The organism is Blautia sp. An46, from assembly GCF_002161645.1.
Lineage (GTDB): Bacteria > Bacillota > Clostridia > Lachnospirales > Lachnospiraceae > Blautia > Blautia ornithocaccae.
In genome coordinates, this window is the sequence record NZ_NFIF01000006.1 from 1 (window position 1) to 57,671 (window position 57,671).

At 44.9% G+C, this 57,671-nt stretch carries 48 protein-coding genes and 2 riboswitches (1 of these 50 running past the window's edge); of the genes, 38 read left to right on the forward strand and 10 right to left on the reverse strand.

Annotation, left to right across the window (positions count from 1 at the left end):
- Nucleotides 1–99: 99 nt before the first annotated feature.
- On the reverse strand, nt 100–951 hold the full coding sequence (locus tag B5G00_RS06225; RefSeq protein WP_087270191.1) for a glycosyl hydrolase 2 galactose-binding domain-containing protein: 852 nt from the start codon (nt 949–951) through the stop codon (nt 100–102).
- Nucleotides 952–986: 35 nt separating this feature from the next.
- The gene (locus B5G00_RS06230) at nt 987–2,981 is read right to left on the reverse strand and encodes a GH36-type glycosyl hydrolase domain-containing protein (protein WP_087270194.1); all 1,995 of its coding nucleotides are present in this window, start codon (nt 2,979–2,981) and stop codon (nt 987–989) included.
- 427 nt (nt 2,982–3,408) lie between these two features.
- On the opposite strand from B5G00_RS06230, the gene B5G00_RS06235 reads away from it, so the two are divergent.
- The 5 genes from B5G00_RS06235 to B5G00_RS06255 all read left to right on the forward strand — a co-directional run bounded on the left by B5G00_RS06235 (nt 3,409) and on the right by B5G00_RS06255 (nt 8,229).
- Nucleotides 3,409–4,437 (forward strand): LacI family DNA-binding transcriptional regulator, encoded by a 1,029-nt coding sequence (locus B5G00_RS06235; RefSeq protein ID WP_087270197.1) that lies wholly within the window; start codon nt 3,409–3,411, stop codon nt 4,435–4,437.
- A 143-nt stretch (nt 4,438–4,580) separates the two neighbouring features.
- The gene (locus B5G00_RS06240; protein WP_087270201.1) at nt 4,581–5,939 is read left to right on the forward strand and encodes a GH1 family beta-glucosidase; all 1,359 of its coding nucleotides are present in this window, start codon (nt 4,581–4,583) and stop codon (nt 5,937–5,939) included.
- Nucleotides 5,929–6,168: a glycoside hydrolase family 113 gene (locus B5G00_RS19595; protein ID WP_140403117.1), complete on the forward strand. Its 240-nt coding sequence runs from the start codon at nt 5,929–5,931 to the stop codon at nt 6,166–6,168. The genes B5G00_RS06240 and B5G00_RS19595 overlap by 11 nt, the downstream gene beginning before the upstream one ends.
- 16 nt (nt 6,169–6,184) lie before the next feature.
- Nucleotides 6,185–7,030: an alpha-amylase family glycosyl hydrolase gene (locus tag B5G00_RS06250; RefSeq protein WP_242971298.1), complete on the forward strand. Its 846-nt coding sequence runs from the start codon at nt 6,185–6,187 to the stop codon at nt 7,028–7,030.
- Between the two features lie 74 nt (nt 7,031–7,104).
- On the forward strand, nt 7,105–8,229 hold the full coding sequence (locus B5G00_RS06255; protein WP_087270206.1) for a uroporphyrinogen decarboxylase family protein: 1,125 nt from the start codon (nt 7,105–7,107) through the stop codon (nt 8,227–8,229).
- Between the two features lie 147 nt (nt 8,230–8,376).
- Here the strand turns inward: B5G00_RS06255 and B5G00_RS06260 are convergent, their stop codons facing one another.
- The 3 genes from B5G00_RS06260 to B5G00_RS06270 all read right to left on the reverse strand — a co-directional run bounded on the left by B5G00_RS06260 (nt 8,377) and on the right by B5G00_RS06270 (nt 10,931).
- Nucleotides 8,377–8,991 carry a GTP pyrophosphokinase gene (locus B5G00_RS06260; RefSeq protein ID WP_087270570.1) on the reverse strand — a complete coding sequence of 205 codons (615 nt, stop codon included), beginning with the start codon at nt 8,989–8,991 and terminating at the stop codon, nt 8,377–8,379.
- A 159-nt stretch (nt 8,992–9,150) separates the two neighbouring features.
- Entirely contained in the window at nt 9,151–10,209 is a 1,059-nt protein-coding gene (locus B5G00_RS06265; protein ID WP_242971299.1) for a PTS transporter subunit IIC, read from the reverse strand.
- 14 nt (nt 10,210–10,223) lie between these two features.
- A complete protein-coding gene (locus B5G00_RS06270) occupies nt 10,224–10,931 on the reverse strand; it encodes a S1 RNA-binding domain-containing protein (protein WP_087270209.1) in 708 nt (235 codons plus the stop codon).
- Nucleotides 10,932–11,245: 314 nt separating this feature from the next.
- Here B5G00_RS06270 and B5G00_RS06275 point away from each other — a divergent pair, with 314 nt between their 5' ends.
- The 5 genes from B5G00_RS06275 (at nt 11,246) to metK (ending at nt 17,026) form a co-directional block, all read left to right on the forward strand.
- Nucleotides 11,246–12,904, forward strand: coding sequence for a putative manganese-dependent inorganic diphosphatase (locus B5G00_RS06275; RefSeq protein WP_087270212.1), 1,659 nt, complete (start codon nt 11,246–11,248; stop codon nt 12,902–12,904).
- 14 nt (nt 12,905–12,918) lie between these two features.
- Nucleotides 12,919–13,503, forward strand: coding sequence for a flavin reductase family protein (locus tag B5G00_RS06280; RefSeq protein ID WP_087270214.1), 585 nt, complete (start codon nt 12,919–12,921; stop codon nt 13,501–13,503).
- Entirely contained in the window at nt 13,500–13,997 is a 498-nt protein-coding gene (locus tag B5G00_RS06285; RefSeq protein WP_087270217.1) for a shikimate kinase, read from the forward strand. The genes B5G00_RS06280 and B5G00_RS06285 overlap by 4 nt, the downstream gene beginning before the upstream one ends.
- 266 nt (nt 13,998–14,263) lie before the next feature.
- Nucleotides 14,264–15,556: a UDP-N-acetylglucosamine 1-carboxyvinyltransferase gene (locus B5G00_RS06290; RefSeq protein ID WP_087270220.1), complete on the forward strand. Its 1,293-nt coding sequence runs from the start codon at nt 14,264–14,266 to the stop codon at nt 15,554–15,556.
- Nucleotides 15,557–15,627: 71 nt separating this feature from the next.
- A riboswitch (SAM riboswitch) is annotated at nt 15,628–15,727 on the forward strand.
- 105 nt (nt 15,728–15,832) lie between these two features.
- Nucleotides 15,833–17,026 carry a methionine adenosyltransferase gene (gene metK / locus B5G00_RS06295; RefSeq protein ID WP_087270223.1) on the forward strand — a complete coding sequence of 398 codons (1,194 nt, stop codon included), beginning with the start codon at nt 15,833–15,835 and terminating at the stop codon, nt 17,024–17,026.
- A gap of 167 nt (nt 17,027–17,193) precedes the next feature.
- On the opposite strand, the gene B5G00_RS06300 is transcribed toward metK, so the two are convergent.
- Both B5G00_RS06300 and B5G00_RS06305 read right to left on the reverse strand, forming a co-directional pair.
- Nucleotides 17,194–17,433 carry a helix-turn-helix domain-containing protein gene (locus B5G00_RS06300; RefSeq protein WP_087270226.1) on the reverse strand — a complete coding sequence of 80 codons (240 nt, stop codon included), beginning with the start codon at nt 17,431–17,433 and terminating at the stop codon, nt 17,194–17,196.
- Nucleotides 17,434–17,550: 117 nt separating this feature from the next.
- Nucleotides 17,551–18,909 carry an ATP-binding protein gene (locus tag B5G00_RS06305; protein ID WP_087270228.1) on the reverse strand — a complete coding sequence of 453 codons (1,359 nt, stop codon included), beginning with the start codon at nt 18,907–18,909 and terminating at the stop codon, nt 17,551–17,553.
- A 203-nt stretch (nt 18,910–19,112) separates the two neighbouring features.
- Between B5G00_RS06305 and B5G00_RS06310 the strand changes: the two genes are divergently transcribed.
- From B5G00_RS06310 to B5G00_RS06365, 12 genes are all read left to right on the forward strand, one after another.
- On the forward strand, nt 19,113–20,612 hold the full coding sequence (locus B5G00_RS06310) for a sensor histidine kinase (protein WP_087270232.1): 1,500 nt from the start codon (nt 19,113–19,115) through the stop codon (nt 20,610–20,612).
- The gene (locus B5G00_RS06315; protein ID WP_087270234.1) at nt 20,605–21,294 is read left to right on the forward strand and encodes a response regulator transcription factor; all 690 of its coding nucleotides are present in this window, start codon (nt 20,605–20,607) and stop codon (nt 21,292–21,294) included. The genes B5G00_RS06310 and B5G00_RS06315 overlap by 8 nt, the downstream gene beginning before the upstream one ends.
- A gap of 171 nt (nt 21,295–21,465) precedes the next feature.
- Complete coding sequence (locus B5G00_RS06320; protein ID WP_087270237.1) at nt 21,466–24,165, forward strand: DEAD/DEAH box helicase family protein; 2,700 nt, start codon at nt 21,466–21,468, stop codon at nt 24,163–24,165.
- Entirely contained in the window at nt 24,165–25,610 is a 1,446-nt protein-coding gene (locus B5G00_RS06325) for an aminotransferase class I/II-fold pyridoxal phosphate-dependent enzyme (protein WP_087270240.1), read from the forward strand. Before B5G00_RS06320 ends, B5G00_RS06325 begins: the two co-directional genes overlap by 1 nt.
- An 11-nt stretch (nt 25,611–25,621) precedes the next feature.
- Nucleotides 25,622–26,209, forward strand: coding sequence for a guanylate kinase (locus B5G00_RS06330; protein WP_087270244.1), 588 nt, complete (start codon nt 25,622–25,624; stop codon nt 26,207–26,209).
- Nucleotides 26,210–26,278: 69 nt separating this feature from the next.
- Complete coding sequence (holB, locus tag B5G00_RS06335; protein ID WP_087270247.1) at nt 26,279–27,268, forward strand: DNA polymerase III subunit delta'; 990 nt, start codon at nt 26,279–26,281, stop codon at nt 27,266–27,268.
- A gap of 1 nt (nt 27,269) precedes the next feature.
- Nucleotides 27,270–28,154, forward strand: coding sequence for a PSP1 domain-containing protein (locus B5G00_RS06340; protein WP_087270250.1), 885 nt, complete (start codon nt 27,270–27,272; stop codon nt 28,152–28,154).
- Nucleotides 28,155–28,173: 19 nt separating this feature from the next.
- The gene (locus B5G00_RS06345) at nt 28,174–28,926 is read left to right on the forward strand and encodes a tRNA1(Val) (adenine(37)-N6)-methyltransferase (protein ID WP_087270254.1); all 753 of its coding nucleotides are present in this window, start codon (nt 28,174–28,176) and stop codon (nt 28,924–28,926) included.
- Nucleotides 28,923–29,768: a 16S rRNA (cytidine(1402)-2'-O)-methyltransferase gene (rsmI, locus tag B5G00_RS06350; protein ID WP_087270257.1), complete on the forward strand. Its 846-nt coding sequence runs from the start codon at nt 28,923–28,925 to the stop codon at nt 29,766–29,768. The genes B5G00_RS06345 and rsmI overlap by 4 nt, the downstream gene beginning before the upstream one ends.
- A 31-nt stretch (nt 29,769–29,799) precedes the next feature.
- On the forward strand, nt 29,800–31,047 hold the full coding sequence (locus B5G00_RS06355; protein WP_242971300.1) for a CapA family protein: 1,248 nt from the start codon (nt 29,800–29,802) through the stop codon (nt 31,045–31,047).
- A 41-nt stretch (nt 31,048–31,088) separates the two neighbouring features.
- Nucleotides 31,089–31,781 (forward strand): HIRAN domain-containing protein, encoded by a 693-nt coding sequence (locus tag B5G00_RS06360; RefSeq protein WP_087270260.1) that lies wholly within the window; start codon nt 31,089–31,091, stop codon nt 31,779–31,781.
- Between the two features lie 65 nt (nt 31,782–31,846).
- On the forward strand, nt 31,847–32,464 hold the full coding sequence (locus B5G00_RS06365) for a nucleoside recognition domain-containing protein (protein ID WP_087270263.1): 618 nt from the start codon (nt 31,847–31,849) through the stop codon (nt 32,462–32,464).
- Between the two features lie 429 nt (nt 32,465–32,893).
- Here B5G00_RS06365 and B5G00_RS06370 read toward each other — a convergent pair whose 3' ends face one another.
- Nucleotides 32,894–33,931: a LacI family DNA-binding transcriptional regulator gene (locus tag B5G00_RS06370; RefSeq protein WP_087270266.1), complete on the reverse strand. Its 1,038-nt coding sequence runs from the start codon at nt 33,929–33,931 to the stop codon at nt 32,894–32,896.
- A 344-nt stretch (nt 33,932–34,275) separates the two neighbouring features.
- On the opposite strand from B5G00_RS06370, the gene B5G00_RS06375 reads away from it, so the two are divergent.
- The 4 genes from B5G00_RS06375 (at nt 34,276) to B5G00_RS06390 (ending at nt 38,826) form a co-directional block, all read left to right on the forward strand.
- Nucleotides 34,276–35,640 carry an ABC transporter substrate-binding protein gene (locus tag B5G00_RS06375; RefSeq protein WP_087270579.1) on the forward strand — a complete coding sequence of 455 codons (1,365 nt, stop codon included), beginning with the start codon at nt 34,276–34,278 and terminating at the stop codon, nt 35,638–35,640.
- Between the two features lie 16 nt (nt 35,641–35,656).
- Complete coding sequence (locus B5G00_RS06380) at nt 35,657–36,529, forward strand: carbohydrate ABC transporter permease (RefSeq protein ID WP_087270269.1); 873 nt, start codon at nt 35,657–35,659, stop codon at nt 36,527–36,529.
- Nucleotides 36,529–37,389 carry a carbohydrate ABC transporter permease gene (locus B5G00_RS06385; RefSeq protein WP_087270272.1) on the forward strand — a complete coding sequence of 287 codons (861 nt, stop codon included), beginning with the start codon at nt 36,529–36,531 and terminating at the stop codon, nt 37,387–37,389. The genes B5G00_RS06380 and B5G00_RS06385 overlap by 1 nt, the downstream gene beginning before the upstream one ends.
- 120 nt (nt 37,390–37,509) lie before the next feature.
- Nucleotides 37,510–38,826, forward strand: a complete 1,317-nt coding sequence (locus tag B5G00_RS06390) for a glycoside hydrolase family 32 protein (RefSeq protein ID WP_087270274.1) — start codon at nt 37,510–37,512, stop codon at nt 38,824–38,826.
- Between the two features lie 72 nt (nt 38,827–38,898).
- Here the strand turns inward: B5G00_RS06390 and B5G00_RS06395 are convergent, their stop codons facing one another.
- On the reverse strand, nt 38,899–40,806 hold the full coding sequence (locus B5G00_RS06395; RefSeq protein WP_087270277.1) for a beta-N-acetylhexosaminidase: 1,908 nt from the start codon (nt 40,804–40,806) through the stop codon (nt 38,899–38,901).
- A gap of 14 nt (nt 40,807–40,820) precedes the next feature.
- Nucleotides 40,821–42,179 (reverse strand): MATE family efflux transporter, encoded by a 1,359-nt coding sequence (locus B5G00_RS06400; protein ID WP_087270280.1) that lies wholly within the window; start codon nt 42,177–42,179, stop codon nt 40,821–40,823.
- A 177-nt stretch (nt 42,180–42,356) separates the two neighbouring features.
- On the opposite strand from B5G00_RS06400, the gene B5G00_RS06405 reads away from it, so the two are divergent.
- The 12 genes from B5G00_RS06405 to glgB all read left to right on the forward strand — a co-directional run.
- Nucleotides 42,357–43,160: a hypothetical protein gene (locus tag B5G00_RS06405; RefSeq protein ID WP_087270581.1), complete on the forward strand. Its 804-nt coding sequence runs from the start codon at nt 42,357–42,359 to the stop codon at nt 43,158–43,160.
- Complete coding sequence (locus tag B5G00_RS06410) at nt 43,157–43,840, forward strand: hypothetical protein (protein ID WP_087270283.1); 684 nt, start codon at nt 43,157–43,159, stop codon at nt 43,838–43,840. The genes B5G00_RS06405 and B5G00_RS06410 overlap by 4 nt, the downstream gene beginning before the upstream one ends.
- A 180-nt stretch (nt 43,841–44,020) precedes the next feature.
- A riboswitch (glycine riboswitch) is annotated at nt 44,021–44,117 on the forward strand.
- A 342-nt stretch (nt 44,118–44,459) separates the two neighbouring features.
- Entirely contained in the window at nt 44,460–45,815 is a 1,356-nt protein-coding gene (locus tag B5G00_RS06415) for an alanine/glycine:cation symporter family protein (protein ID WP_087270286.1), read from the forward strand.
- 127 nt (nt 45,816–45,942) lie between these two features.
- Nucleotides 45,943–46,170 carry an HPr family phosphocarrier protein gene (locus tag B5G00_RS06420; protein ID WP_087270289.1) on the forward strand — a complete coding sequence of 76 codons (228 nt, stop codon included), beginning with the start codon at nt 45,943–45,945 and terminating at the stop codon, nt 46,168–46,170.
- Nucleotides 46,171–46,765: 595 nt separating this feature from the next.
- Entirely contained in the window at nt 46,766–48,727 is a 1,962-nt protein-coding gene (metG, locus tag B5G00_RS06425) for a methionine--tRNA ligase (protein WP_087270292.1), read from the forward strand.
- Nucleotides 48,728–48,984: 257 nt separating this feature from the next.
- Nucleotides 48,985–51,591: a cation-translocating P-type ATPase gene (locus tag B5G00_RS06430; protein WP_087270295.1), complete on the forward strand. Its 2,607-nt coding sequence runs from the start codon at nt 48,985–48,987 to the stop codon at nt 51,589–51,591.
- Between the two features lie 95 nt (nt 51,592–51,686).
- A complete protein-coding gene (locus tag B5G00_RS06435) occupies nt 51,687–52,844 on the forward strand; it encodes an AI-2E family transporter (protein WP_087270298.1) in 1,158 nt (385 codons plus the stop codon).
- A complete protein-coding gene (locus B5G00_RS06440) occupies nt 52,834–53,598 on the forward strand; it encodes a TatD family hydrolase (RefSeq protein ID WP_087270301.1) in 765 nt (254 codons plus the stop codon). The genes B5G00_RS06435 and B5G00_RS06440 overlap by 11 nt, the downstream gene beginning before the upstream one ends.
- A gap of 112 nt (nt 53,599–53,710) precedes the next feature.
- A complete protein-coding gene (locus B5G00_RS06445) occupies nt 53,711–55,267 on the forward strand; it encodes an alpha-amylase family glycosyl hydrolase (protein WP_087270304.1) in 1,557 nt (518 codons plus the stop codon).
- Between the two features lie 163 nt (nt 55,268–55,430).
- Nucleotides 55,431–56,021: a TetR/AcrR family transcriptional regulator gene (locus tag B5G00_RS06450; RefSeq protein WP_242971301.1), complete on the forward strand. Its 591-nt coding sequence runs from the start codon at nt 55,431–55,433 to the stop codon at nt 56,019–56,021.
- A 15-nt stretch (nt 56,022–56,036) separates the two neighbouring features.
- A complete protein-coding gene (locus B5G00_RS06455) occupies nt 56,037–57,395 on the forward strand; it encodes an alpha-amylase family glycosyl hydrolase (RefSeq protein ID WP_087270307.1) in 1,359 nt (452 codons plus the stop codon).
- Between the two features lie 59 nt (nt 57,396–57,454).
- Nucleotides 57,455–57,671, forward strand: partial view of a 1,4-alpha-glucan branching protein GlgB gene (glgB, locus tag B5G00_RS06460; RefSeq protein ID WP_087270588.1) — the 5' portion only. Its footprint extends 1,688 nt past the window's final position; only the first 217 of its 1,905 coding nucleotides appear in the window; the start codon lies at nt 57,455–57,457; the stop codon falls past the right edge of the window.

The window sequence follows — 57,671 nt, forward strand, 5'->3', positions numbered from 1 at the left end:
TCTTCGATATAATCCATCCACTCCAACAATTCTTCCACAGCACAAATCTCCTTTTTATTTTCAGCATATCACATAAAAGGAGATTTGTTCACAATTTATTTACTCATGCGTTTGTCCTGGGTACAGGGGCTGGTCTCCCAGGCCGTTGGGCCACCAGAGTTCCGGCTCCGAAATCAGGGCAGACTCCGGGTTGTTTTCCAGAGTAAAGGAAGCTCCGTCAGGGGCAGTTACAGTTACCTGATAACCATAGAAGGCCCCTTCTTCTGTGCCGCACAGCTCTTGGAAGGCCTGCTCCTTTTTCCACTCTCTGGCGCTGTAAAAAGAAGGCACAAAATGAAGAGTCACTTTTCCGTCTTTGTGCTCCTGGGTTACGTATACAGAGTCAATCCGGGCTTTGGAAATCCCCAGCAGGGCGACGCTGCGGAAAATTCCTGCATCAGGGAGATGAGCGCCCCAATCCCAGCCATACATATAATGGGCTTTTCGGATATGGCTGAATCCTTCCCAGGCGTCTTCGCTGCCTCGGGTAGGACATTCTGCAAAGGCCTTTGCGGCGGCCTCAAGGGGGGAGTGGAGCACTGCTTCCAGGATATTCCCTTCAGATTTTAAGATGCCGACTACAGGGAATTCCCAGGTCCGGTGCATATTGAAAGCATGACCCAGCAAAATGCCGTTTAAGTAAATATCAGCCATGGTATCGATGCCCTCAAAGCGGAGGAGGGCCTGCTCCTGGTCCAGAAGTCCGGGAGCAGCATCGAAAGTACAGCTGTAAATAAAGTCATGATTGATCTCGTCTCGGACAAGATCTTCGTTTCCCTTCCAGTAAGGTTCCGGGATTTTATTATTTTCGGCCAGAACAGTATAGACACTGGTAGGAATGGATGTAGGGAAAGATTCTTGAGAGTCTGCTCTCCTGAGGCGCCAGCCTGTATCCAGAATTTGCTTGATCATGTTCTTTTACCTCCTGATATATAAAGCTTTATAGATTATCCCATGATTACTTTTACTTCTACCTGATCTTTTTCTTTAGAGAAGGGAATCAGATTACCCTTTACCGCAGTACCGTCTACGGTCATGGAAGCCACGCCTTTTTCCACATGGTCAGGATTTGATACCTGGATGTGATAGGTTACGCCTCTGTATTTTCTGGTTACGGTGAAATCCCCGAAATCACCTGGAATACAAGGATCTATTTTCAGTCCCTGAAGAGTGGGCTGAATTCCCAGGATATACTGGGAGATATTTACAAAGGTCCAGGCTGCCGTACCGGTAAGCCAGCTGTTCTTGGCTTCTCCGAAATTAGGAGCATCCTTGCCTGCCACCATCTGAGAGTATACGTAAGGCTCTGTACGATGAACTTCACTGATTTCTTCTAAGAAGGCCGGGCAGATCTTCTGGTAGACTTCAAAGGCTCTTTCTCCTCTGCCTACAATGGCTTCTGAAATGGAAACCCATGGATTGTTATGGCAGAAAATACCTCCGTTTTCCTTATATCCCGGCGGATAGGAGGAAATTTCTCCCAGGTTCAGACAGTCGTTCCAGTCGGCTCTTCCGATAAGAGGAAGGCCGTGAGGTCCTTTATGGGCAGCGATAAAATCAAAGGAACGTTTCAGGTGTTCCATAAGGGGAACTGCTGTGGACATATCGTTGTCAAAAGGCACCTGTTCTTCCAGAATCGAAAGATCTCCGGTTTCACGGATATAGGCGTTTACTGCAGCGATAAGCCACAGAGGATCGTCGTTGAATCCGCTTCCGATATCGGAATTTCCCTTTTTGGTCAGGGGCTGATACTGGTGGTAAGCGCTGCCGTCTGGAAACTGTGTGGAAGCAATGTCAATGATACGGTCTCTTGCCCGTTCTGGAATAAGATGGAGGAATCCCAGAAGGTCCTGACAGGAATCACGGAATCCCATGCCTCTGCCGATACCTGATTCATAATAAGAAGCAGACCGGGACATATTAAAGGTTACCATACATTGATACTGGTTCCAGATATTCACCATGCGGTTTACTTTATCATCAGAAGATGCTGCCTGGAAATTGGATAAGAGTTCTTTCCAATAACGGCACAGTTCTTCAAAGGCCTGATCTACAGTCTTTTCGTCTCCATATTTTTCCAGAAGCTTTCTGGCTTTGGCTTTATTTACAACATTTGTAGCTTCCCATTTTTCTTCCTGAGGATTTTCTGCGTAGCCTAGAACAAAAATGAAGGTTTTCCTTTCTCCCGGTTCCAGACAAAGGTCCAGCTGATGGGCGGCGATGGGATACCAGCCGCTGGCTACAGAATCTGTCAGTGCTCCTGCCAGAACGGCTTTGGGAGCTTCCGGTCCCTGGTAAACGCCCAGGAATGCATCTCTGCTGGTGTCGAAATGGCTTACAGGAGCATTGACACTGTAGAAAGCATAGTGATTCCGGCGTTCTCTGTATTCTGTTTTATGGTAGATGGCAGAACCTTCGATTTCTACTTCTCCGGTGCTTAAGTTTCGCTGGAAGTTTCTGGAGTCATCGTCTGCATTCCAGAGACACCATTCTACATAGGAGAAAAGCTGGAAATTTTTCTTTTCAGAAGAACGGTTGGTCAGGGTAACCTTCTGGATCTGGCAGGGATCCTCTGTGGGAACAAAGCACAGCACCTGGGCTTCAAGTCCGTTTTTCTCGCCAGTGAAGCGGCTGTAGCCAAGGCCGTGACGGCACTGGTAAAAGTCCAGGGGAGTCTTTACAGGCTGCCAGCTAGGATTCCAGACAGAATCTCCCTCTTTAATATAAAAATAATGGCCATTGTTATCATAGGGAACATTGTTGTACCGATAACGGGTGATACGCAGAAGTTTTGCATCCTTATAGAAGCAGTAGCCGCCGCCGGTATTGGAAATAAGACGGAAAAAGCCATTGGTTCCCAGATAGTTGATCCACGGCAGGGGAGTATCCGGGCGCTCAATCACATATTCCATAGAAGCGTCATCAAAAAATCCATATTTCATAGTGAAAATCCTCCTGATTATCTTATCAAATAAATTTCGAAAACGATTTAGAAATAATGGCAGAAAATAATCAGTCACTATGTATAAAAATTATCAGTCATTCAACTGCAAGACGATTATAACAAAAAGAACAGGGAAATACAAGGAAAAGAAAGAAAAATGAATAAAATTTATCCCAGTGAAACAATAGAATTGCGAAATATTTTCGTAAAAGAAGAGAAAAATAAGCAAGGTTTTTGAAAAAAATACCAGAAAACAGTAACATATACATGATAAAAATGTTATATTATTGTTTAACTGTATGAAAAAACTTGAATTTACGAAATGCCATTGCGAAAATTAAGGAGGATATCTAAAATCGGATGCAGGAAAACGATTTAGTAAAAGTGGAGAAGTTGTCAGTGAATAAGGAGGTGGAGACAGATATATGGGAGAGAGCGTATCACTGAAAGATATTGCAAAAGCTTGTAATGTTTCTGTTTCCACAGTCAGTAAGGCAATGAATGACAGGGCTGATGTAAGCAGCGCAAAGAAAGAAGAAATCCGCAGGGTTGCCAGAGAAATGAATTATGTCCCCAATTATATGGCTTCTGCCCTGAAAAATCAGTATACCAGAAATATTGGCGTGATCCTTGCAGAAGAAGCAGGACAGGGTTTGACCCATGAGCATTTCGCCAAGATACTGAACAGTTTTAAGGATACGGTGGAAGAAAGAGGATATGTGATCACTTTTTTAAATACCAGCAATTCACCCAGCCGGTTTTCCTATATGAAACAATGTCAATATATGAAGTATGACGGGGTGCTTGTGGTCTGCGCAGACTTTCATCAGAAGGAGCTGGATGAGCTTCTTTCATCCAATATACCTGTGGTGGTCATTGACCATACGTTAAAGAAACATGTGAATATTGCGTCTAATCAATATGGAGATATGCGCAGACTGATGCAGTTTGTCTTTGACAGAGGACATCGGAAAATCGCATATATTCATGGGAAAAACAGCGAAGTGACAAGAGGACGGTTATCTGCGTATCTGGATTTTATGAATGAGCATCATCTTCAGGTTCCGAAAGAATATGTGTATACCTGTCCTTACAGAGATGTGGAGAGGGCCAATGCTCTGACCAAGGCAGTGCTGGCCCTGCCAGATCGTCCCACCTGTATCCTTTATCCCGATGACCTGGCGGCCATCAGCGGGCTGGGCGTGATGCAGGAGATGGGAGTCAGGGTTCCTGAAGATATTTCTATTGCCGGTTATGACGGGATCAGTATTGCGGGAATTGTAAGACCAAGGCTTACCACTATCCGCCAGGATACGGTTTCTATAGGGATCCAGGCGGGAAATAAGCTGATCAACAGAATTGAATTTCCCGGCATAGGGATAGATGGAGAAACGGTTACCGTGGATAGTATGGTAGAGCCGGGAGAAAGCGTAGGCGTTGTGAAAAAAGCGTGAAGGGAACAGACAATGCAGATGCACAGAAGAAACTGGATGATTTGACAAAAGCTGTGGAAGGAATGGCAGAGTAGTTTTTGCCAAAGTGATATGTAGTAAGACAAAAATTATAGATAAATTTATCAAGTATAAGCAATTTGTATATGGGATTTTCTAAAGATTTTATATGGGGCGCTGCTACCAGCGCCTATCAGATTGAGGGCGGCGTCGATAGTACCGGAAAGGGGCTTCATATCTGGGATGTGTATACAAAAGAGCCGGGTAAGGTCTACTGCGGGCATACGGGAGATATTGCCTGTGACCATTATCACCGCTTTCAGGAAGATGTGGGAATCATGAAAGAGATGGGACTGAAAGCATACCGGTTTTCCATAGATTGGTCTCGGGTTCTGCCGGAAGGAACAGGGAGAGTAAATGAAGAAGGGGTACAGTTTTACAGCAATCTAATCGACACTCTTTTAGAAAACAGGATTGAGCCCTATATAACACTGTATCACTGGGAACTGCCATATGAACTGTATAAAAAAGGCGGCTGGATGAACCGGGATATTGCAGAGTGGTTTGGAGAATATGCACGTCTCATAGCAGAGTGTTTCAGTGACAGAGTGACCCATTTCTTTACGCTGAATGAGCCGCAGTGCTTCGTAGGGCTGGGATTTCTGTCAGGGGTACATGCACCGGGGCTTAAGTGCTCCATGCGGGATACCTTTGAGATGGCTCATAATGCTCTCCGTGCCCATGGAAGGGCTGTACAGATGCTGAGGCAGTATGCAAAGCAGCCGCTGATAATCGGTTATGCGCCTACCAGCGGAATTATTTATCCGGCTTCAGACCGCCCGGAGGATATTGAAGCGGCCAGGCAAAAGTATTTCTCCATGCCTGAGGAGGATTCGAACTGGACATGGAATGTGGCATGGTGGTCAGATCCTGTTCTTCTGGGTCATTATCCGGAAGAGGGCCTGATCAGATATGAGAAATATCTGCCCAAGATTACAGAGGAGGATATGAGGCTTATCTCCGAGCCTATTGATATGTATGGGCAGAACATCTACAATGGAAGAGCGTTTCGTATGGGAGCAGATGGAAAACCGGAGGAAGTGGACCGCATACCCGGATATGCTAAGACAGCAGCCAACTGGCCGGTGACCCCTGAGTGCCTGTACTGGGGTCCGAAATTTCTGTATGAGAGATATCAAAAGCCTATTTATATCACCGAGAACGGCATGGCGTGCCATGACACAATATCCCTGGATGGAAAGGTCCATGACCCAAACAGGATTGACTTTTTGGCACGATATCTGGGACAGCTGAAAAGAGCGGCGAAAGAGATTGATCTGAAAGGGTATTTTCAGTGGTCACTTATGGATAATTTTGAGTGGGAGAAAGGATATGCAGAACGGTTCGGTCTCGTCTACGTGGACTTTGACACCCAGGAACGTATACTGAAGGATTCAGCATACTGGTATAGAGACGTAATTCGGACGAATGGCAGTGAATTATGAATTACATCATGGGAATCACATTATAGATAAGCATCAGGAACATAATGTAAAGCGGTGGGACTGTGTGGATGTAATTTGCTCCAGCGGCTATTATCCGGCAGATGACTGGGAGGTAGAAGGAGAGACTGCTCTTGAAGAGCAGAGGAAATGGTATGAAAAAGCTTTCTGCACCATAGAAAAGAGACCATGGGTCAGTCAGAGAAGAGGCTCTGAAATATGCAGGGAATGATGGGCATGAGTTAAATATGGTCTTTCAGTTTGAACATGATAATCTGGATACTCTGGATGGCGAGCGCTGGGCATATCGGAAGGTTCCTCTGCCAGAACTGAAAGCAGTTTTAAGTAAATGGCAGACTCAGATGAATGGGAAAGCCTGGAATAGTCTGTATTGGACAAATCATGACCAGCCAAGAACCGTTTCAAGAAGAGGAAATGATGGCAAATACCGCAAGGAAAGCCAGAAAATGCTCTATACTATGCTTATGACCATGCAGGGGACTCCTTACATTTATCAGGGCGAAGAGATTGGAATGACCAATGTTGCCTTTGACTCCATTGAGGACTACGATGATGTGGAAATCCATAACTGCTGGAGAGAGCGCGTTATAAACGGAAACGCTGATCCTGACAAATTGCTGGATGGCATACGCTACAGGGCCAGAGATAATGCAAGAACACCTATGCAGTGGGATGATACTGAAAATGCAGGATTTACCACCGGAACTCCTTGGCTGAAGGTAAACCCTAATTATAAAGAAATAAATGTGAAAGAGGCTTTGACAGATAAGGACTCTATTTTGCATTATATGCAGCGCCTTATAAAAATGAGAAAAGAAAACGAAGTTGCTATATATGGAGACTTTCAAGAATACGAACCGGAAAACGAGCAGCTTTATATATATGAAAGAAATTTCGAAGAAAAACAGATGCTGGTTGTTCTGAATTTTTCTGAAGAGAGGGCAAAGTTTACGATGCCGGAGGAATGGAAGGGGAAGAAAACAGAACTGCTCATTACGAATTATCCTGGAGAAAAGGAACTGAAGAATAGAGAGCTGGAGCCTTATGAGGCCATTGTTTGGTTAGCCTTATAGGGATTGTTCGGGAACTTTATTTGAAGCCATATAGAAAGCTGTGTCAATGCTGCTATGAAAGGAGTAATCTAAAAATGACACACTATGAGAGAATTCATTTGGCGATGGCCCACAAGGAGCCTGATCGTGTGCCGGTTATGTGCCAGCTGAGTCAGGGATATATGGCAAAAAACGGCGGTGAAGCACCCTTCGATATGTATTTCAATGCAGAGAGTGCAGCCAGGGCCTTTTTTAAGACACGTAAAGATTTAGATTTTGATGGTATTCTTTTAAATGTATGTTTCGAGGACAACTGGCGTGAAATTTATGAACAGACGAAGGCAGAGAATACTGTGAATGGGGAACGTTATATCCTTCCGGATGGACGTGTGTATGAGAACCGAAACGACCAACTTACGCTTATCCATGATCCTGGCAAGGAAGAGAAACTTATGGACATCGAGGATATTGAGCCAGATAATATACCTTTGCGGCTTGACTATTCCGATGCTATGGAGCTTCACAAGCTGGCAGTAGCGGAAGGAAAGCGGGAGAGCTTTTCAGTACACGGGGAGATTGTCTCTCCTTTTGACTGTTTATGTGTGCTTCTGGGCCTGGAAAACGCTCTGATGGCTATGATTACGGACGGGGAAAAGTGTGAATCTATTCTAGAACGTTATGTGAATCAGTGTGTGGCTTTTGCAAAGGCACAAATTGATGTGGGCGTGGATACCATGAAGATATCTTCCCCTTTTGCAGGAGGGAGTTTTATCTCTCCACAGTTTTACAAACGTTTTGTGGTTCCCTTTGAGAGAGAAGTAGTGCGCCAGATTCATACATATGCTCCGCAAATCCCGGTATATACCCATACTTGCGGATTTATCAGTGATCGGCTGGAACTAATGGCTTCAAGCGGCATTGATGGAATTGAGTGCATGGATCCGCCGCCTCTTGGCAATACAGAATTAAAAGATGCCAAGGCACGAGTGGGGGACAAACTCTTTTTAAAGGGAAATATGGACTCTGTCAACGTACTGCTTCAGGCAACGCCGGAGAGTCTGGAGGAATATGTGCGGGATTTGATCAGAGACGGTATGTGCGGAGGCGGATATATCTTAAGCTCTGCATGTTCGGTAGCGCCTAATGTGAAGCCTGAGATTTTAAAGCTGCTTGTACCTTTAGCCGAAAAATATGGTAGATATGCTGCGTTTTCGGAATAAACTCCAGACAAAGGGGCTTTGTATCCAAAATAAAGTGTACAGAGAGGAAGAGACTATTCCATAGAGATTCAAAGTTTTATGGAATAGTCTCTTCCTTATTCATCAGAGAGACAAAATCGGCATTGACCGATAGCCCTTTTTTAAAATTCAGGCATCAGAGGGAAGCGCATCCCCAGATGTCTTTGCGTTGAATTCCTGAATTGTCTTATTTAAAGAGAGCATCCTGGCATCCAGTTTTTCCACGATCTTTGAACATTCCTGGAGTTCCCGACTGATGTAATCAGGTGCATGGCCCTCAAATTTGTAATAAATTTTATGTTCCAGGCTGGCCCAGAAGTCCTGTGCTACTGTCCGGATCTGAATTTCTACCATAGTATCTACAAATCCTCCGGAAAGATAAATGGGAACAGATACCAGCATATGATAGCTCTGGTAGCCACTGTCCTTGGGATGCTTTATATAATCTTTCAGAGAAATGATCTTCAGATCCCCCTGCTTGGTGAGCATATCTGCAATCAGATAAATGTCCGAAGTAAAAGAACAGATTATACGGACTCCGGCAATGTCCCGGACATGTTTTACCATGTTTTTTACGTTGACTTCGTATCCATTCTTTTTCAGCTTTTTAACAATGCTTTCCGGTGTCTTGATCCTGGATTTAATATGTTCTATAGGAGTGTAATGGTGAACATGCTGGAATTCATCATTAAGTATTTCAATCTTGGTGTTGATCTCCTTTAAGGCGGCATTATAAAGGAACATAAGAGTTTCCCAGCTGTCTACATCCTCATAAAATTTCAGCGTTGAGAAGTTATCCAATCCTGTTTCACCTCCTTCAGACAAAAAAAGTCGCCGCTTTTATCAAGTATAGCAGAAAAGCGGCGAAGAGTCAAAACTATAAACATTTAATGGAAGTGTTTGTCACATGTCCAACTTCATATGGTCTGGCTTTATCAGTCCCATTTTTCGCATTTTTTCAGAAATAATGAGAGAAAGGAGACCAGGCAGGACAAAATGGAGAAGGACGATTTTTATCAGTACAATTACAGGATCTTCTGATACAGTCATGGTCTGCCATGTCATAATCTGGCCCACAAAACCGGCAGTACCCATTCCGGAACCGGTGGCATTGTTGGTCATTCCTGCCAGCATGGTGCCTACAGGGCCCAGGATCCCACTGGAAATAATTGCAGGAAGCCAGATCAGCGGATGACGCATGATATTAGGAACCTGCAGCATAGAAGTGCCGATTCCCTGAGCCAGCAGTCCGGAAAGGCCGTTTTCTCTGTAGCTTGCAACAGCAAAGCCTACCATGTTGCAGCAGCAGCCGATAGTAGCGGCTCCGGCAGCCAGACCGGAGAGATTCAGAATAACTCCCAGGGCGGCAGAGCTGATGGGCAGAGTCAGGATCATTCCCATAAGCACGGATACAACGATCCCCATAAGGAAAGGCTGCTGCTCTGTTCCCCAGTTGATCATGGCTCCCAGCTGAGTCATCAGCCGGCTGATAGGAGGACCTACTAATATTCCAACGAAAGCACCCCCCAATATACCTGCCAGGGGAGCCAGGATAATATCCAGTTTTGTTTTTCCAGCTATAAGCCTGGAAAGTTCAATGGCGACATAGGCAGCAATAAAGGCTCCAAGAGGTTCTCCTGGGCCGGAAAGAAGAAGTGCCCCCTCTTCCGTAAAAACTGCTCCGGAAGAAATATTTCCGGCGAAGGCCCCTACCATACCTGCAGTAATGGCAGAGAGAACAACCAGGGGGCCTTCTTTAAAGCGGCAGGCCACTCCTGCGCCAATTCCGGCACCGGTCATAGCAGCGGCAAATTTTCCGAACTGGTAGATAAGAGTTCCCCAGTTTCCTCCGATGAGATTGCCGATCTGCTGTATAATGGTGCCAATGATCAAAGTGGCAAAAAGGCCGTAGGCCATGCCGCTGAGTCCTTCAATGAAAATTCGGTTTAAAATTTTTTTCACAGCGTGGCCTCCTGTCAGCCGTTGATCTTCAGGTTTTTCAGAAGAGAACCTAAGGAGGTGGAGATTTCTTCGCTCTTTGGCAGCTCAAAATCAGGCTCTTCTGTTTTTTCTTCCTGAGGTTCAGCTAAAGCTTTCATGCTCAGGCTGATTTTTCCATCTTCGTTTTTAATTACTTTTGCTTTCACAGGGTCTCCTACAGACAGAACAGCTTTGGGAGATTTGATCCGTTTTTCTGATATTTGAGAGATATGTACCAGTCCGGAAATGCCGTTGCCCAGGTCAATAAAAGCTCCGTAAGTCTGAAGGGACTCTACCGTACCTTCTACAATGGTTCCAACCTTAATGTTCTGGATTTTCTCAAGCTTTTCTGCCTGAGCTTTATCCCTCAGAACTTCTTTTGCAGAGAGGATAAGACGGTTTTCCTGCTCATCTACTTCTGTTACTCTTACAGTGAGAGTCTTCTTTAAGTAATCTTCTGGATTTTCTACATAATGAAGGGCGAGCTGGGATACGGGGATAAAAGCCCGGATTCCTTCTACATAGGCAATAACTCCGCCCTTTACGATACCTTCTACGGTAACTTCAAAATCAGTTTTATCTTCCTGCATCTGGGCCAGCTTGTCCCAGATCAGCATATCATCATCCCGGAAATTAGAAAAAGATGCATTGATCTCATTCATATAATCATCCATGGTTTCCTGTTTCTTAGTTTCTTCTGACATATGTTGCTCCTCCTTAAATTACTGCTTTATAAATTCAGGCATATTCATGCAAGCATGAAATGCCTGAGCCTGGGAAATGATATCCCCCCTGAATTGCTCCGCCCTGCAGGCTCCCGCAATTCAGAAAAACATTCGCATTCCAACCTGCCGGTTTCCATGCTCATGTTTTGACGGGGCTCAAATTCAGGCATATTCATGCAAGCATGAAATGCCTGAGCTTTCGCCCCTAGTATCATAACATAATTGCCAGGAAATTAGAAGTGTGATAGTATAAAAAAAGAAGTGAAAATCTATGGTCGGAAAGGAATTTAGGAATGGCAAAGCAGAGAAAAATATATATTATCGGACATAAGAATCCGGATACGGATTCTATTTGTTCTGCTATCGCTTATGCGGATCTGAAGAACCGTTTGAATAAGGGAAATAAGTATGCAGCCAAGAGAGCGGGCCAGATAAATGAGGAGACAGAGTATGTGCTGAAAAGGTTTGGCGTGGAAGCGCCGGGGTATCTGTCTGATGTGGGAACTCAGGTGAAGGATATGGAGATCCGGGAGACTCCGGGAGTGGACAGCGGAATTTCCATAAAGGATGCCTGGGCCATCATGAAGCAGACCAGCGCAGTTACTTTGCCTATTACTAAGGAAGACGGGAAGCTGGAGGGACTGATCACTACTGGTGATATAGCAAAATCCTACATGGATGCCCATGATAATTATTTCCTGTCTAATGCCAGAACCCAGTTCAGGAGTATAGCCAATACGGTGGAGGGAACAGTTGTTACGGGAAATCCTCATGGATATTTTGTCAGAGGAAAGGTAGTCATCGGTGCCGCTCATCCGGATAAACTGGGGGAATTTCTGGAGGAAGATGATCTGGTAATACTTGGAGACCGGCATGAGGACCATCTCTGCGCCATAGAGCAGAATGTAAGCTGTATCATTGTCTGCAATCATACGGAAGTGACTCAGGATATCCGGGAGGCGGCAGAGAAGAATCAGTGCGTGATCATACAGTCTGCTCTGGATACTTTCAGTGTGGCAAGACTGATCAATCAGAGTATTCCTGTAAAGCACATTATGAAAAAGGATAATCTGATTACTTTCCAGACAGATGACTATACAGATAACATAAAAGATATCATGGTTAAGAACCGCCACAGAGCTTTCCCTGTAGTAAATAAACATGGAAAGTATATTGGTACGGTGTCCAGGAGAAATCTTCTTGGAATGAAGAAGAAACAGCTGATACTGGTAGACCATAATGAAAAGACCCAGGCGGTGGACAATATTGATTCTGCGGAAATTCTGGAGATCATAGACCATCACAGACTGGGCTCTCTGGAGACACTTCAGCCCATCGTGTTCCGCAACCAGCCTGTAGGGTGTACGGCAACCATACTCTATCAAATGTATGCGGAAAAAGCTTTGGAAATTGATCCCAAGATCGCGGGACTTCTCTGCGCAGCGATCATTTCAGATACGCTGATGTTCCGTTCTCCTACCTGCACATTATCAGACAAGATGGCGGCAGGGGCCCTGGCCTTAATTGCAGGAATTAACATAGAAGAGTTTGCAAAGGAAATGTTTACTGCAGGCAGCAATCTGAAAGGAAAGACCATAGAGGTTATTTTTTATCAGGATTTCAAGCGTTTCACTTCGGATAAGGTGAACTTTGGAGTGGGACAGATAAGTTCCATGAATGCAGAGGAGCTGAAAGACCTGAAGAAGAGACTTCTTCCTATGATGAAACATGAATGTGGAAAGAATGGCATTTCCATGGTGTTTTTTATGCTTACAAATATTTTGGAAGAATCATCAGAAATTATCTGTTATGGAGATGGCAGCGGAAAACTGGTAGAAGACTCTTTTGAGGTACAGGAAAAGGAAGGAGGATATCTGCTTCCTGGAGTGGTTTCCAGGAAAAAACAGCTGATTCCGGCCTTTATTGGAACCCTGCAGCAGAATAACAGCTGAGAGGAGAAGACAGAATGAGCAAAATAGAATGGAAGCCTGGGAACATGCTCTACCCTCTGCCGGTGGTAATGGTTACGGCAGCAGACGATGAGGGCCATGATAACATTATTACGGTAGCCTGGGCCGGTACGGTGTGCACCAATCCTCCCATGGTATCTATTTCCATAAGACCAGAGCGCCATACCTGGAAGATGATCCGGGATACGGGAGAATTTGTCATAAATCTCACCACAGAAAAGCTGGCTTATGCCACAGACTACTGCGGAGTAAAATCGGGAAGAGATGTGGACAAATTTCTGGAGACAGGACTGACCAGAGAGGCTGCAGCCCATGTAGGAGCGCCTATGATAAAAGAGTCACCTGTATCTATAGAGTGCAGAGTCCGTGAAGGCAAAGACTACGGAAGCCATTGGGTTTTTACTGCAGATGTACTGGCTGTCCATGTGGACAAAGACTATATGGACGAAAAAGGAAAGTTTGACCTGGCGGCAGCCCGTCCTATTGTATATTCCCACGGGGAATATTATGGATTGGGAAAACAGCTGGGAACCTTTGGATACAGCATTAAAAAAAGGAGAAAGAAAAAACAGAAAAAATGAAAGATAACATAGTACTGATAGGTATGCCCGGCTCAGGAAAAAGCACAGTGGGAGTGATTCTGGCCAAAGTGCTGGGATATTCCTTTATTGATTCAGACTTACTGATACAGAAGGCAGAAAAAAAATTGCTGAAAGAAATTATCGCCAGGGAAGGCCAGGAGGGATTCCTGAAAATTGAAAACAGGGTAAATGCTTCTATTGAAACAGAAAAGTCGGTAATTGCCACAGGGGGGAGCGTGGTTTACTGCCAGGAGGCTATGGAGCATCTGAAAGAAATCGGTACGGTCATCTATCTGCAGCTGGATTATCCAATACTGCGGAGGAGACTGGGAAACCTTATAGGAAGAGGTGTGGTCCTGAAAGAAGGACAGACACTGAAAGATTTATACGAGGAGAGGGTTCCTCTTTATGAAAAATACGCAGATTACATTATTGATGAGAAAAAAACAAATGCAGAGGGAACTTTGCAGAAAATATTGGAAATCCTGAATTGATTACAGAAAGAAGCTGGATACTGACAGGAAAAGCGGAACGTTAAAATGTTAATTTTTATTTACAAAAGCGTTTATCTGTTATAATATTATGGTTAAGTCATAAAATGATACCAAGGGTCCAAAATGCGAAGCAATCCGTGGTATCATCACGATAAGATAAGTAATTATGGGTAGATTGTATTACAAGGGGAATTGGAGTATAAGAGCTTGTTTTTAGGACAAGCGTTTTAATATAGACGGCATAAGCCAAAATAAGAGGTGTGTATATGGAACAGTATATTATCAAAGGCGGTAATCCTTTAGTGGGAGAAGTCGAAATAGGTGGTGCGAAAAATGCGGCCCTTGCTATTCTGGCGGCAGCGATCATGACAGACGAGGTTGTGCATATTGAGAATCTGCCGGATGTGCGGGATATTAATGTACTGCTGGAGGCTATCAGAGAAATCGGAGCTACAGTAGAGCGCATCAGTCCTACAGAGGTAAAGATTGTAGGCGCTACCATCGGCAATATTACTGTTGAGTATGAATATATCAAAAAGATCCGGGCATCCTATTATCTGCTGGGAGCCCTTCTGGGAAAATATAAAAATGCAGAGGTTCCTCTTCCGGGAGGATGTAATATCGGCAGCCGTCCTATTGACCAGCATCTGAAAGGATTCCGGGCTTTAGGGGCATCTGTGGATATTATTCATGGCGCTGTAGTTGCAAAGGCAGAAGAGCTGAAAGGAAAACATATTTTCCTGGACATGGTTTCTGTAGGCGCGACGATCAATATTATGATGGCTGCAGCCATGGCAAACGGCAATACGACTATTGAAAATGCGGCAAAGGAACCCCATGTAGTAGATGTTGCTAACTTTTTGAACAGCATGGGCGCTAATATTAAAGGTGCTGGTACAGACGTGATCCGTATCAGAGGAGTGGAAAAACTTCACGGCACCAGTTATTCTATTATTCCAGATCAGATTGAGGCAGGCACATTTATGTGTGCCGCAGCAGCTACCATGGGAGATGTAATGGTGAAAAACGTTATACCTAAGCATCTGGAGGCAACTACCGCCAAACTTGAGGAAATCGGATGTCAGGTAGAAGAGTTTGACGATGCTGTCCGGGTAGTTGCCAATAAACGTCTGAAGAGAACCAATGTAAAAACTATGCCATATCCGGGATATCCTACGGATATGCAGCCCCAGTTTGCAGTAGCTTTGACGCTGGCAGAGGGGACAAGTATTATTACAGAGAGTATTTTTGAAAATCGTTTTAAATATGTGGACGAGCTTGCCAGAATGGGTGCAGACATTAAGGTTGAGGGAAATACGGCAATTGTCAATGGTGTTTCCAAACTCACAGGGGCCCAGGTAAGCGCTCCCGATCTTCGGGCTGGGGCGGCTCTGGTAATCGCAGGTCTGGCGGCAGAAGGAATTACCATAGTAGATGATATTGTATATATCCAGAGAGGATATGAACGTTTTGAGGAAAAACTGAGAAGTCTCGGCGCGGAGATTGAAAGAGTTTCCAGCGAAAAAGAGATTAAGAAATTCCAATTTCGTGTTGGCTAGAAAATAGTACTTGACGAAGTAAGAAAAAAGCGTTAATGTATTATTCGAAAATTGAATACAGGATATTTTTTCTCTTATTCAGAGTGATGGAGTTACATAGGAACTGTGAAGTCACGGCAACCCCGCTTTGCGGAAGGTGCCAACCTGAGCGAATTAATCGAACAATAAGAGGATTCATATTGTATCATATGTGGGTCCGCTTGTGCGGGCCCTTTCCTATGCAGAAAAAACATCCGAATACCTGAATGGGTGAAAGACAAATGAAAGGGGAATATTATGGAAAAAAGATTATTTACATCTGAATCTGTTACTGAAGGCCATCCAGATAAAATGTGCGATGCCATTTCTGACGCCATTTTAGACGCTCTTATGGAAAAAGATCCTATGAGCCGTGTGGCCTGCGAGACAGCTACTACCACAGGAATGGTTATGGTCATGGGAGAAATCACCACCAAGGCCTATGTGGACATCCCTAAGATCGTCCGGGATACAGTACGAGAGATCGGTTACACAAGAGCAAAATACGGATTTGATGCAGATACCTGCGGCGTGATCACTACCATCGACGAGCAGTCTGCAGATATTGCCCTGGGCGTGGACAAGGCGCTGGAAGCCAAGGAGCATAAAATGTCTGAAGAAGAGCTGGATGCCATTGGTGCCGGAGATCAGGGGATGATGTTTGGATTTGCTACAGATGAGACAGAAGAATATATGCCTTATCCCATTGCTCTGGCTCATAAGCTGGCAAGACAGCTGACAAAAGTCCGGAAAGACGGCACTCTGACCTATTTAAGACCTGATGGAAAGACTCAGGTAACAGTAGAATATGACGAAAATGACCATCCCGTGCGTCTGGATGCAGTGGTCCTTTCTACACAGCATGATCCGGAAGTGACACAGGAACAGATTCATGAAGATATTAAGAAATATGTTTTTGATCCTATTCTTCCAAAGGAGATGGTAGATGAAAAAACTAAGTTCTTTATTAATCCTACAGGACGCTTTGTTATTGGCGGCCCTCACGGAGACAGCGGTCTCACCGGACGTAAAATTATCGTAGATACTTACGGTGGATATGCCCGCCACGGCGGCGGAGCTTTCTCCGGAAAAGACTGCACAAAGGTAGACCGTTCCGCAGCTTACGCAGCCCGCTATGTTGCAAAGAACCTGGTAGCAGCAGGCCTGGCAAGGAAATGCGAAATCCAGCTGTCCTATGCTATCGGCGTTGCTCATCCCACTTCTGTTATGGTGGATACCTTCGGTACAGGAAAACTTTCTGATAACCGTCTGGTAGAGATCATCCGTGAAAACTTTGACCTGAGACCAGCAGGAATCATCAAGATGCTGGATCTGCGCCGTCCTATCTACAAACAGACAGCTGCTTACGGACATTTCGGAAGAAACGATCTGGACCTGCCATGGGAGAGACTGGATAAAGTAGAAGCTATGAAAGCTTATCTGGAAAAATAAAAACTGAAAAATAAAAAGGAGATGCTCCGTTAACACATATCAGAAATATTTATACATTTTATGCGAATTTGCCGAGCGCAGCTTTGAGACTACAGGCTCAAAGCGGCGCAGACTGAGCAATAAAATGTATAAATATTTTCGACTTCGGTTAATGGGGCATCTCCTTTTTAGATACCTTTGAAATCAAATAGATCTTTTACCGGGATCCCAAGAACTTCAGCAATATCCAGGAGACTGTCCAGAGAAATGGACGTCTTGATATTAGGCGCTTCTATATTGCTGATATGAGTTCTGCTTAAACCTACCCGGGCAGCCAGCTGGCCCTGAGTCAGGCCTTTCAGCTTCCGGTAATAGGAAATAGTCAATCCTAATTCTCTCAACTGTTTCAGTCGTTTATCTTCTGTCATTGCCAATCTCCTTTTTGCTACACTATAGCACTGGAAATAATTGGCAAAAACAAACTATATATTTGCAAATGCAAACTAATATACAACAAAAGCTAATGTACAGTTATGAAATGCAAATTATAAGTTGTCTATAATGCGGCACATTTCCTCTAAACTGAATGCGCGGACATGACTGCCTGATATTGCCTCAAATCCGGCCACAAAATCTGAAGTTGAAAAAAGATAGTACCATTTTTCTCTTTCAGGAAAAAGGCCTGCCTGTTTTTGCAGTACGGATAAGGCGTCAACATCCAGCCATTCCTCAGTAAGAAAACAGGCCCCCAGAAGAATCTGCTTCTCTCCTGAAGCGGCAATGGAAATATATTCGGTACGTTTCTTGGTGGGATGCTGCCCCCACCACATTCCCACATGCTCCATGGGGAAGGGGCCATGTCCCCGGCTCTGTTCCAGACGGAGAAATTCCCTGCAGATATCCTCAAAGGCATTTTCCATGGAGGAAGAAAGATGGGGAAGAACCTGTTTTTGAAAGACTTCCCTGCCTCTGCCCATTTCGATTTCTGCCTGAAAAGGATAGACAAAAGTAAACCAGAACCGGAAGGGACTGTTTGAAATCCGATATAGAGCCCGTCTGCTGGACAGATCCTCTGTTACAGGAACAAGCTTCTCAGTGAGTCCGTGACTTTCCAGGGAACCCAGAAGGCTGCCTGCAGCACTGGGAGTAAGCCCGGTTTTATCACAGATTTCCTGGAGATGTCTGGGGGCGCCGCCTATGGCCGCCAGGATTCCTGTGATGAATGGAGAATTTCCATAGTATCTTCCAAGGAGAAGAGGAACCCATCTGTACAAAATCCCTTTTTCCTGGAAGTACAGGTGCTCCAGGCTTTCCTGGACTGGGAGGTCCTGGGAAAAATATTCCAGAATTCCGGGATTTCCTCCTGTTATGCTGTACAGGAGAAGCTGGTCCTTAGGAGAAAGCTGAGGATAGAGCTGCCGGGTCTCAAAGAAATTAAAATTTCTGAGGCCAAGGCAGAGGCTATCTTTGTGTGATTCTTTCTCCCAGAGAGCAGAAGATTTACATAAAATAAAAAATAATCCGGAAGAATCTTTCTCAAGGGCGGCAAGCTGACTGAAAAACCTTCGGTTCTGAGCAGAGAGATACTGGAAATCATCCAGGATAACTGTCAGGGGTTCTTTGGAAGCCTCTTTTTTCAATGCTTTGAGAAGCTGAGAAGCTTTCTGACAAGAAGAAAAACTTTTACCCAGGCTGCGGCTGCACTGCTCTTTCAGCATGGAAAAATTTTCCTGCCAGGGAACACAGGAAGCTTTGAAATACAGGCATGTCTTTTCCTTCATAAACTCTGCCAGCAGACGGCTTTTCCCCTGACCAGGATAGGAATAGAGAGAAATGCAGCAGGAACTATGCTCCTGGTACAGCTTATTTAAAGTTTTGAGCAATTGATCTTTATCTATAAACATAAATCGTCCTCTTTTGTAGTACATAGGTTTAGTTTTCATTTTAGAGGCCAATCCCGAGAAAGTCAAAACATTTCCAAAGAATTTTTATAGAAAGTTTAGATTTGGTTCTTTATTATTTAGAGGAAAAAGAAAAAAATTATGCTATAATTAACACATATGTAAAAAATACAAGAATCAGGAGAAACAGTAAAAGAGGCTGATATATGAAACTGAAAACAAGGATTATCATTTCATTTTTTATTATTGTGCTGGAGCCATTGCTCTTTACAGTGCTGGCTTTCTGCTTTTTCAGCCATTATCAGTTCCGAGCTATTGAAAAACAGTATGGCATAGAGAATCCTACTTATGAAACGCTGGCTAATACGGCGGAGATGATTGCACGGCTTACCAATAAAGCAGCGGAAAACATAGAGGAGACGGCCAATACAGATCCAGAGCGTTTTACAGACATTCAGTACCTGGATTCTCTGAATAAGGAGCTGTCGGAAAGTAATTCCTATCTGGTAGTAAGAGAGGACGGCAGGGTCACTTATTATGGCTGCGAAGATTATCCCAGCGCCCTGATAGAAAAGCTGGATGACAGCTATCAGGGAGATAACGCAGGGATCAGTGACCGGATGTATCTGGGAGATAAAGTCCAGTCTCTTGTGAAGCAGATAAATTTTTCCACAGATGAAATTGAACAGGGAAATGTCTACATTGTTTCTAACGCTTTGGAGACACTTCCCCAGGTCCAGCAGCTGGGCGAGACTATGATCATTACCGTGATCCTCATTCTGGCCATTACAGCCCTGTGGCTAACCTGGTGGATTTACAGAGGGGTGATCACTCCCCTGGATAAGCTGCGCATGGCTACACAGAAGATTAAAGCAGGGGACCTGAATTTTTCCATAGCTACGGAAGGAGTCAGCGAGATTGCAGATCTCTGTCAGGACTTTGAAGATATGCGTCAGAGGCTGAAGGAAAATGCAGAGGAAAAGGTCGCCTTTGACAAGGAAAATAAAGAGCTGATCAGCAATATTTCTCATGACCTGAAAACGCCGATAACGGCCATAAAAGGTTATGTGGAAGGAATCATGGATGGAGTGGCAAACACTCCGGAAAAGCAGGATAAGTATATAAAGACTATATATACAAAAGCCAATGACATGGACCGCCTGATCAATGAACTGACCTTTTATTCCAAGATGGATACCAACAGGATTCCCTATACCTTTAATAAAATTTCCGTTACAGACTTTTTTGATGACTGTGCAGAAGATCTGAGCGTGGAGCTGGAGGCCAAAGGCGTGGCTTTTTCCTACTCTAACTATGTAGAGCCGGAAGTAATGGTCATTGCAGATGCAGAGCAGATTAAAAGAGTGGTAAATAATATTGTCAGCAATTCTCTGAAATATATGGCGCCAGGCAGAACCAAGCGGATCAATCTGAGAGTAAAGGATGTAGGAGATTTTGTTCAGGTAGAGCTTGAGGATAATGGAAAGGGAATTGCAGCCAGAGACCTGCCGAATATATTTGACCGGTTTTACCGTACCGATGCATCCAGAAATTCTTCTCAGGGAGGAAGCGGCATAGGGCTTTCTATAGTGAAAAAGATTATGGAAGACCACGGAGGAAAGGTTTGGGCTACCAGCAAAGAAAATATTGGGACAGTTATGTATTTTGTCCTTAGAAAATATCAGGAGGTACCAGTAAATGAGTAAGATTTTAATTATTGAGGATGAGGAAGCTATTGCGGATCTGGAAAAGGACTATTTGGAGCTCAGCGGATTCGAAGTGGAGATTGAACATCGGGGCGATGTGGGATTAAAACGGGCTCTGGAAGAGGATTTTGACCTGTTTATCCTGGACTTAATGCTTCCTGAGGTAGACGGCTTTGAAATCTGCCGGGAAATCCGTAATCAGAAGAACACTCCGATCATCATGGTATCTGCCAAGAAAGATGATATTGATAAGATCCGGGGTCTGGGCCTGGGAGCAGATGACTACATGACAAAACCTTTCAGCCCCAGTGAACTGGTGGCCAGAGTAAAAGCTCATCTGGCCAGATATGAAAGACTGATCGGAACCGGCATCCAGGAGAATGACATTATAGAAATCCGGGGTCTGAAGATTGATAAGACTGCAAGACGTGTGTGGGTCAACGGAGAAGAGAAAAATTTCACTACCAAGGAATTCGACCTCCTCACATTCCTGGCTCAGAATCCCAACCGGGTATTTACCAAGGATGAGCTGTTTAAAGAAATCTGGGATATGGAGTCTATCGGAGATATTGCCACCGTTACGGTCCATATTAAGAAGATCAGAGAAAAAATTGAATTTAACACTGCCAAGCCCCAATATATCGAGACAATCTGGGGTGTGGGCTACCGTTTTAAGGTGTGAGAAACAGGTGATAATAAAAAGGGTAAAGTTCAGTGTGAATCCTGGGCTTTGCCCCTTTTTCTTTTTATAGTATAATGAAAGAACATTAGGAGCCGTGATTTTTTAGCTGCGGCCCCAAATCCGGCGCAGGGACTTACAGGAACGAGTCCGGAATGTATATAGGAGGCTGCTGTGAAAAGAGAAAATATTTACGAAGGTGTTCTTTCCTTTAAAGGAACCTGGAGAAACTATCAAAACAGAGTGCTGGAGGAAGCTGATAAATATCTGGAGGACGGAAAAATACATATTGTAGCGGCTCCGGGGGCAGGAAAAACTACCCTGGGAATTGAACTGATACGAAGGGCTGGCCAGCCCTGTCTGATATTTTCCCCCAGGATCGTGATCCGGGAGCAGTGGCTGGAACGTATCCGCCAGTTCTTTCTTACAGAAGAAAAAAATAATGGGCTGCTTTCCAACAACCTGAAATCTCCGGCTTTGATTACCTCTGTAACTTATCAGACCCTCTATTCTTCTGTGAAAGGTTATCAGGGAACAGAAGAGGAACAGGAGGGGGAAGAGCCGGAGACTGTGGATTTTTCAGATTTTCAACTGTTGGAAACTGTCCGTGAGGCAGGAATCAGAACAATCTGTCTGGATGAGTGCCATCATCTGAAAAATGAGTGGTGGAAGGCCCTGGAAAGCTTTATGCAGGAAATGAAAGATGTGACGGTGATCAGTCTGACTGCCACACCGCCCTATGATTCCACTCCTGCCCAGTGGGAACGGTATATCAGGATGTGCGGAGAAATCGATGCAGAAATAACGATTCCTGAATTGGTAAAAGAAGGCAGCCTCTGTCCTCACCAGGACTATGTATACTTCAATTATCCGGCAGGGGATGAGGAAAGACAGCTGGAACAGTTTCGGATGACTTCTGATGAGATGTTTGAAGAAGTTCTTGGAGATTCCAGGCTGAGAGAGGCTGCAGCTTCCCATAGGGCCCTTTTGGATTATGAGAATTATTTTGACCAAATGCTGGAGAATCCGGCTTACCTGTCTTCCCTGCTGATTTACTGCCAGTGTATGGGAATTTCCTTTTCACCTGCCTGGCTCCAGGTTTTGGGAATCGAGAGCCTGCCGGATATGTCAGAAAAATGGATGGAAATATTTCTCCAGGGCTTTCTTTACGAGGATAGAGAAAGCTACACTTGCTATGAAAACTATCAGAAAGAACTGATGAAAAAGCTGAAAGCAGCCGGTCTCATAGAAAAGGGAAAGGTCTGCTTTTTGATGAACAGCCGAATAGAACGAATGCTGGCAAACAGCGTGGGAAAGATGGATAGTATCTGCAGGATTGCTTTCCGGGAGTATGCTTCTGAAAGAGAAGAACTGAGGATGCTGATCCTTACGGACTATGTAAGGAAAGAGGCCAGAAAGTCTCTGGGAGAGCCGGAAAAAGAAGTGGGAAATATTGGAGTTCTGCCCATATTCGAGCTTCTCAGGAGACAAGGGATGGATTGGAAACTGGGAGTGCTCTGCGGAAGTCTTCTTGTCTTTCCAGATTCTGCAAAAGAGAAGTTTCTGAAGGAGGCTGCTCTGGAAGCGTCAGGTCTGGAACCAGAATTGAAGCCCCTTACAGACAGCAGAGGAGGGGCTCTTGGCTATACAGAGGCAGCAGTACAGGGAAAACAACATATCTATATTCAAATTATGACCAGGCTTTTTGAAAGGGGAGACATCCAGATTCTTATCGGCACCAAATCTCTTCTGGGTGAAGGCTGGGATTCTCCCTGTATTAATTCCCTTATTCTTGCCAGTTTTGTAGGCTCTTATGTTTTGGGAAATCAGATGAGAGGAAGAGCTATCCGGGTAAATAAGGAAAAACCGGATAAAGTCAGCAATATCTGGCATCTGGTCTGCCTTTTGCAGCCAAAGGAACAAAGAGAAAGGAAACAAATGGGAATACAGGAGCCGGAATTGTCCCAGGATTTCTATACATTAAAGAGAAGAATGGAAGGGATACCAGGGCTTCGCTATGACGGCAGCAGGATTGAAAATGGAATGGAAAGGCTTACTATTATTTCACCGCCTTATGATCCCGCCCATGTGCAGCAGATCAATCTGGAGATGGAGGAGCTGTCCAGCCACCGGGAAATCGTTGCCGGACAATGGAAAGAAGATGTGTGCTTTTATGAGAAAATGGAGATGGCGGACCAGTGCGGCACGGAGAAAAAGAGCAGCCGTCGGGGCGTACATTTTTATAACGCCCTGGGAGCCCAGATCCTGCTTTTGCTTATGCAGATCTGCAATACACTGGTACGAGTGAATATAACCAGGGGAACCATGTTTTCTAATCTCATCTTCTTTATCCTTTCGGCAGTCTTTGTTGCAGGTACATTTCTTTGGGGAAAGAAACTGATCTGGTGGCTTACTCCAATGAGCCGGTACAAAGCTTTGAGCAGAGGACTGCTGGCTGCTTTGAAGAAGAGAGGGTATATCTTATCCTCCTGTGAGGCTGCCACAGAGGAGGAGATAGGAATCCGCTTCTGGGCATGGCTTAGCGGAGGGACGGACAGAGAAAAGACAGTCTTTGCCCAGGCCCTGGCAGATATGCTGAAACCTATAGATAATCAGAGATATCTTCTTGTCTATGGACGAAACATAGAAAAACCTGTAGAATATTTCTGCGTACCCCAGGTTTTTTCTGGAACCAGGGAAAAAGCGGAAAATTTCCGAAAAGACATGGAGCCTTATATCGGTAAATACCATCTTATCTATACAAGAAATCCTGAGGGAAGAAGACTGCTCCTTCGGGGAAGGGCAGAGTCTTTTTCCAATAGGAATCAGAGAAAAATATATAGAAAAAAGACAGTAAAAGGAGCCTTGGAATAATGAGTCAGGGAAAATATCTGGACAGAGAATTGTATAAATACGGAAGAGGAGAAGCCTATCCCTTTCATATGCCGGGGCATAAAAGACAGGCAGTGACGCCTTATCTGGAAAATCCATATCTGGAAGATATTACGGAGATTACGGGATTCGATAATCTCCACCATGCAGAGGGTATCCTGAAGGAAGCTCAGGAATATGGGGCAGAAATCTTCAGGGCAAAGCAGACTTATTTTTTGATCAACGGAAGTACGGCAGGGATTTTGGCAGCAGTGTCTGCCTGTACGAAACCAGGAGGGAAACTCCTTATGGCCAGGAACTGCCATAAGGCAGCTTACCATGCAGCCTGCCTGAGAGAACTGGAGACGGTATACCTGTATCCTTCCTGGGAGGAGAGTCTGGGGCTCAACGGAGGAATCTGTCCGGAAGATGTGGAGGCTGCCCTGGCAGCAGATGGGGAGATTCAGGCAGTGCTGATCACGTCACCTACTTACGACGGGATTTTGTCTGATGTGAAAAAGATCGCTGAGACGGTTCACAGATATGGGATTCCTCTTATTGTAGATGAGGCTCACGGCGCCCATCTGCCTTTTCACGATTATTTTCCAGAATCTGCCCTGTATCAGGGCGGAGATATTGTGATACAAAGCTTACATAAAACATTACCTTCTCTGACCCAAACGGCGGTTCTTCACAACCAGTCAGAACTGGTGTCCAGGGAAAGACTGGAGAGGTTTTTGGGCATCTACCAGACCAGCAGCCCTTCTTATCTGCTTATGGCCTCTATAACGGCCTGCCTCCGCTATGTGGAACAACGGGGAGAAGAAGAATTTGAGAAGTATGTATGCCGATTGGACAAATGGAGAAGGGTTCTGGCTCAGATGAAGACCCTATATTTGCCGGGGAAGGAGCTTCTGGGACAGAAAGGGATTTTTGATCTGGATCTGTCAAAAATTATAATTTCAGGAGAAGGGGCAAATATAGACGGTCCTTCTCTGCACCGGATACTCAGGGAGAAATACGGTCTGGAGCTGGAGATGGAGGCCCCTAAGTATGTCCTGGCCCTTACCAGTCTTATGGACACAGAGGAGGGCTTTCAGAGGCTGGCAGAGGCATTGCTGGAAATTGATTCCAGGCTGATGAAAGGGTACAAAAGAAAACCGCTGAGTTTTACAGATTATCCCCAGGAACTTTGTTCCCGGCAGATCCTGTCTATATCACAGGCTATGGAGAGTGAACAGGAGGAGAGAAACCTGACAGAGTCCAGAGGGCTCATTTCCGGAGAATTTGCCTATCTGTACCCCCCGGGGATTCCTTTGCTGGTTCCGGGAGAAGAGATTACCGAAGAGTTCATAGAACAGGCAGTCCGGTGGGAAAAGGAGGGAATCCGCCTCCAGGGCCTGTCAGATTATACACAGAAGAGAATAAAAACAGTGAAAAAGAGATAAAGAGGGAAGAGATGGGAAAAATATTTTATATCATGGGTAAAAGTTCTTCAGGAAAGGATACTATATATCGAAGGCTGCTGGAAGACCGGGAGCTGGCCTTAAGGAATATTGTCCTTTACACTACCAGGCCTATGCGCCAGGGGGAACAGCCGGGGCGGGAATACTATTTTGTAGGAGAGGAAACCTTTAAGGAATATGAGGCCCAGGGAAAGATTATTGAATCCAGAACTTACCAGACAGTCTACGGCCCCTGGATTTATTTTACTGCTGACGATGGACAGGTTCAGCTGGAACAGAGGAATTATCTGGGAATCGGTACTCTGGAATCCTATCTCCACATGAAAGATTATTACGGAGAAGAGAAGATATGCCCCCTTTATATAGAGGTAGAGGATGGAGAACGGCTGAAACGGGCAATCCGCAGGGAAGAGCTTCAGCCTGAGCCTAAATATGCGGAAATGTGCAGGAGATTCCTGGCAGATGAGGAAGATTTTTCTCTGGAAAATCTGAAAAAAGCAGGAATTGAAAGGCACTTTGAGAATATTGAACTGGAAAGCTGTGTAAAGGAATTGAAAACCTGTATACAAACGTTGCAGTAATGAAAAAATCTGTGCTATAATTACATAATGAAAATTTGCAAAAACAAGCAGGAATTGAGGTGGATTGCAATGCAGTTAGTTGAAAAAGTATTAGGACATGAAGAAGTGATCAAACATTTACAGAATGCTGCGGCTATGGACAAGGTTTCCCATTCCTATATTTTTGCAGGAGAAAAGGGAAGCGGCAAGAAGCTTCTGGCAAAATTGTTTGCCATGACATTGCAGTGCGAGAAACATGGGAAAGAGCCCTGTCTGCAGTGCAGTTCCTGTAAGAAAGCCATGAACCGGAATCATCCGGATATTATTTATGTTACCCATGAGAAACCCAACTCTATCGGTATTGAGGATATCAGGGAACAGCTTATCGGAGATGTGGCCATCAAGCCATATACCGGTCCCTATAAGATTTACATTGTAGATGAAGCGGAAAAAATGACCGTCCAGGCTCAGAATGCTCTTTTGAAGACCATTGAGGAGCCGCCGGCTTATGCGGTAATCCTTCTGCTGGTAAATAACGGTGGTTCTCTGCTGCCTACTATTTCTTCCAGATGTGTGACCCTGAACTTTAAGCCGGTGAGAGATGAAGTTATAAAGAAATATCTTATGGAAGAACTTCATGTTCCCGACTATCAGGCAGAGGTCAGTGTGGCATTTGCCCAGGGAAATGTGGGAAAAGCAAAGCAGATTGCCACGGCAGAGGATTTTTCTCAGATGATGGAGGCTGCTCTCAGGATACTGAAAAGAAGCAAGGATATGGAAGTGTATGAGATGGTAGACGCCATTAAGGCTCTTTCGGAAGAAAAGCATACCATCTATGAGTATCTGGATCTGTTTCTCGTATGGTTCCGGGATGTGCTGATGTTCAAGGCTACACATGAGATAGACGGTCTGGTATTCAGACAGGAGTATAAAGACATAAAAAATCGGGCGGACAAAAGTTCCTACGAGGGTCTGGAAAATATTATCAAGGCTATTGAGACTGCCAAGGTGCGGCTTCAGGCCAATGTTAATTTTGAACTGACCATGGAGCTTCTGTTCCTGACAATCAGGGAGAACTGACATGATAAGAGTAATTGGAGTAAGATTTCGCAACGTAGGAAAAATCTATTATTTTTCACCTAAAGATCTGGATATTAAAGCCGGAGACCACGTAATCGTAGAGACTGCCAGAGGAGTAGAGTATGGCAACGTGGTGCTGGCCCCAAGAGATGTAAAGGAAGAAAAGGTTGTTCAGCCTTTAAAGGATGTTATCCGCATTGCCAATGCTCAGGATGACAAGAAAGAAGAGACAAATCGGAAGAAGGAAAGAGAAGCCTATAAGATCTGTCAGAAAAAAATCCGGGAACATAACCTGGAAATGAAACTTATTGATGTGGAGTATACCTTTGATAATAATAAGATCCTCTTTTATTTTACTGCAGATGGAAGGATTGACTTCAGGGAGCTGGTGAAGGACCTGGCGGCAGTTTTCAAGACCAGGATAGAACTTCGTCAGATCGGTGTCAGAGATGAGACCAAGATTCTGGGAGGTATCGGAATCTGCGGCAGAGAATTATGCTGTCATACCTTCCTTTCAGAGTTTGCCCCTGTTTCCATAAAAATGGCAAAGGAGCAGAATCTGTCATTGAATCCTTCTAAAATATCCGGAGTCTGCGGACGGCTGATGTGCTGTCTGAAAAATGAGGAAGAAAACTATGAAGAACTGAACCGGAAACTTCCCAACACAGGAGACAAGGTAACTACCCCGGAAGGACTGAAAGGGGAAGTGCAGAGTGTCAATGTCCTCCGCCAGCTGGTGAAAGTAGTGGTGGATGTGGAAGACGAGAAGGAAGTGAGAGAGTATCAGGCCTCAGAGCTGAAATTTAAATCCAGACAGAAAAAAGATAAGATTAAGATCAGCCCTGAAGAGATGAAAGCTTTAAAAGAACTGGAAAAGGATAAATAGGAGAAAGGATCATCCATTCATGGAAGAGAACAGACTGATCAGAGAAAATGAGAGGCTGGATGACCTCCAGAACGGATACATGCTGATACAGAACCCTTCGCAGTTTTGTTTTGGCATCGATGCAGTGCTTCTTTCCTGGTATGCCCAGGTCAGACCGGGAGAGAAGGCGCTGGATATGGGGACGGGCACAGGAATCGTCCCTATTTTATTAAAAGCCCGGTATCCCCAGGGAAAATATACAGGACTGGAGATACAGGAAGAAAGCGCTGAAATGGCCAGAAGAAGTGTGGCTTACAATCACCTGGAGGAAGACATATCCATTACACTGGGAGATATTAAAGAGGCTTCACAGATATACGGAAACTCTTCTTTTGATGTAGTGGTCACCAATCCTCCGTATATGATCGGCAGCCACGGACTTACGGGAGAAAATCAGGCAAAGACCATTGCCCGCCATGAGACTTTATGTACTCTGGAGGATATTCTGGAGCAGGGAGCAAAAGTCCTGCGGCCCAGGGGCAGGTTCTATATGGTACACCGGCCTTTCCGGCTGGCAGAAATCCTGTCGGCTATGGTCCGTTATAAGATAGAGCCCAAAAGGATGCGGCTGGTATATCCCTATGTGGATAAAGAGCCCAATCTGGTGCTTATCGAGGGGATGAGAGGAGGGCGTTCCAGAATGACTGTGGAAAAGCCTCTTATCGTCTATGAGGCTCCTGGTGTATACGCCAGGGAGGTTCTGGACATTTACGGACAGGAGTGGAAAAAATGAAGGGACAGCTATACTTATGTGCAACGCCTATTGGAAATCTGGAAGACATTACTTTCCGGGTTCTGCGTATATTAAAAGAAGCGGATCTGATCGCGGCGGAGGACACCAGGAACAGCAGGAAGCTTCTGAATCATTTTGAGATAAAGACACCCATGACCAGTTATCATGAATATAACAAATACGACAAAGGCAGATGGCTGGTAAATCAGATGGAAGAGGGAAAGCAGATAGCTCTTATTACAGATGCCGGGACGCCGGGGATTTCAGACCCGGGAGAGGAACTGGTGGCCATGTGCTGGGAGGCGGGAATCCAGGTTACTTCTGTACCGGGACCGGCGGCCTGTATCACGGCTCTTACCATGTCGGGTCTGCCTGCCAGAAGGTTTTCCTTTGAGGCCTTTCTGCCTCAGGATAAGAAAGAACGTCAGGAAATCCTGGAAGAAATGAAGAGAGATACCAGGACTCTGGTGCTCTATGAAGCCCCTCACCGGCTGGTGAAGACCTTAGAGGAACTTTTCCATGAACTGGGAGACAGAGATGTTGCTGTGTGCAGAGAGCTGACAAAAAAACACGAGACAGTCTTTAAGGGAAAACTGGAAGAAGCATGGAAATGGTATCAGGACAATCCTCCAAAGGGAGAATGCGTACTGGTACTGGAGGGAAAATCCAGAGAGGAAATAAGAGAAGAAGAGAGAAGGAAATGGGAGGACATGTCTGTGGCAGAGCACATGGAGCTGTATCTGAGCCGGGGCATGGAGAAGAAGGAGGCTATGAAGCAGGTGGCAAAAGACAGAGGCGTGAGCAAACGTGATATTTACCAGAGCCTGCTTCAGGAATCCTGAATCTGGCGTAAGCAAGTACGGGAGATAAACTATGGAGGAGAACAGAAAGAAAAGACAGAGGGAACGAGAGAGAAAAATGGAAATGCGGCGCCGTCAGGTCCGCAGGCAGAAAATGATCCTGGGAGGGGCTGCAGGAGGAGCGCTTCTTCTTTTGATACTGGTGCTGGCAATACGGGCAATGGCTGCAGGGGCGGAGCGGCAGCAGGAAGAAGAGAAACAGAAACAACAGGCCCAGGAAGTCCAGGAAAAAGAGCCGGAGAAGGTCAGTCTTACCATCAGCGCTGCAGGAGACTGTACTTTGGGAACAGATGAGAACTTTTACTATGCCACCAGTCTTCCGGCAAAATATGAGGCAGTGCAGGATCCGGGATATTTTTTCCAGAAGGTGCTTCATGTATTTTCTCAGGATGATCTGACAATCGTGAACATGGAAGGTATTCTCACCGCAGAGGAACTCCAGAGGGAGATTAAGCAGTTTGCTTTTAAAGGGGATCCGGAATATGTGCAGATCCTTACAGAAGGTTCTGTGGAAGCGGCCAATCTGGCAAATAATCACAGCCGTGACTATGGAGAGCAGAGTTATACCGACACCATAGAGATTATGGAGAATGCCGGCATCCCTACCTTCGGTTATGACAGAACAGCTCTTTTGGATGTAAAAGGTGTTAAAGTAGGCCTTGTGGGAACATATGAGCTGGCGGACCATATGGGATGCGAGGAAGAGATGATCCAAAATATCGAGAGTCTGAAGGAACAGGGGGCTCAGCTCATCATCGCCTCTTTCCACTGGGGAATCGAGCGCACCAACGTCCCCAATGAGATTCAGGTGGATCTGGCTCATTCAGCTATAGACCACGGCGCAGACCTGGTCCTGGGACATCATCCTCATGTACTTCAGGGAATCGAGACATATAAAGGAAAGAACATTGTCTATAGTCTGGGCAATTTCTGTTTCGGAGGAAATTCCGGGCCAAATGATATGGATGCTATGATCTTTCAGCAGACTTTTACCCTGGAGGATGGAGAACTGGTGGGGGATAATGTAACCAATATCACTCCAGTAAAGATTTCCGGCTCCTGGGCTCAGGGAGTCAATGATTACCAGCCCACGCCTGTGGAAGGAGATACCGGGGAAGGGATTATTTCCCGGATAGAGGAGTATTCCCAAAGTCTGGCAGATCAGTATGGCACAGAACCGGCGGTAATCAACTCTTCTCTGGACAGTGACAAGGAGGAGAGCCAGTCGGGAACTGTGACGGGGACTGCCGTAGAGGGGTAAAAGGTTTTCAGTAGAATTGTTTATGGAAAAGAGGCGTAAATATGTCAATCAAAGACGGCAAAGACTATCTTTATTTGATTTGGAAATCAGAGAAGTCCAGAAAACAGTATATTGTAGGGCAATTAATCAAAAATGGACAGTATGAATTTCAGTATTATTCAGATGTGGAGACTGCGATAAATGACGGATTTATGCCTTTGTTATGTTTTCAGGATTTGAATAAAGTATATAAGAGTGATAAACTTTTTCCGATTTTTGCAAGCCGACTGCCAGACAGAAAGAGAAAGGATATTAAAAAAATTTTAGACAAATATGATTTGGAAGAATACGACGAATATATATTGCTAAAAAGAAGCGGGGCCCGGTTACCTATTGACAGTCTAGAATTTATTGACCCAATCTTGGATACTGACCAAGCTGTAAAGCGTATTTTTTATGTGGCAGGAGTTCGGCATTATTTGGAGTGCAGTGGTAAAAATTGCGAAAAAGCGACAGAAATCACTAGAGGAGACCAAGTATATCTAAAACAGGAAAAAGACAATGCGTATGACAACAACGCAGTGCAAATGCTGAGCGAGGACGGAAAAGTTTTCGGCTATGTTCCAAGATACTATAGTGCGGGAGTAAGTGCATTGCTGGAAAAGGGAAGAAATATTGTATGCCATATTTATAATGTGGATCAGAATAAGAACTGTAATGAATGCATAAAAGCAATTATGGAGGTTAAGAAATAAAATAGTATTAAATAATATCAGAAAATCCCTCATATAGTTAATTAAGAAAAGTTTAGGAGTTCCCTATGCTGAATTATCTCTGGGGCGGTATGCTTCTGGTGGGAATCATATACGGGGGAATTACCGGAAACATGAATGAAGTAACGGAGGCTGCCCTTTCCTCTGCGGAAGAGGCAGTGTCTCTTTGCATTACCATGGCGGGAATCGTGGCCATGTGGGTGGGGCTGATGGAGATTGCCAGGGCTTCTGGCCTGGTGGATCGGCTTACTAATGCAATGAGGCCGCTGCTTCATTTTTTATTTCCCCGGATACCGGAAGCACACAGATCTTTGGAATACATATCTGCAAATATGATCGCCAATTTTCTTGGCCTTGGCTGGGCGGCCACACCTTTTGGGCTGAAGGCTATGGAAGAACTGGAAAAACTGGAAGATGACAGAAGAGCAGGCAAAGCGCCGGGAAAGGCCAGAGGAAAAGGAATTGCAGGAAATGAAATGTGCACCTTCCTCATCATTAATATTTCTTCTATACAGCTGATACCTGTAAATATCATTGCCTACCGAAGCCAGTACGGCAGTGTAAATCCTACGGCAATCGTAGGGCCGGCGATTGCGGCCACGGCGGTGAGTACAGGGGTGGCGGTGATATTCTGCCGGCTGATGGACCGGGGGCTGAGAGCGTGAGAACGCTCCGCTTTTCTGGTGTTCTTACTATGTTGTTGACATCATAAAAAGTCAATAATAAAATGAAAACAGGAATTTTTGATTATGGAGAGGTACATTCTATATAGGTATTTGGCTACTTATAATTCGCAACGGTATAATAAAATTTTAACTTAAAAGAGTGTAAAAAGTGGAAGTGAATTGGTCAGACACCTTCTGACCAATTATTAAATAGGCCTTTCGATGATATGGCGCATTCAAAAACAGCCGTTAATTTATCTATGGTATACGCCTATTATGAAATTGGCTGCAGAATTTATGAAGAAGAACAGCAAGTATCAAACAGTTCTGCCGAGCAAAGAAGAGTTGAAAAGAGTTAAAGGCTATGGAAAAACTGGAAGATGACAGAAGAGCAGGCAAAGCGCTGGGAAAGGCCAGAGGAAAGGGCCGCTACAGCGGCCCCTCTGTGGTTTCCCTTCGGAATAGGATAGGAGTGATAACTTTATGGACCGGTTCTTTCAGAGGAGCCGGTTTTCTTTTTTTTCGTTCATTCATCTGGTCTACAAGAAGGCTCACTGCCTCCAGAGCAATTTTGTCGATCTGCTGGCCCACGGTACTGATGGGAACCACAGCTTCTCTGGAAATGGGAGAGTTGTCAAAGCCCACAATGAGATAATCTTCAGGCATACGGCCATATTTACGGATCAGCAGGTTTACCAGCACATTTGCCAGAGTATCGTTGGACATAAAAATCCCTTTTTTCTGTTTAGGATATTTCTGTTCCAGTTCTGCCAGGACTTCCCGGAGAACTTTTTCTATCTCTTCATAGGCAGCTCCAAAATCTTTATAGATTACCTGATGCTCCAGACCCTTTTCCTTACATAGATCCAGGAATCCCTGAATTCGTCCATAGGAGGGAATTTCCTGGGCCGTGGGAGCAGTGATATGGAAAAGGACATCGCACTGATGCTTAGCCAGAAGGCTCGCAGCCTGTATACCTCCCATATAATTGTCTGTGTTGACACTGGACACATATTTATCTTCTCTTTCTATGGTCACAATGGGAATCTGAAGATCTGCAAGCTCCTTGGAGGGAATAGTAAAGCTTAAGATAATCAGTCCTTCAATTTTGTAAGCCATCAGCTCCTGGATATACTGCCGCTCTGTCTCTTCCCGCTCATTTCCGATAAAAACGAGAAACTTGTACCCGAATTTTTCATAGGTCAGCAGGATTTTATTCAGCATTTCTGAATGGAAGTGATTGTGAAGTCCAGGGATGATAATACCGATAAACTCCGTTTTTCCGTTAGCCAGGATCCGGGCCACCTTATTTTCTTTATAGTTTAAGTCCTCCAGAGCTTTGGCGATGATCTCCTGATTTTTCAGGGTGAGAGAGTCCGGATGGTTGAAATAGCGGGAGATGGTGGTCTTTGAAAAATTTGTATACTTTGCAATATCGTCAAAAGTTATATTTTTTTTCTCGCTCATAATATCTCCATTAAAATATTCGGCTGCTGCCCAGGCTGGCCTGCTTTTCCATGAAATACAGGCTCTGCCAGGGGCGGTGCCAGTGTTTTCTTTAAGAAACAGTATAGCAGAAAACTATGAGAGTAACAAGAAGTAATCGGTTACGTAACCGGTTATGTTCAACATAGATAAAACGAGACTGATGAAATTGTGTACTATTTACAAAGTTCTAAAATGGCCTTGACGCTGTATTGTGCAGGTGTTAAGATATGAGCATAAAGTAACCGGTTACTTAACCGGTTACAAAAAGAAACCTGAACGAAGGGTAAACAAAGAAATTGGAGGGAAAGGCTATGAAAAGAAAAATGGCTGCAAAGGTCATTGCCGCAGGACTTGTGGTGGCTATGACGGCTGTGGGGCTGTCTGGCTGTACATTTGGTTTTGCCAGTGACCCGGATGATCCCAATGAGGTGGAGGAGGAAATTCCCATAGACATGTCTGTGGACAGCTTTCAGTATGACTCCAGCCTGAACGGGACTAGCATTACGCTGCTGAATTCCAAAGCAGAAATCCAGGTTGCCCTGGAAGAAATGGGGAAAGTGTTTGAGGAGAAGTCAGGAGTCCATGTGGAGGTTATGCCGGTTACAGACGGTGAATCTCCCTATACCAAGGTGGTAAGCCTGTATAATTCCGGAACGCCTCCTACACTGTCTATTCTGGATACCACAGATGTAATCGCTCTGGCTGAGGAGAAGGGAGAGGACCTGTCAGGAGAGAACTGGACGGCTGAGGCAGAGGATTACCTTACAAAAGTGAACGGAAAAGTATACAGTTTCCCCCTGTGTATTGAGGGAAGAGGGATTATCTATAATAAGGCAGCTATCGAGGAAGCTCTGGGAGAGGAGTTTGATCCTTCCTCTATTAAGACAAGAGAGGACTTTACAGAAATCTTAGAGGAGCTGGTGGCAGCCGGGGTGGAAAAACCAATTTCTGTGGCAAAGGAAGACTGGTCTTTAGGCGCTCATCTTTTACAGTATATTTATGAGACCTATGACGGAACTTCAGCAGGGGCCCAGGAGATTATTGAGGAGATCAAGGACGGAAGCCTGGACCTGGAATCTTATGACCGTATGACAGGTTTTCTGGATACTTTTGATGTACTGAAGAAATATAATGTGGCGAAAGCAGATCCTCTGGGAGCCGACTATGATGAGATGGCCATTGACCTTGCAGATGGAAAGACGGTTTTCTGGGTCAATGGAAACTGGGCATGGCCGAACCTGGAAGAGGCAGGAGCTGAGAAAGAGGACGAATACGGATTCCTTCCATTCTTCATGAGCGATGATGAAACAGATTTTGCCAACCAGATGATCCAGGGCTCACCTTCCAAGCAGATCATGATGGACGGACAGATGGCTTCTGAGGAAGAAAAGGCTGCGGCAAGAGAGTTTCTGAACTGGATCGTATACAGCGAGATCGGCCAGCAGATGCTGGTAAATACCTGTAATCTGATACCGCCCTTCCAGAACAATCCTTATGAACCGGCAGATCCTTTAAGCCGTGACATTTATGAGAAGGTACAGAGGGGAGAAGCCTTTAATGCATCTGCTATTGTTCCTAATGACCACTGGTCTGTGCTGGGAGCAGCCATGCAGAAATATCTGGCAGGCAGAAGTGACCGGGAGGAACTGATAGGATCCATTGAGGATTATTGGGCAGAACAGGAATAAGAAAGAAGGTTGAATGATGAAATCAAAGAATAAAGGAAAAGATTTCGGTATTTTCGCGCTGCCGGGAATGTTTTGCTTCTTTGCAGTAGTGATTATCCCTTTTATATACGGCGTTTACCTTACCTTTACGGACTGGGACGGCGTAGCCGAGGTAAAGAACTTTATCGGCCTTGCCAACTTCCGGAAGGTGATCGAAGACCATGAATTTTGGACATCTATGCTGCTGACTTTTAAATATGTGATCCTTGTAGTGCTGCTGGTAAATATCATTGCCTTTGCCATCGCCTATCTTCTTACAAGAGGATTTAAAGGCCAGAACTTCTTCCGGGCAGGCTTCTTTACACCGAATCTGATCGGAGGTATCGTTCTGGGATATATCTGGCAGTTCGTATTTTCCAGAGTGTTTGTAAATATTGGAGAAAGCACCGGCTGGAGTCTTTTTGAAGCCTCCTGGCTCTCAGATCCAAACAAGGCCTTTGCGGCTATGGTACTGGTTTCTGTATGGCAGCTTTCCGGATATATGATCCTGATCTATGTGGCAGGATTTATGGGACTCAGCGAAGACGTTATGGAAGCAGCCAGCATTGACGGAGCTTCCGGATGGTTAAAGATGAGAAAGATCGTACTTCCCCTGATGATGTCCTCTATCACGATCTGCCTGTTCCTGACCTTATCAAGAGCCTTCATGGTTTACGATGTAAACCTTTCTCTTACTGCAGGAGGCCCTTACGGCACTACGGAAATGGCAGCCATGCATGTATATGAAAAAGCCTTTACTTCCAGGCAGTTCGGCGCAGGCCAGGCTGAAGCCCTGATCCTGTTCATCGTAGTAGCATGTATCAGCGGTCTTCAGGTATATCTCACAAAGAAACAGGAGGTGGAAGCATAATGAATCAGAAAAAAATCGGCGGAACCAAGAGAAAGGTTCAGAATGTTATCGCAATGGCAGTATTGATCGTTATTTTTATTGCTTATATGTTTCCCTTCCTTATGGTACTGATCAATTCCTTAAAGCAGAAACGGGATATCATCAAGAGTCCTTTTTCCTGGCTGTTTACCATTAAGGGACTTTCCTTTGACAACTTTGTCAATGCCTTCAACCAGATGGACTTTCTGAATGCTTTTAAAAATTCTCTGATCGTAACCGTTTCTGCCACTGTGCTGGTTACTATTCTGGGAACCATGCTGGCTTACTATATCGTGAGACACAATAATAAGATTTCTAAGATTACTTTTGCTCTAATGGTTGCTTCCATGATCATACCTTTCCAGGCGATCATGATCCCTCTGGTAAGTATTTACGGAGGCACGCTGAATATCCTGAACCACAGAATCACTTTGATCTTCATGCACACAGGATTTTCCATGGCAATGTCCGTGTTTATGTTCCATGGGTTTATAAAGGGAAATGTACCTATAGCCCTGGAAGAAGCGGCCTACATTGACGGCTGCACACATATCCAGACATTTTTCAAGATCGTATTTCCATTGCTGAAACCTACGATTTCCACAATGGTGATCTTGAACGCCATGTCTTTTTGGAATGATTTCCTTCTTCCATCTTTGGTACTTACAGATAAGAAGCTTTTAACGTTACCCCTTTCCACGTACAGCTTCTACGGTACATATTCAGCGGATTACGGAACGATCATGGCAGGTCTTCTGCTGTGCGTAATACCGATCATGATCTTGTACGTAGCGCTGCAAAAGCAGATTATCGGCGGAGTTGTTGCCGGAGCAGTGAAATAAGGCTCCTGCCCAAAGGCAGCCAGAGATGCTATTCGTTTGGGGACTGCCCCATGAAACATTCAGATTCTGTGTTCATGGGCGGTCCCATTTTCCATTACTATAAAAGGGGACAGTTTCGATATGAAGAAAGACAGAATACATTTAAAAGCACCAGGGAACTGGATCAACGACCCTAATGGTTTTATTTATTATAAAGGACAGTATCACCTGTTTTACCAGTATTTTCCCTATGCCCCTCAGTGGGGGACCATGCACTGGGGACATGCGGTCAGCAGCGATCTCACGGAATGGGAGCACAAGGGCGTGGCCCTGTTTCCCACCAGATACGAAGATCAGAACGGCTGCTTTTCCGGAAGTGCTGTGGAACATGAAGGGAAAATGTATCTTTATTATACGGGAATCCACTATGATGAAACAGACCGGGAAAATATCCATAAATGTCCTGGGGATAAATACCAGGCGACACAGATGATGATCACATCGCCAGATGGTTTCAGCTTTGACAATTTTTCAGGGAAAAAGGTGATCATTCCGGCCTTTATGGAAGGAGAGAAGGGAGACAGGACCCATACCAGAGATCCCAAGGTATGGAGAGGGAAAGATGCCTGGTATATGGTACTGGGAACTACGGACCAGGAAAAGCAGGGGAAAATTCTCTTCTACAAAAGTCAGGATCTGGAGAACTGGATTTTTGTAAATCAGGCCGGAAAAGAGGAAAGAGGATGGATGTGGGAATGCCCGGACCTTTTTGAGGTCCAGGGGCAGACCATACTTATGCTTTCTCCTATGGGAATCCTTCAGGAAGAAAATAAAGAGGCCAATCATGCAGTGTGTATGGTGGTAGAATTTCAGGAAAAGGACTGCTCAGTAGGATTTCCGGATACCTATCAGTTTCTGGACTACGGACTGGATCTGTATGCGTCTCAGAGTACCCTGGATGAGGAGGGGCGCAGGGTAGTGACAGGATGGATCCGTATGCCTGAGGCTGTAGATGGAAAGTGGAGGGGAATGTTCTGTATTCCCAGAGTAGCAGAGGTAAAAAAAGGGCATATATACTTCCATCCTCATCCAAATATTGAGAAAAGGTTTACCAAAAAGATCACTTCCCCTGCACAGGCCCATGAAGCCGGATATCGGCTGACACTGGAACTGAAAGAAGGGGAATCCCTGGATATCGGGGGATATCTTATCAGCCGCAGAAACAACTGCATCTGCACAGACCGGACCCGGGTTTTCCGGGAACACAGAGGCTGGAGACAGACCGCAGTTTCTCCGGAAGTGAAAGAGGGAGATCTGTTGGAAATCTATGTGGACAAAAATCTTATAGAGGTGTTTATTAATAGAGGAGAATACGTGATCAGCAGTACAGTGTATAACCTGGGGAATAAGATCACTGCTGATATAGAAGGGGAGATTCAGATAGATACTCTGGAATAATTCTCTCTATAAATAGTGAAGTCCCCTCTTTTGGCAGAAACATGTGTGCTCGGCCAAAAGAGGGGGCATTTTTTATACGGTATCCACCAGGTCACAGCCGCTGATGATCTTGTCCCAGAGATTTTCTCTTAATTCTGATTTGGGGTCCTGAGGGTTCATATTACCCAGTTCCCAGTAGGGCAGGCGTTCCTGTTCCAGCTCTTCCAGGCGGGAAGTCTGGCCCTCCAGCCAGCTGCGGGTCCTTCTCTGACAGTTTTTCAGGCGGGCTTTTACACCTTCCAACCGGATGTCCAGAAGCTCATAGCCGAAAGCCTTGGCATCGGTGAACCAGAGATTTTCTCTGGCAGTGTGCATTTGGGCCAGATCCTTCTGAATATTGGGGATAACTTCTTCAGAAATTTCCTTCAATGTGGATAAGTCACCGGCGTCGTAGGCGGATTTTATCCGGAGGCCAAGGTCAGCCTTCTGAGCAAGGACCAAAGCCAGATAAGCATAGAATCTGAAAAACTCCTGATATTCTCCGGGTGTTTCAGAGATGGTCTTCAGCTTATCACCCAGGGACTGATAGTAGGTCCGGGTATCCACGTCTTTCAGATGAAAGTCAAAAAGTCCCAGCATAGGATCCTGGTACAGAAGGTACTTGGAAGGATTATCTGCAGTAAGATTTTTTCCAGAGCCTTTGAAAAGAGAGTCCAGGGAATCCAAAAGAAGAAAATCCTCCAGATTGCCATCGATGCAGTCCCGGAAATAAGTGCTTAGCTCTTCCTCATATAAATCTTCGTGGAAACAGAGGAAGGAAAAGACGGCAAGGCCCGGCCAGATGGCATCAATGGGAGTTTCTGCGCCGTTGTCCATCCATCCGGTAGCAAATACTTCCTGAATTCCTTCCTGACGGCAGGCTCCAAGGGCCAGACGGCTGCAGCAGAAAGCTTTACCGTAGTTGGGTGAAATTCCGTTCCAGTTCCAGACGCCGCCGGCAAAGATTACCCGGTCTGACAGCTCCTTGTGGACCCGGAGCATATTGTGGTAGATATCCCTGCGGGTATTATAATAGTCCCAGTATACCATTCCCAGTTCTTTGGGCGGTTTTTCCCAGCCAGAAATATCTGTGGAGGCTTTCACATCATAGTAGCCCCCGACCGTATTGGCAGTGATATACATATCACTCCACATCATGGGATTCCATCCGGCATCCTTACAAAGCTCCAGGACTTTTTCTGTATGTTTCCGGATGATCACAGAACTTTCTTCATATCCATTTTCCTTCAGATAATTTCCCAGTCCCAGCATATGGGCCTCATCCATACCGATGTGGATATTCCGGGTGGTAAAGGAAGATTTCAGAGATTCCAGAAGGCTGCGGATAAAGGCATAAACTTCCTCAGATCCGGCTTTTAAAATATCGCCGGTGTCTCTCAGATTTTCAGAATTATGCCACCTAAGAAAACTGTGAAGATGAGCCAGGGTCTGGATACAGGGAACAAGCTCTATGCCAAAGAGGCTGCAGTAACTGTCCAAACTTTGCAGCTCTTCACGGGTATACCGGCCTCTGTAGGTGCCAAAGTAGGGATGATCCGGTACCTCATAAGTGTCTTCCATATAAAGAAAGAGCTGGTTCATTCCCATTTTGGCCAGTCTTCGGATAATGGACCTGAGCTTTTCCGGGGCAGCTACGGCATTTCTGGAACAGTCCAGCATAAAACCCCGCTTTTGGAAGTAAGGATTTTCTTCCAGAGAGAAATCTTCTCCGCTGTGATGAAGGACATAATTAAAAAGACGGAAGTAGAGAACCGGATCCTGGAAACGAATGGTGCAGGAATGGTCTTTTTTTTCAATAGAAGCCTTGGCGGCATCGAGGCTCTCTTCCAAAATAATTGTAAGAGAGCCATCCTGGTTATTGTTGTTTTCTGATAAGAGAAGGCGGCTTCCTTCTTCTACAGACCGGATCAGCTCCGGCTTCCCCTTAAACTCGAGATTCATAAAGCAAATTCTCCTTACTGATGGATTTTAAAAAATTTCTTTTGATCAAAGTAATAATAAATAATGAAGAGCACTGCGGTAAGCCCCCAGGAGATGGGGTAGCTCATCAGGATAGTCCGTACTCCAGGCCAGTGAGGCACTGCCAGGAAAATCCAGAGGATACGGAGGATACACACACCGGTACAGGTCATGATCATGGGGACCAGTACATTGCCCATGCCTCTCAGGGCACTGGACAGGATTTCTATAAAGATAAAGAGAACATAGGAAGGAGCGATAATCTGTATGATCTCCATGCCGATTTCAATGACTTCCGGGTCAGTGGTAAAGAGCTGGAGCAGATACCTTCCCAAAAGCAGCAGCAGAGCACTTACCAGGAGAGAAGCGATAAAGTCCAGGAACAGGCAGACTTTAACACTTTTTTTCATACGGTCATATTTACCGGCACCGTAATTTTGCCCAATAAAGGTTACGATGGATACGCTGAAAGCACCGGAGATCATCCAGTAGATGGCATCGATTTTTCCAAAAGCTGTATAGGCGGCCATAGTATCAGTTCCCAGATTATTGAGGGAAGTCTGGATGATAATATTGGAAATATTATACATAATAGACTGGATACCAGCCGGAAGCCCAATGGTGACAATGGAGATCAGCAGAAACCGATGGAACCGGATTTCTTTGGGATGAAGGCGGTACATGTCTGTGGATTTCATCAGTGCGTGAACCACCAGAACGGCACTGACCACCTGAGAAATTACAGTGGCTATAGCGGCGCCTGCTACTCCCATACCAAAACCTACTACCAGAAGGATATCCAGAAAGATATTGATAAAGCAGCAGACAATAAGGTAGTACAGGGGCCTGGTAGAATCTCCCACAGCTCTTAAAATGGCGGAGCCAACGTTATAAATAAACACAAAAATAATACCTGCAAAATAAATTCGCAGATAGGTGACAGAATCCTGCATAACATCTGCAGGTGTTTTCATCATCTCCAAAAGAACCGGCGCAAGAGCGATACCGATGATGGTGGTGATGATACCGCCTACTATGGAAAGAGCGGCGGCGGTGTGAAGGGTATCGTTCAGATCTTTCTTGTTTTTGGCTCCATAATACCGGGCAATGATAACCGTAGCGCCGGAAGCCAGGGACACGAAGAAGTTTACGATCAGGTTCGTGATCTGGCCGGTAGAGCCCCCTACTGCCGCCAGAGCTTTAGTTCCCACGAACCGGCCTACGACCACGGCATCTGCCGTATTATAGAGCTGCTGAAAAAGAGTTCCCAGCATAATGGGAAAGAAAAAGATCAGCAGCTGTTTCCATATAACCCCTTCCGTAATCTGATTTACGGAGGCGTCTTTTTTTGACATAAAAAATTCCCCCTGAAATTATGATTGAGGTCATATTGCCTCTGATATAACAATATATATCATAGCTTATGATAATTGTCGATATGGAAAATTCATGTTATGATGATATCAGACTGAAATATGGGCGGAAGGGCGATATCCGCAGCATCCTGGAGAAAGGTGAGAGGAGGAGAAGGATTGAAGATAAAAGTACGTGTAGCAGATCCGGCGGGAAATATAACTGTTTTTGTGATGACTCCAGTGGCGAGAGAAAAATACCCTGCCATTTCCAGGCAGATCCTTGCAAGGAAGGAACTAAAGGGAGAGCAGGTGGGATTTGTAGAAAGGACAGACCAGGGCAGATTCAGGATGGAGATGATGGGCGGAGAGTTCTGTGGAAACGCCACTAGAAGTTTTGCCTATCTTCTGAGTATGCTTTCCGGTCAGGAACAGCAGGAGCTGGACGTGGAAGTCAGTGGTTCTGAAAAACCTCTGAATGCTGTTGTAGACCGGACAGAGGGAACCAGTCAGGTGGAAATGCCTCTGCCTAAAGAAATAATGGTATTGGAGACAGAAACAGGGGAAACCTATCCCATGGTTGTATTTGACGGCATCTGCCATGTGATCGTAGAGGGAGAACCCAGAAAAGGGGAATTTGTGGAAAATATTCTGAAGAAAGCAAAAGAAATATGTCCCTGCGGCGCATGGGGAATCATGTTTTTAAAAGGAGACTATATGACGCCGGCAGTTTATGTAGAGAGTACAGACTCTCTTGTCTGGGAGAGCAGCTGCGGCAGCGGCAGTATGGCAGCGGCAGTGTATTTATCCCAGAGAGAGGGTGACGGTGAATATTTTTACACACTTTACCAGCCAGGAGGAGAGATCAGAGCTGCGGTCTCCAAAAAAACAGGCGAAATTGTACGATGCACTATGGGAGGACCGGTTCGTATCTCCCAGGAGATGGAATTAGAAATAGAGGATAATGAGGTTGACATACTATGAGGGCGGTTCGCTTGAAACACCCCTATGTAGCAGTGATGAAAGACGGAAGTATTTCTTATGGGGGAAACCAGGGCTGGTTTCAGAGTAATACCATTAAGAAATATGGCTGTGGAGTGGTGGCAGGGTCAGATCTGCTGTTATATTTAAGTTTACATAAGGAATACTGCAGGGGAAGGGAATTCAAAAAAGAAGAGGACGATAACGGAATCTGGGGAGAAGAAAAGTATCAGGAACTTATAAAGACCATGAACCGAAGATACTTTCCGGTAATTCCCGGCTTTGGCATGCCAGGGTGGCTTCTGGCAGGGGGAATGAATTATTATTTCCGCAGGAGCAGGATTCCTCTGAAGGCTTCTTTCGGCGTCCTGGGGAGGAACATCTGGAACCGGACAGCAGCTATGCTGGCCCATGATATTCCGGTGATCCTTGCCATAGGCCCGAACTTCTCTATATTTCGGAGAAAATACAAGCTGAATTTCTATGTAAGAAAAGGGGAGGAATATACCTGCGCCTGCCAGACAGCAGCTCATTTTGTGACAGTCACCGCCATGGAGGGAAAATACCTGAAAATTTCTTCCTGGGGAAAAGAGTATTATATAGACATGCAGGAATATATGGACTATGGGAAAAAACACAGCAGTTTTTTGGTGTGCAATATTTTTTATATCCGAAAACGGTGACAAAAGCAGGAAATAAGATTGACAAAGGGAAAACAAGTGCTATAATGAATACCGTTGTTACAAAGTCGGAGAAAATTCCGACAACATATCGTGCCAATTGAAGGGTGCAGGAAAGCGGCTAAGGCCCACCGAAGGAGTAATACTCTCAGGGGTCTCCTAAATGGAGACGGGACTGTATCTGGATGGCTCTCTGGAGAATCCCGTTAAGGGTGCCGAAGGTGTAAGCAGATAAGGGTTTATCTGTGAATCTCTCAGGCAAAAGGACAGTGAGATCAGGAAACTAAACAACGGCTGACGTTTTTTAGAGTTTCAGAGGGTTATTGCATTGGAATTATGCGATAGCCCTTTTTTATTCTACGAGACTGTCGAATTAATCAAAATCGAGAATATTTATACATTTTATTGCTCAGCCTGCGCCGCTTTGAGCCTATGGTCTCAAAGCTATGCTCGACAAATTCGCATAAAATGTATAAATATTCCTGACATATGTTTAATGCGACAGTCCTGTAGAATTAAAAGCCTTCCAGGCGGGCGAAAAACGTCTGGGGGACATAGTTCTGGCGGCGGTTTCCGGGGAGAAGCATGAAAAGAAAAATAACCAGAAAGAAGGAGTCAACAAATGGAAATCTTATCGCAGATCGTAGAAGGGGTTAATTCTTTTTTGTGGGATGGGGCCCTGCTGGTATTGCTTCTGGGAACGGGAATTTTTTATACCATTAACCTGAAGTTCATCCAGGTGAGAAAATTTGGAGAGGGAATGAAGAGAATGTTCGGAAACTTTTCTCTTCATGGAAAAAGTACAGAGAAGGGGCTGAGTTCTTTTCAGGCCCTGGCTACGGCTATTGCGGCTCAGGTAGGTACGGGAAATATTGCGGGGGCTGCTACAGCCATTGCTTCAGGAGGACCGGGGGCTATTTTCTGGATGTGGGTCAGCGCATTTTTTGGAATGGCTACCATCTATGCAGAGGCAGTTATGGCACAGTATACCAGAAAAAGAGAGAATGGTGCCATTGTAGGCGGACCAGTTTATTATATACAGTACCTGTTTAAAGGAAAATTTGGAAAATTCCTTTCTGGATTTTTTTCAGTAGCGATTATCCTGGCACTGGGATTCATGGGAAATATGGTACAGTCCAATTCTATTGGAAGTTCTTTTTATACTGCATTTGGAATAAAACCTTATATAATGGGAATTATAATTGCTGTGATTTCTGCGATAATATTCCTGGGAGGAATCAACCGGATCGCCAGAGTGACGGAGAAGATCGTGCCTCTTATGGCCCTGGTTTATATTGTGGGCTGTGTGATCATTCTGATCATGAACCTGAATGGTCTGGGAAAAGCTTTTCATGATATTTTTGTGGCGGCGTTCTCACCTTCTTCCGTATTAGGAGGAGCTGCGGGAGTTACTGTCCAGAAAGCTATGCGGTTTGGTGTTGCCAGAGGTCTGTTTTCTAATGAAGCAGGTATGGGTTCTACACCTCACGCTCATGCCACAGCAGACGTAAAGCACCCGGCAGATCAGGGAATCATTGCCATGATAGGTGTGTTTATCGATACCTTTGTGATACTGACTCTTACCGCTTTGGTAATTCTTTCTACGGGGGCTCTTTCTACAGGAGAGACTGGCTCGGCTCTGGCCCAGGCTGCGTTTAATTCTTCCTACGGCTCCTTTGGAAATGTATTTATCGCTATCTGCATGCTGTTTTTTGCTTTTACCACCATAATCGGCTGGTACTATTTCGGTGAAGTAAATGTCCGCCATCTTTTTGGAAAGAAAGCTGTGCGGGGATATGGACTTCTGGTGGTCATCTTTGTCCTCATAGGCTCTACTCTGAAGGTAGACCTGGTATGGAATATGTCAGACATGTTTAACGGACTGATGGTAATCCCTAACCTTATTGCGATTCTGGCAGCAGTGGGTATAGTAAAAAAACTGAGCAGAGAACATGAAAACATGGGAAAAAATCAGTAGAAATAAGAGCCTGGAGAAGCAGGAAAAAATAAAAAAATAGGTGTTGAAATTTCCGGAAATTTGTTTTATCCTAAGGGCTGATAGATTTAACCCAGGTTATGAAGGAATGACTTAGGAGGAAGAAAATATGAAGGAAAAGAAAATACGTTTTCGTCATATCGAAGAGATGAAAGATTTCGTCAGCGCCGCATGCCGCTGTGAATTCGACATCGATATCATCAGTGACCGTCTTGTGGTTGATGGAAAATCTATTTTAGGAGTTTTAAGCCTGAACTGCGACAAGGAGCTCCATGTGAAATATGATGGAACAGAACCTTATTTTGAGGAAATGCTGGGAAAATACGCAGTGGCTTAGACATATTTTACGGTTTACAAATTTTCTGGTATATGCTAACATAGCACATAAGAAAACACAGTGACGAAGAGAGTACCTGTATTTTGTGTTCACAGAGAAGTCTCCCATGGCTGAGAGGAGACAGACAGAGATAGAGGGAAGATGGCTTCTGAGAGGCGCACCGAAGCACAGGTCTTGTGCCAAGGCTGCGACAGGGTCCGCCTGTTACAGCGGTAAGGTATATCGGCAGATGTACCTGATGAGGTCTGTGCTGTGAGGTACAGACGAACAGAAGTGGTAACACGGGCTGACGCTCGTCTTCTTTGGAAACAGAGAAGACGGGCTTTTTCTTTTTTTGAGAGGTGCTTTGCAGGTGTTGAGGGAATCTTGGTATCTTTTATTGCTCAGTCTGCGCTGGTTTGAGCCCTAGCGGTCTCAAACCGTGCTCGACAAATTCGCATAAAAGATACCAAGATTCCCCTGAAAGTTGCGGCTGCTCGAAAAAAGAAAAGGCCGTTAGAGGGCTGGTGTGGAGGTGTACAGGTTCGAGCCTTGGTCTCAAACTGTGCTCGACAAATTTGCATAAGAGATAGTAACGAGTTAGGAGGATAATGAAATGGATAAGAAGAAGTATTATATTACTACGGCTATTGCCTATACTTCAGGGAAGCCCCATATTGGGAATACTTATGAGGCGGTTTTGGCGGATAGTATTGCCAGGTTTAAGAGGCAGCAGGGATATGATGTGTTTTTTCAGACGGGAACGGATGAACATGGTCAGAAGATTGAGCTGAAGGCGGAAGAGGCTGGTGTAAGCTGTAAGGAGTTTGTAGACCAGGTATCTGGTGAGATTAAAAATATCTGGGATTTAATGGGCACTTCTTATGACAAGTTTATCAGGACTACAGATGACTATCATGAGAAGCAGGTACAGAAAATATTTAAAAAGCTTTATGACCAGGGAGATATTTACAAAGGATATTATGAAGGTCTGTACTGTACTCCCTGTGAATCTTTCTTTACGGAATCTCAGCTGGTGGACGGAAAGTGTCCTGACTGCGGACGTCCTGTAACTCCGGCTAAGGAAGAGGCTTATTTCTTCAGAATGAGCAAATATGCGCCCAAGCTGATCGAGTATATCAATGAGCATCCGGAGTTTATCCAGCCGGTATCCAGGAAAAATGAGATGATGAACAACTTCCTTCTGCCTGGACTTCAGGATCTGTGTGTGTCCAGAACCTCCTTTAAATGGGGAATTCCGGTAGACTTTGATCCCAGGCATGTGGTTTATGTATGGCTGGATGCGCTGACCAACTACATCACCGGAATCGGCTATGACTGTGATGGAAACAGTACAGAGCAGTTTGAAAAATACTGGCCGGCAGACCTGCATCTGATCGGAAAAGATATCATCCGTTTCCATACTATTTACTGGCCTATTTTCCTGATGGCTCTGGGACTTCCTTTGCCTAAGCAGGTATTTGGACATCCCTGGCTGCTCCAGGGAGACGGAAAGATGAGCAAATCTAAGGGAAATGTGCTTTATGCCGACCAGCTGGTAGACTTCTTTGGGGTAGATGCCGTCCGCTATTTCGTGCTCCATGAGATGCCTTTTGAAAATGACGGCGTAATCACCTGGGAGCTGATGGTAGAGAGATTAAACTCTGAGCTTGCCAATACTCTGGGAAATCTGGTAAACCGGACCATTTCCATGTCTAACAAGTATTTCGGCGGCGTGGTAAAGAGCACTGGCGTCACAGAGCCGGTAGACCAGGAACTGAAAGCGGTTGTCCAGGGAACAAAAGAAAAAGTGGCAGCCAAGATGGAAGACCTTCGTGTGGCAGATGCGATCACAGAAATCTTTACCCTGTTTAAACGCTGCAATAAATATATCGATGAGACCATGCCTTGGGTGCTGGCAAAGGACGATGAAAAGAAAGACCGTCTGGCGGAAGTGCTCTACAATCTGGTAGAGGGAATCTGCGTAGGCGCTGCTCTTCTGGAATCATTTATGCCAACTACTACAGAGAAAATCCTTGCTCAGCTTAACGCACCAAAGAGAAGTTATGAAGAGCTGGATTCCTTCGGTTTATATCCTTCCGGAAACAAGGTAACAGAGAAACCGGAGATTCTCTTTGCCCGTCTGGACGTAAAAGAGGTTATGGAAAAGGTGGAAGCTATGCGGGCTGAAGAGACAAAAGACCAGGAAGCAGAAAAAGAGGAAATTCCTGTTATAGATATAGAAGCAAAACCTGAAGTCACCTTTGATGATTTCATGAAAATGCAGTTCCAGGTAGGGGAGATCATCGCCTGTGAGGAAGTGAAAAAGTCCAAAAAACTTCTCTGCTCCCAGGTAAAGATCGGAAGCCAGGTAAAACAGATTGTTTCCGGCATTAAGTCAAATTATAAACCGGAAGATATGGTTGGAAAGAAAGTTATGGTCCTGGTGAACCTGAAACCGGCTAAGCTGGCAGGAGTTCTTTCTGAAGGAATGATCCTGTGTGCAGAAGGTCTTGACGGAGAACTGGCCCTTATGACTCCTGACAAGGATATGCCGGCAGGTGCGGAAATCTGCTGATTAGGGGTTGACAAGACTTTTTTAATCGTTTATTATCTTTTTAAATGAAAGGGAGTAGCTGGCACCAAAAGGTGTTTGCGACAGCGTCAATCTCGATGAGGGAACTCTCATCCGTGTCGTGATGAAACAGCGAGACTTTTATTGCATGATCAATTGTGCAGTAAAGGTCTCGCTTTTTGCATATAAAGACCTTTACTAAGGAAACTACTTAGAAAGAGTCTGAAAATGCGGCTCGGAAAACGAATGGAGGAAGAAGCATGAAAGAGTATTACCAAATGTCCAGGACAGAGGCTCAGAAAGCCGTTAATGGCAGTACCCAGCCTCTGACAGAAGAACAGGTAAAGAAGAACCAGGAAAAGTATGGTCCAAACGCTCTTGCAGAAGGCAAGAAGAAAACCGTTCCCCAGATTTTTCTGGAACAGTACAAAGATTTCCTGGTGATCATTCTGATCGTGGCGGCTATCGTATCTGGTATTCTGGGTGAAACAGAAAGCGCCATTGTTATCTTGATCGTTATTACCATTAATGCGATTTTGGGCACTGTCCAGACTGTAAAGGCAGAACAGTCCCTGAACAGTCTGAAGGCTATGTCGGCTCCGGAAGCCAAGGTGGTCAGAGGAGGAGATGTGATTAAAATACCATCTTCTCAGGTTACTATAGGTGATATCGTTATGCTGGAAGCAGGAGATTATGTGCCTGCTGACGGACGTATTCTTGAAAACGCCAGTCTGAAGGTAGACGAAAGCGCACTGACAGGAGAAAGTCTTGCAGTGGAAAAAATGGAAGACGCCATTGAGGGAGAAGCTGCCCTGGGTGACAGGACCAACATGGTCTTTTCCGGAAGTTTTGTTTCCTACGGAAGAGGTTCCTTCCTGGTAACAGGAATCGGTATGAATACCGAAGTAGGAAAAATCGCCAGTCTGTTAAAGAGCACTTCCGAGAAAAAGACTCCTCTGCAGATGAATCTGGATAATTTCGGACAGAAGCTGTCCATCCTGATTTTAGTATTCTGCGCAATCCTTTTTGGTATCAGCGTATTCAGAGGAGAGGGCGTGGGAGATGCTTTCCTGTTTGCCGTAGCTCTTGCAGTAGCTGCAATTCCTGAGGCCCTGAGCTCTATCGTAACCATCGTGCTGTCCTTCGGTACACAGAAAATGGCAAAAGAGCATGCTATTATCCGTAAGCTTCAGGCAGTGGAAGGTCTGGGAAGTGTGTCAATTATCTGTTCTGATAAGACTGGTACTCTGACACAGAATAAAATGACAGTTGAAGACTATTATGTAGAAGGGAAAGAAATTCCTGCAGCATCTATTGACCTGGGAGATGAAGCTCAGAAACAGCTTCTCCGCCACAGCATTTTATGTAATGACTCTACAAACAAAAACGGAGAAGAGATCGGAGATCCTACGGAAACTGCTCTCATCAATCTGGGCGACAAACTGGGATGTCCCGCAGAGACCATCCGTGAGAAATACCCCAGATGCAGCGAGGTTCCTTTTGACAGTGACAGAAAATTAATGTCTACCTTGCACAATCTGAAAAACGGCTGTACTATGGTTACAAAAGGTGCCGTAGATGTTCTTCTGGGAAGAGTTTCCCATATCCAGAAAAACGGAGAAGTATGTCCGATCACAGAGGAAGACAAGAGGATCATTGAAGAACAGAACCAGAAGTTTTCCAGAAACGGTCTTCGTGTCCTGGCCTTTGGATATAAAAAATTTGAAGAAGCCAGAACCTTATCTGTGGAAGATGAAAATGACCTGACATTCCTGGGTCTGATCGCTATGATGGACCCGCCAAGAGAAGAGTCCAAGGAAGCAGTTGCCGAGTGTATCCGGGCGGGCATTAAGCCTATTATGATCACTGGTGACCATAAGGTAACAGCGGCAGCTATTGCTAAGAGAATCGGGATTTTGAAAGACGAGTCAGAAGCCTGTGAGGGTGCGGTTATTGAAAATATGACAGATGAAGAGCTGCAGGACTTCGTGGAAGGTATTTCTGTATATGCCCGTGTTTCACCGGAACACAAGATCCGTATTGTCCGGGCATGGCAGGATAAAGGAAACATCGTAGCCATGACAGGAGACGGAGTAAACGATGCCCCGGCTCTGAAGCAGGCCAATATTGGTGTGGCTATGGGAATCACCGGTACAGAAGTCGCAAAAGACGCAGCATCCATGGTACTTACCGATGATAACTTTGCAACCATCGTAAAAGCTGTAGAAAACGGAAGAAATGTTTACAAGAACATAAAGAGTTCTATCCAGTTCCTCCTTTCCGGTAACTTTGCAGGAATCCTGTCTGTACTCTATGCGTCACTGGCAGGTCTGCCGGTACCTTTCGCGCCGGTTCATCTGCTGTTTATCAACCTGCTGACAGACAGTCTTCCGGCTATTGCTCTGGGACTGGAACCTCACAATCCTGATGTAATGAACGATAAGCCGAGACCAATGAACGAGTCTATACTTACCAAAGATTTCCTTTCCAAGATCGGAATTGAGGGTCTGGTTATCGGTATTATGACCATGATCGGCTTCTATATCGGATATCAGGAAAATACTGCACTTGCTATGACTCTGGCTTTCGGCACACTTTGTACCTCACGTCTGGTCCATGGATTTAACTGTAAATCAGACAAACCTGTATTATTTACAAAGAGATTTTTCAACAATAAATACCTGGCTGGGGCTTTCCTTTTAGGTCTTGCTCTCATCACTGCTGTAGTGATGATCCCAGGTCTGGATTCTATTTTCCAGGTACAGACTCTGAGCTTTACTCAGCTTCTGACCATGTATGGGCTGGCAATCGCCAACCTTCCGATAATCCAGCTTATTAAATGGATCCGTATGAAGATTAAAAAATAATATGATATTTTGGCAGTCCCATTTAACACAAAACATAAACGAAGCTGTCGTTATGCCAGTTAAATGGGGCTGCTCTTGAAAATGGGAGGATGCGTATGGATTTGAACAAAAAGGATATGAAGAACATTATGCTGTTGATCGTTTTTGCAGTGCTCTTCTATATAGGCGTACAAAAGATTAATAGCGTGGCAGCGGGAGTTGTGTTTGTCTGGCATCTGGTGTTCCCCTTTATTTTGGGAGGGGCCATTGCTTTTATCCTTAATGTGCCTATGCATGCTCTGGAAAAAAGACTTTTCGGCAGACTGAAGGAGCAGGGAAAAGCGAAAAAATTAGCAAGGCCGGCAAGTCTCATACTTTCCATCCTGCTGGTTATCGTGATCATTTGGATCGTTCTGGTAGTATTAATACCGGAAATCGGAAGCACCATTGTGAGCCTGAGCCGCCAGATCGAGCTGGCAATCCCCAGGATGCAGAAATGGTTTACAGATAATTTCCAGGCCAATCCCCTGATTGAAGAGCAGATCAATAACTGGTTTAATTCTCTGGAGGTTAACTGGGACCAGATCATACAGACTGGTATTGACTTTCTGAAAAACGGAGCCGGAAATGTACTGGGAACTACATTTAATGTGGCAGTAACTGTGATCAACTCTGTGATGAACTTTGTAATCGGTTTTGTATTTGCCTGCTATATTCTGCTCCAAAAGGAAAAGTTATCTGTCCAGATCCGGAAAGTCCTTTACGCATTTTTCCCTGGAAAAGTTGTGCGTCAGGTGTTAAAAGTGGCTTCTCTGAGTTACAAGACATTTTCTAACTTCGTTACAGGCCAGTGCCTGGAAGCAGTGATTTTGGGAACCATGTTTTTCGTGGTAATGAGTATTCTGAAATTTCCTTACGCGATGTTAGTTGGAGTGGTGATCGCCTGTACCGCTCTGATCCCTATATTCGGAGCTTTTATTGGCTGTGTTGTAGGGGCCTTCCTGATCCTGGTGGTGAACCCTATGCGGGCGGTGGCTTTTGTTATCCTGTTTCTGATCCTTCAGCAGATTGAGGGAAACCTGATTTACCCCCATGTGGTAGGAAACTCGGTAGGACTGCCTTCCATCTGGGTACTGATGGCCGTGACAGTAGGCGGAAACCTGATGGGAGTAGTAGGAATGCTGGTGTTTATTCCACTGACCTCTATCATTTACGCATTGTTCCGCCAGACCGTCCATAGGAGATTAAAGGAGAGAAAGATCCATGATATTTGAGACACACGCCCATTATGATGATGAGGCTTTTGACAGAGACCGGGATGAACTTTTGAAGACCATGCATGCCCATGGAATTGAGAAAATCATCAATGTGGGAGCTTCTTTGGAAGGAGTAAAGGATACGGCGGATCTTATGGAAAGATATCCTTTTGTCTATGGAGCAGTAGGTATTCACCCGGATGAGGTGGGAAGTCTCACCGAAGAAGACATGAAGTGGCTGCGGAGTCTGTGTGACAGAGAAAAAACCGTGGCTGTAGGAGAAATCGGTCTGGACTATTACTGGGACAAAGAAAATCATGATGTTCAGAAAAAATGGTTTGTCCGGCAGATGGACCTGGCCAAAGAAACCGGGCTGCCCATTATCGTCCACAGCCGGGACGCAGCTAAAGATACCCTGGATGTCATGAAAGCAGAGCGGGCGGACAATTTAAAGGGAGTGATCCACTGCTATTCCTACTCCAAAGAACATGCCAGAGAATATATGAATATGGGATACTATCTGGGGGTAGGCGGTGTGGTTACTTTTAAGAATGGAAAACGGCTGAAAGAAGTGGTAGAATATGCGCCCCTGGATTATCTGCTGCTGGAGACCGATGCGCCCTATCTGGCTCCGGAACCCTACAGAGGAAAGCGGAACTGTTCTCTCTACCTTACCTATGTGGCTCAGACCATTGCACAGATAAAGGGCGCGTCTTATGAGGAAGTGGTTGAGGTTACCAGAAGGAATGCAGAAAGACTCTTTGGAATATAAATAGCAGAAAAAGTCAAAATATCGTAATTTTCAATCAAATAATTGCAGGAATTTATCCGAAATCTATAATAAGATGTTAAATAGAGAATTAACATAGAGGAGGATTTTTCTTATGCCAAAATGGTTGGACAATGCAATTTTTTATGAGATTTACCCTCAGACTTTTCTGGATACTAATGGAGACGGCATCGGAGATTTTCAGGGAATCATCAGAAAATTAGACTATATAAAAGAACTGGGATGTAATGCCATCTGGTTGAATCCATGCTTTGTTTCTCCTTTCTCAGATGCAGGTTATGACGTGGCGGATTATTATACAGCTGCGCCCAGATATGGAACCAACGAGGACTTGAAAGAGCTTTTCGCAAAGGCTCATGAGAAAGATATGCACGTGATCTTAGACCTGGTCCCGGGACATACATCTATTGAACATCCCTGGTTTAAAGCTTCTTTAAGCCCAGAGGAAAATGAGTTTAGCCACCGTTATATCTGGACGGATAAAGCCTGGAAGGGATTTGAAAATGTAGGAAATATTAAGGGCTGTATCAGAGGTCTTTCAGACAGAGACGGCTCCTGTGCAGCCAACTATTATACTACTCAGCCGGCTTTGAACTATGGTTTCTATAAGGTGACAGAATCCTGGCAGAAAGATATGCATTCTCCTGAAGCAATGGCTACCAGAGAGGCCATGAAAGATATCATGCGTTTCTGGCTGGGAATGGGATGCGATGGTTTCCGTGTGGATATGGCAGGCTCCCTGGTAAAGAATGATGAAGAGGGAAAGGGAACCATTGAGCTGTGGCAGGATTTCCGTAAATTCTTAGATGAAGAGTTCCCGGAGGCGGCCATGATTTCTGAATGGGGACAGCCGGACAAATCTCTGGAGGGAGGATATCATATGGACTTCCTTCTTCATTTCGGACCTTCTTATTATATGGATCTGTTCCGCAGCGAGCACCCATATTTTAAACGGGAGGGAAAAGGAAACATTGGAGATTTTGTAAGAACCTACCAGGCTAATTATGACAAGACCAACGGAAAGGGACTGATCTGTATTCCCTCCGGTGACCACGACATGAGCCGTATCAAGGAAAAACTGGATGATGAAGAAGTAAAGATTGCTTTTGCATTTCTTCTTTCTATGCCGGGAGCGCCTTTTATATACTATGGAGACGAAATCGGCATGAATTATCTGGCAGGTATCCGTTCTGTAGAAGGAGGATATGAAAGGACAGGAGCAAGATCTCCCATGCAGTGGGATAAGACCACTAATGCAGGTTTTTCCAGCGCTAAGCCAGAGGATCTCTATATTATGATCGATCCGGACAAGAACCGTCCTACAGTGGAAGCTCAGATGGAAGATGAAGATTCTCTGTTCCATGAAGTTCAGAAACTGATTAAAATCCGTCTTGACCATGAGGCCCTTCAGAGCAATGCATCTTTGGAATTCCTTTATGCAGAGGATAACGCATATCCTCTGGTTTATAAGAGAACAGGAGAGAGGGAAACAATAGTAGTGGCCCTGAACCCTTCTGATAAAGAGGTTACGTGTAAGATAAATGCCAAGGATGGAATAGATATTCTGTATTCCAACAATGGTGAGTCTGTACTGAAGGACGGAACTCTGACCGTTCCTCCTGCAAGTGCAAGCTTTATCAAAATAAAATAAAAAGAATAAACAGGGAGAGCAGTGGGAACAGCTGAAGAAAAAAGGCTGTTTTCATTGCTTTTTCTGTTTATATGAGGAAAGGTGTTTTTTTGCCGAGGAAGTGTTGATTTTTTATATACCGATTGGTATAATAGACCTATCGCAGACATTAAGAGCAAAGGCGGTGATTCGAATAGACAACAGGGAATTGCTTCTGGATGCCGCACTGGATCTTTTTTATGCCAAAGGATATGACGCAGTGGGGGTTCAGGAAATTGTAGACAGGGCGGGAGTTACAAAACCGACTCTTTACTATTATTTCGGAAGCAAAATAGGGCTTTTACAGAATCTCCTGGAGCGGGGATACAGAGTTTTGGAAAAAGGAGTTCTGGAGGCAACCAGGATGAAGGCTAATCTGCCGGAGGTCTTGTATAAAGTCGCAAGAGAATTTTTTGACTATGCGGCAGACCACCAAAAATTTTATCTGTTTATGCTGGCTTTGTTTTACTCTGGGAGACAAAATGAAGCTTATAAAACAGTGGCGCCTTTCATTGAGAATTATTATAATCTTATTGTAGGGATTTTTGAAAACGCAGCGTCTCAGCTGGGCAATATGAGAGGGAGGCAGAGGCTGTTTGCAGTTGGATTCACAGGAACTCTCAATCACCATATTATGACAGTAAGCTACGGACTTTCAGAAAATGAAAATTTTGAAATCTCTAATGAGACTACTTATGAGATCGTACATCAATTTTTATACGGAATATATTCTTAACAGGAGGAAATGAAAATGGCAGCATGGTATGAAGAGGCAGTATTTTATCACATTTACCCCATTGGCATGACCGGGGCACCCAGGGAGAACAGAGAGGAGCAGGTGGTCCACAGATTTGAACTTCTGAATGACTGGCTTCCTCATGTGGCAGAGCTGGGCTGTACCGCTATTTATATAGGACCTCTTTTTGAGTCCACTACTCACGGATATGATACCAGAGACTATAAAATGGTAGACAGAAGACTGGGAGACAATGAGGACTTTGCAGAATTTGTAAAAAAAGCACATGACCTGGATATTAGGGTAGTGGTAGACGGAGTTTTCAACCATACAGGAAGAGAATTTTTTGCCTTCCAGGATATTCAGAGGAACCGGGAACATTCTCCTTACTGCGGATGGTACAAGGGCATTAACTTTGGATGGAACAACCCCTACAATGATGGTTTTGGCTATGAAGCCTGGAGAAACTGTTTTGAACTGGTTAACCTGAACCTTCAGAACCCTGAAGTAAGAGATTATCTTCTGGATGTGATCGATTTCTGGATCGATACTTTTGATATCGACGGTATCCGTTTGGACTGTGCAGACTGTCTGGACTTTTACTTCATGGAAGAGATGCGGCGGCGGACGTCCGAGAAGAAAAAAGATTTCTGGCTTATGGGAGAAGTGATCCATGGAGACTACAGCCGCTATATCCAGGACGGACAGAAGATGCTCCACAGCGTTACCAACTATGAGCTCCATAAAGGTCTTTATTCCGGACACAATGATCACAATTATTTTGAAATTGCACATACTATCCGGAGAGAATTTGATGAAAACGGCGGCATCTACAAAGGTATGAAACTTTACTCTTTTGTAGATAATCATGATGTAGACAGGATCATGAGCAAGCTGAACCAGAAAGAGCATATTTATCCGGTATATACACTTTTATATACTTTACCGGGAATCCCTTCTCTCTATTATGGTTCTGAATGGGGGATTGAAGGCAGAAAAGAAGGAAGCAATGATGACTTCCTGAGACCTGCTTTAAGTATGGAGGACCTGGAGAAAGAACAGGATTCTCCAGTGATGGACTGGGTAAAGAAGCTTGGAGAAGTCCATAAGAAGTTCAGCCAGTGCCTGGCCTATGGCCGTTACAGGGAGCTGCTGCTGACCAACCGGCAGTATGCTTTCGCAAGATTTACAGAGGAACAGGGACTTCTGACTGCTGTAAACAATGACGAGCAGGAGGCAGAGCTGTTCATTCCAGCTCCTTTCCAGGATAAGACTTATGTAAATCTAGAAACAGAAGAGGAAGTGGCGGTGGAAAACGGCAGGCTGCATATCACTGTGAAAGCTGCAGGAAGCGTATTCCTGGAAATACGTTAAAATAATAGGTGCGGGAATGCTGTACATTCCTGAATATGGCAAAAAAGGGGAAGAGTTTTATGGGAAACAATATGAAAATAACAGAGCTGGACCGATATCTTTTCGGACAGGGGACACATTATGAAATCTATAAGCTTCTGGGGGCCCATCCGGGGACTCAGAGAAAGAAAGAGGGGGTTTTCTTTGCAGTCTGGGCCCCTCATGCAAAGGCGGTTTCCGTAGTAGGAAACTTCAACGACTGGGACCCGGAAGCCAATGTAATGAACTGTGACAATG

Coding starts and splice junctions, on each gene's coding strand:
- B5G00_RS06355 (WP_242971300.1), top strand. CDS start 29,800: ATGGAGGAGAACAGAAAGAAAAGACAGAGGGAACGAGAGAGAAAAATG.
- B5G00_RS06290 (WP_087270220.1), top strand. CDS start 14,264: ATGGAACAGTATATTATCAAAGGCGGTAATCCTTTAGTGGGAGAAGTC.
- B5G00_RS06225 (WP_087270191.1), bottom strand. CDS start 951: ATGATCAAGCAAATTCTGGATACAGGCTGGCGCCTCAGGAGAGCAGAC.
- rsmI (WP_087270257.1), top strand. CDS start 28,923: ATGAAGGGACAGCTATACTTATGTGCAACGCCTATTGGAAATCTGGAA.
- B5G00_RS06315 (WP_087270234.1), top strand. CDS start 20,605: ATGAGTAAGATTTTAATTATTGAGGATGAGGAAGCTATTGCGGATCTG.
- B5G00_RS06455 (WP_087270307.1), top strand. CDS start 56,037: ATGGCAGCATGGTATGAAGAGGCAGTATTTTATCACATTTACCCCATT.
- B5G00_RS06230 (WP_087270194.1), bottom strand. CDS start 2,981: ATGAAATATGGATTTTTTGATGACGCTTCTATGGAATATGTGATTGAG.
- B5G00_RS06375 (WP_087270579.1), top strand. CDS start 34,276: ATGGCTGCAAAGGTCATTGCCGCAGGACTTGTGGTGGCTATGACGGCT.
- holB (WP_087270247.1), top strand. CDS start 26,279: ATGCAGTTAGTTGAAAAAGTATTAGGACATGAAGAAGTGATCAAACAT.
- B5G00_RS06430 (WP_087270295.1), top strand. CDS start 48,985: ATGAAAGAGTATTACCAAATGTCCAGGACAGAGGCTCAGAAAGCCGTT.
- B5G00_RS06410 (WP_087270283.1), top strand. CDS start 43,157: ATGAGGGCGGTTCGCTTGAAACACCCCTATGTAGCAGTGATGAAAGAC.
- B5G00_RS06270 (WP_087270209.1), bottom strand. CDS start 10,931: ATGTCAGAAGAAACTAAGAAACAGGAAACCATGGATGATTATATGAAT.
- B5G00_RS06395 (WP_087270277.1), bottom strand. CDS start 40,806: ATGAATCTCGAGTTTAAGGGGAAGCCGGAGCTGATCCGGTCTGTAGAA.
- B5G00_RS06415 (WP_087270286.1), top strand. CDS start 44,460: ATGGAAATCTTATCGCAGATCGTAGAAGGGGTTAATTCTTTTTTGTGG.
- B5G00_RS06275 (WP_087270212.1), top strand. CDS start 11,246: ATGGCAAAGCAGAGAAAAATATATATTATCGGACATAAGAATCCGGAT.
- B5G00_RS06280 (WP_087270214.1), top strand. CDS start 12,919: ATGAGCAAAATAGAATGGAAGCCTGGGAACATGCTCTACCCTCTGCCG.
- B5G00_RS06435 (WP_087270298.1), top strand. CDS start 51,687: ATGGATTTGAACAAAAAGGATATGAAGAACATTATGCTGTTGATCGTT.
- metK (WP_087270223.1), top strand. CDS start 15,833: ATGGAAAAAAGATTATTTACATCTGAATCTGTTACTGAAGGCCATCCA.
- metG (WP_087270292.1), top strand. CDS start 46,766: ATGGATAAGAAGAAGTATTATATTACTACGGCTATTGCCTATACTTCA.
- B5G00_RS06240 (WP_087270201.1), top strand. CDS start 4,581: ATGGGATTTTCTAAAGATTTTATATGGGGCGCTGCTACCAGCGCCTAT.
- B5G00_RS06370 (WP_087270266.1), bottom strand. CDS start 33,931: ATGAGCGAGAAAAAAAATATAACTTTTGACGATATTGCAAAGTATACA.
- B5G00_RS06300 (WP_087270226.1), bottom strand. CDS start 17,433: ATGACAGAAGATAAACGACTGAAACAGTTGAGAGAATTAGGATTGACT.
- B5G00_RS06325 (WP_087270240.1), top strand. CDS start 24,165: ATGAGTCAGGGAAAATATCTGGACAGAGAATTGTATAAATACGGAAGA.
- B5G00_RS06440 (WP_087270301.1), top strand. CDS start 52,834: ATGATATTTGAGACACACGCCCATTATGATGATGAGGCTTTTGACAGA.
- B5G00_RS06385 (WP_087270272.1), top strand. CDS start 36,529: ATGAATCAGAAAAAAATCGGCGGAACCAAGAGAAAGGTTCAGAATGTT.
- B5G00_RS06250 (WP_242971298.1), top strand. CDS start 6,185: ATGGTCTTTCAGTTTGAACATGATAATCTGGATACTCTGGATGGCGAG.
- B5G00_RS06310 (WP_087270232.1), top strand. CDS start 19,113: ATGAAACTGAAAACAAGGATTATCATTTCATTTTTTATTATTGTGCTG.
- B5G00_RS06305 (WP_087270228.1), bottom strand. CDS start 18,909: ATGTTTATAGATAAAGATCAATTGCTCAAAACTTTAAATAAGCTGTAC.
- B5G00_RS06360 (WP_087270260.1), top strand. CDS start 31,089: ATGTCAATCAAAGACGGCAAAGACTATCTTTATTTGATTTGGAAATCA.
- B5G00_RS06445 (WP_087270304.1), top strand. CDS start 53,711: ATGCCAAAATGGTTGGACAATGCAATTTTTTATGAGATTTACCCTCAG.
- B5G00_RS06285 (WP_087270217.1), top strand. CDS start 13,500: ATGAAAGATAACATAGTACTGATAGGTATGCCCGGCTCAGGAAAAAGC.
- B5G00_RS06420 (WP_087270289.1), top strand. CDS start 45,943: ATGAAGGAAAAGAAAATACGTTTTCGTCATATCGAAGAGATGAAAGAT.
- B5G00_RS06380 (WP_087270269.1), top strand. CDS start 35,657: ATGAAATCAAAGAATAAAGGAAAAGATTTCGGTATTTTCGCGCTGCCG.
- B5G00_RS06345 (WP_087270254.1), top strand. CDS start 28,174: ATGGAAGAGAACAGACTGATCAGAGAAAATGAGAGGCTGGATGACCTC.
- B5G00_RS06235 (WP_087270197.1), top strand. CDS start 3,409: ATGGGAGAGAGCGTATCACTGAAAGATATTGCAAAAGCTTGTAATGTT.
- B5G00_RS06365 (WP_087270263.1), top strand. CDS start 31,847: ATGCTGAATTATCTCTGGGGCGGTATGCTTCTGGTGGGAATCATATAC.
- B5G00_RS06330 (WP_087270244.1), top strand. CDS start 25,622: ATGGGAAAAATATTTTATATCATGGGTAAAAGTTCTTCAGGAAAGGAT.
- B5G00_RS06340 (WP_087270250.1), top strand. CDS start 27,270: ATGATAAGAGTAATTGGAGTAAGATTTCGCAACGTAGGAAAAATCTAT.
- B5G00_RS06260 (WP_087270570.1), bottom strand. CDS start 8,991: ATGTTCCTTTATAATGCCGCCTTAAAGGAGATCAACACCAAGATTGAA.
- B5G00_RS06400 (WP_087270280.1), bottom strand. CDS start 42,179: ATGTCAAAAAAAGACGCCTCCGTAAATCAGATTACGGAAGGGGTTATA.
- B5G00_RS06255 (WP_087270206.1), top strand. CDS start 7,105: ATGACACACTATGAGAGAATTCATTTGGCGATGGCCCACAAGGAGCCT.
- B5G00_RS06390 (WP_087270274.1), top strand. CDS start 37,510: ATGAAGAAAGACAGAATACATTTAAAAGCACCAGGGAACTGGATCAAC.